This window comes from Pseudomonas sp. GW821-FHT07E12 (genome assembly GCF_058986605.1).
In genome coordinates this window covers 64490-119900 of record NZ_JBYSVX010000011.1, presented here as the reverse complement: position 1 = coordinate 119900, position 55411 = coordinate 64490, and the positions used below count along the sequence as shown (strand labels likewise).

Genomic DNA, 55411 nt, shown 5'->3' with positions numbered 1-55411 from the left:
CGGGCTGACGCTGGCGATGCTGGTCGGCAATCCGCTGGCGACCTGGCTGGGGCAGTTGCTGAGCTGGCGCTACGCATTCGCCCTCGTCGCATTGCTGGCGGTGCTGACGGTGGTGCTGGTGGCGCGCTTCCTGCCGGATGACCCTTCCGAGATCCCGCAGCAGCCGTTGCGCGAGCTGAAAGCGTTCAACCGCAAGCCGGTGTGGCTGGCGATGTTGTTGGGATCGATTGGCTTTGCCGGCATGTTCTGCGTCTTCAGCTACCTCGCGCCGACGATGACACAGGTGACCGGGGTGTCCGCGCACTGGATCCCGGTGGGGATGGCGGCGTTCGGCCTGGGCGGGGTGATCGGCGGGCAGATCGGCGGCTGGTTGTTCGACCGGTTCCAGTTCCGCGCGATCGCGCTGATCCTGATCTGGTCGGTGCTGGTGCTGCTGCTGTTCCCGGTAATGGCGCTTTCGCTGTGGACGGTGTTGATCGGTGCCGTGCTGGTGGGCTCGATGGTGGCGGTGGGGCCGGCGCTGCAGATCCATCTGATGGATGTGGCGGGAGAAGCGCAGACGCTGGCGGCGGCCTCCAACCATTCGGCCTTCAACATCGCCAATGCGCTCGGCCCGTGGCTGGGCGGCATGGCCGTGGCGGCCGGCCTGGGCTGGACCTCGACCGGGTACGTGGGCGCGGCCACCGCGCTGGCCGGGCTGGTGGTGTGGTGGATCGCCGCGCGCCAGGACGCGGACGTGCCGGACTGCGAGGCCGCGCGCGACTGCGCCTGAGCGGCCCACCGTCCGATCGCCGCTGCGCAACAAGGCAGCGGCCCGCATGAACAGGTATCTTGTGGCGTTTCCGCCCGGTCCCTGTCCACGATGCCGAATCCTCCCGCCACCGATGCTTTCTCCCCGGCGACGCTGGGCCATGCGCTCAAACCACGCCAGCTGATCATGATGGGACTGGGCAGCGCGATCGGCGCTGGTCTGTTCCTGGGCTCCGGTGTCGGCGTGCACGCGGCCGGGCCGGCGGTGCTGATTTCGTACCTCGTCGCCGGCGCGCTGGTGATCATCGTGATGAACGCGCTTGGCGAGATGGCCGCTGCCAATCCGACCAGCGGTGCGTTCTCGGTCTACGCCGCCGATGCGCTGGGCGCGACCGCCGGCGCGACCGTGGGGTGGCTTTGGTGGTTGCAACTGGTGGTGGTGATCGCGGCCGAAGCGGTAGGCGCGGCCAGCTTGTTGGCGACGGTCTGGCCGGGGCTGCCGGTGTCGGCCGCGGCCGTGACCTTCATGGCGGTGTTCACCGCGATCAACCTGCTGGGCGTGCGCAACTTCGGCGAGTTCGAGTTCTGGTTCGCGATCCTCAAGGTCGCGGCGATCCTCGGTTTCATCCTGATCGGCATCGCGCTGCTGGCCGGCTGGCTGCCGAACGTGCCGTCGCCCGGCTTCTCGCATTTCACCGCTGCCGGCGGGTTCGCGCCGAATGGACTGGCCGGGATCGGCGCGGCGCTGCTGGTGGTGGTGTTCGCCTTCGGCGGCACCGAGATCGTGGCGGTGGCCGCGGCCGAGACCGACGATCCCTCGCGCAGCCTGGCGCGTGCGATCCGCACCGTGGCCTGGCGCATCCTGGTGTTCTACATCGGCTCGCTGAGCGTGATCATCGCGGTGGTGCCGTGGAACAGCCCGGCGCTGTCCTCGCCGTTCGCGGCGGTGTTGCAGGTCGCCAACATTCCTGGCGCGGCCACGGCGATCACGTTGATCGCGGTGATCGCGCTGCTCTCGGCGCTCAACGCCAATCTCTATGGCGCCTCGCGGATGATCTTCTCGCTGGGGCAGCGGCGCGAGGCACCGGGTGTGCTCGGTCATGCCAATCATCGTGGCGTGCCGGTGCCGGCGGTGCTGGCCAGCGTGCTGTTCGGTTTCATCGCCGCGGTACTGGAGCTGGTGTACCCGAACAAGGTGCTCAACGTGCTGCTCAACATCGTCGGTGCCACCTGTTTGCTGGTGTGGACGATCTCGCTGCTGTCGCAACTGGTGCTGCGTGCACGTGCCGACCGTGCCGGGACGCCGCTGCCGTTCCGGATGCGTGGCTACCCGGCGCTGACGTTGATCGGGCTGGCGGTGCTGGCGCTGGTGTTCGTGCTGCTGGTGGTGACCCCGGATACGCGCACGCAGTTCGTCTCGATGGCGATGCTGACCGCGGCAATCGCGGTGGTCAGCGAAATCGCACGACGCATCCGACACGTCACGTAGAGCGAAGCTCGCTCCGCTGAGGCGTCACCGATAAAGCTCAGTCCGTAGAGCAGAGCCTGCTCCGCCCAGGCTCCAACCACTCACAAGCCGAACGGAGTCTCAGTGAGGTCCAGGCACAGGCATGGGCCTGCTCAGCGCAATTGCTGGCCGAACATCCACGTCCACACCGCCGGGTTGGCGTAGGTGACGTCCCAGACGTTGTGATTGCCGCGGGGGTATTCGGTGTAACGGATGCGCGCGCCGATCTTGCGCGCGGCCAGGTAGATCTGGCGGTCGTCCTGCGGCTTCACCACGTCGTCCTGCGCGCCATGGAACACCCAGGTCGGCACATGCCGCAGACGCTTGGCGAGCGCACTGTAGGGATCGGCCTCCTCGGTGACGCCGCTGACGAAGATCGGTTCGTCATCATCGTCCGGCGAGGTCAGTGCACCGGAGACCGGCACCAGCGCGGCGAAGCGCTGCGGATGCTGCAGGGCGATTTCCCAGGTGCCGTAGCCGCCCATCGATATGCCGGTGAGGTAGGTGCGCTTGGGATCGGCACCGAACTCCTGGCTGGCGGCATCCAGCGTCGCCAGCGCCATGCGCGCATTGCGATGGCTCCAGGCCTCGTCGTCAGGTACCTGCGGGAACACCACCAGGGCGGGGAAGCTGTCTGCATGCCGGCGCAGGTAGGGGCCGAGGCCGGCGGTGGTCTGATCGTGGCCATCGTCGCCACGTTCGCCCGAGCCGTGCAGGAACAACACGATCGGCGCGGGTTGCGCTGCCGAGGCGGCCGGCACGAACACTTCGTAGCGGTAGTCGCGGCCTTCGAACTGCATTTCCCGGCGGACGAAGTGGCCGTGCGCAGGATCGGTGCTGTCGGGCATGGAGATGCATCCGCCCAGCGAAAGCGTGGCAGCGAGAAGCAGGCCAAGGCGATGGATCATGCGGCATACCGTGGGGCGGGATTGGCCGAGTATGGAGGGCCATCGTGCCGACGGGTACACGCATGGGCGAAGGCGTTCAGCCTCACGCAATCTGTGTCAGTCGAGCCATGAGTTTTGCCTTTTCGACACACGCTCTCAATGGAGGAGGATCAACGTGGCCAGGCCGAGGAAACTCAGGAAGCCCATCACATCGGTCAGCGTGGTCAGGATCACGCCGCCGGCCAGGGCCGGATCGAAGCCCAGCCGCTTGAGCGTGATCGGCACCAGCACGCCACCGAACGCGGCGGTACACAGGTTGATCGTCAGCGCCGAGCCGATCACCAGCGACAGCATCGGCTGCTTGAACCAGGCCAGCACGATCAGCCCGAGGCCGACACCCAGGACCACGCCGTTGATCAGCGCGACGGTCATCTCCTTCTTCAGCAGCGGCATCACGTTGGAGGCGCCGATCTGCCCCAGCGCCAGGCCGCGCACCATCAGCGCCAGCACCTGGGTGCCGGCGTTGCCGCCCATGCCGGCGACGATCGGCATCAGCGCCGCCAGCGCCACCAACTGAGCGATGGTGGCCTCGAATTCACTGACCACGCTGGAGGCGATGAACGCCGTGCCCAGGTTGACCGACAGCCACAGCAGGCGACGCCGGAACGCGCGCCGGGCCGGGCTGAACATGTCCTCGTCCTCGTCCAGGCCGGCCGCGCTCATCGCCTGGTGCTCGGCCTGCTCGCGGATGATGTCGACCACGTCATCGATGGTGATGCGGCCGAGCAGGATGTTGTTGTCGTCTACCACCGGCGCGGAGATCCAGTCGTGGTCGGAGAACTGGCGGGCGACTTCCTGCGCCCCCTCGCCGACATCGATGGCCGGCTGCTCGTCGTCGACCAGACGGTTGATCGGCGTATTGCTCTCGTGCGTGACCAGCGCGGCCAGCGAGACCCGGCCCAGGTACTGGTGACGACGGCTGACCACGTACAGGTGATCGGTGTGGTCGGGCAGCTCGCCGCGCAGGCGCAGGTAGCGCAGCACCACGTCGACGTTGACGTCGGCGCGCACGGTGACCACGTCCGGGTTCATCAAGCGGCCGGCGCTGTCCTCCGGGTAGGACAGGACCTGTTCGAGGCGCTCGCGGTTCTCGCGGTCCATCGACTTGAGGACTTCGTCGATGACGGTGTCCGGCAGGTCCTCGACCAGATTGGCGAGGTCGTCGATGTCCAGGTCTTCGACCGCCGCGACGATTTCGTCGGGGTCCATGTCGGCGATCAGGCTCTCGCGCACCTCCTCGCCGACGTGCAGCAGCACCTCGCCGTCGTCTTCGGCATCGACCAGGCCCCACACCACCTCGCGCTTGCCCGGCGGCAGCGATTCGAGCAGGTTGCCGATCTCGGCCGGCGAGAGCGTGTTGACCAGGCGCCGGACCGGGCCCAGGCGGCCGCTGTCGAGTGCGTCCGACAGCAGTCGCAGTTGCCGCGCGGTCTTGTCGTGACGGACGGCCTCGGCCATGCGCAGCTCCTCGGGTGGTGACACTGCTCCGGGAAGATGCGGCAGTGCAGGTGGTCAGCGGGGCATTATCGCTTGCGGGCGTGGGTGGCGCACAGGGTGCGGTGGGTGGAAAGTCGATATTTCTATGGGGTTTACGTCATTGTGCGGTCATGTTGATGCGGTGATGGGAGGGGGTTGCTGATGGTGGTCACGATGATCATGCGTTCCTTTTTCACGCGGTCTCTCTACCGTGGTCTCCGCGCAAGCTGGGACTCAGCGACTTCCGCCATTTCTCCGGCACCCGGTATCTATCTACCGTCATCCCTGCGTACGCGGGGATCCATGGACGTTCGTGCAGACGTCAGCGACTCGTAGAGTGGAGCTTGCTCCGCAGCTCTTGTGTTTGATTTGCTGTTGAAGGCAACAGCAACAGCAACAGCAACAGCCAAGGCTTTCGCTCCTTCGGAGCGAGTCACCTTTCTTTGCTCGTGCAAAGAAACGTAACCCAAAGAAAGCACGCCCCAGTCCTCGCGCCCTCCGCTGCGCTACGGGTCCACTGCGCCAGCGGGATTTTCTGACGCGGCATCCATGCCGCGGCAGAAAACGACGTGCATCCATGCACGTCGCCCTTCGGGTTATTCCCGCTGGCTCCGTCGCTGCGGATGGGGGCCCGGGAAGGTCAAAGTCCAAGGCAACTGCAAAGGCAAAATCACGAGCAACGGCAACGGCAACGGCAACCGGCTGGCTGTGAATGTCCGCCTGAGTCTCGATTGACCCTAGGCCGGGTCGCCCACCGCCACCTTCTCCAGCCACTTCTCGATGTCCTTGCGGTCGCGTGCGCGCAGCAGCTTCGGGGCAAGTGCGTGCAGCTTGCCCAGGTGGCGATCGCGGATCGCGCGGCGGACTTCCAGTAGCGTGGCCGGGTGCAGGCTGAATTCGCGCAGGCCCAGTGCGAGCAGCATCGGGACCAGGCGCGGGTCGCCGGCGATTTCGCCGCATACGGCTACGGGGGTGTCGTGGGCCTGCGCGGTGGCGATCACCTGCGCCAGCACGCGCAGCAGCGCCGGGTGCAGGGGCGAGTACAGGTCGCCAAGGCCCTCGTGGTTGCGATCCACTGCCATCAGGTACTGCACCAGATCGTTGGTGCCGATCGACAGGAAGTCGACCTTGTCGATGAAGGTCTCCAGCGCCAATGCAGCGGCCGGCACTTCGATCATCGCGCCGAGCGGTACGTGCTCGGCGATCTCGTGACCTTCCTCGCGCAACTGCGTGGTCAGGCGTTTGATCTGGCGGCGTAGCTGCACGATCTCCTCGCGCACGCTGACCATCGGGATCAGGATCCGTACCGGGCCATAGCCGGAGGCGCGCAGGATCGCCCGCAGCTGGGCTTTGGCCACCGCCGGCCGCGCCAGCATCAGGCGTACGCCGCGTAGGCCGAGCGCCGGGTTTTCTTCGTCGCCGAGTACCAGCCCGGTGCGGTCAGCCTTGTCGGCGCCCAGGTCGAGGGTGCGGATCGTGACCGGGCGGCCGCTCATACCGAGCACGGCGTCGCGGTAGCACTCGAACTGTTCCTCCTCGTCCGGCAACTCGTTGCGTTGCAGGAACAGGAACTCGGTGCGATACAGGCCCAGTCCGCTGGCACCTAGCGCATGTGCGCGCGCGACGTCCTCGGCGGATTCGGCGTTGGCCAGCAGGGTGATGTCGACTTCGTCGCGGGTGCGGGTCGGCTTGGAGCGCAGCCGGCCGAGTTCGCGCTGCTCCTTGGCCAGATCACGCAGGCGCTCGCGGTAGTCGCGCAGGTCGGCCGGGGTCGGATCGACGATCACCTGGCCGCTGCCGGCGTCGACGATCAGCACGTCGCCATCGTTGATCTTCTGCAGCGCGTCGGCAGCACTGACCACCAGCGGCAGGTGCAGGCTGCGTGCCAGGATCGCGCTGTGCGAGAGTGCGCTGCCGGCGCTGGTGACGATGCCGACCACGCCTTGCGACTGCAGTTGCGCCAGTTCGGACGGGGCGACGTTGTCGCTGACCAGGATCTCGCCGGCCACGCCCTTCACGCCGGGCTGGCGCTTCTGCAGGAAGGCGTGGATGCGGCCGATGACGTGGTCGAGGTCGTCCATCCGGCTCTTGAGGTAGGCGTCCTCCATGCCGTCGAATACCGCCGCGAGCCGGTCGCGTTGCAGGCGCAGCGCGTAGTCGGCGCTGTAACGGCCGGTGCGGATCAGCTCGTCCAGACCGAACAGCAGTTCCGGATCGTCGAGCAGCAGTGCGTGCAGATCGAGGAACTCGCCGACCTCGCGCGCCAGTGCGCCGTGCAGGCGCTCGCGCAGCTGGTGCATCTCGTCGCGTGCCAGTTCGACCGCGCGATGCAGCCGTTCCAGTTCACTTTCGACGCGACTGGCGGGAATGCGTTGTTCGTTGACTTCCAGCGCATGCGGCAGGCGTACGCGGGCGCGTCCGAGCGCGCTGCCGCGTGAGGCGCCGTGGCCGCGCAGGCGCAGGCTCATGCCCGACCTTCGCAGGCGGGCAATTGGCAGGCATCGGCCGGGACGGGACCGCTGCCGGCCATGCTCAGCTGTCCTCGTCGAAGCGGCGTTCGAACAGGGCGACCAGAGCGTCCAGCGCCTGCACCTCGTCCACGCCGTCCACACGCACCGTCACCGGCGTGCCCTGGCCGGCGGCCAGCAGCATCACCCCCATGATGCTCTTGGCATTCACCTCGCGCCCCTTGGCCGCGAGCGTGGCGCTGCAGCGGAACGAGGACAGGGTCTGCACCAGTTTGGCGGTGGCCCTGGCGTGCAGTCCGAGGCGGTTGGATACGGTGAGTTCGCGTTCAAGCATCGTCGATGATCGCTCCGTTGCGGGTGCCCGCCGCCGCAGTGGCGGGCAGGTCTTGCAGTCCTTGTTCCGGGTAGTTCATCACCCGCAGCAGCATCGGCAGGCTCAGCGCGGAGACGCGCCGGACCGGCGTGCCCAACTGCGCAACGCGCCGGGCGAGGTTGCTGGGGCTGGCGCCGTACAGGTCGGTGATGACCAGTACACCGTCGCCCGCGTCGACCCGTCGCAGTGCAGCCGATGCCTGCGGAAGCAGGTCATCGAGGTCGGCATCGAACGGAACTTCGAAGGCTTCGGTCTTCAGCGGCAGTTGCCGCAGCAACCCGGTCGCAACGCTCAACAGCGTGCTACCGATACCAGGGTGAGTGATGAGGAGAATGCCACAGGCCATGGTGAAACGTTAACAGGTCCGCGTGACGGGACGATAGCGTTTGCAGGCGTTTTGACGCGGGATTCACCGGCCCGCGTGGACCACTCTTGAGATCGACTGCGTCGCCCCGATGAGAAGGCGACGGCCTTCACATCAGTCGAGTTCGCGGTGGAAGGTGGCCACTTCCGGCCAGCCCTGCTCGCGGGTGTGCCGGGCCAGGCGCTCGGCGAGATAGACCGAGCGGTGCTTGCCGCCGGTGCAGCCGAAGGCAATGGTCACGTAGCTGCGGGTGTCGTTGCGCAGCCGCGGTAGCCAGGTGTCGAGCAGGTCGGTGATCTGCTCGACGTAGCGCACGACCTCCGGTTGCTGCTCCAGGTAGTCGCGCACGCCGGCATCACGGCCGGTGAGGGGGCGCAGCTCTGGCTCCCAGTGCGGATTCGGCAGCACCCGCGCGTCGAACACGAAGTCGGCTTCGGCCGGCACGCCGCGCTTGTAGGCGAACGATTCGAACAGCAGCGACAGCTTGCCGTCGTCCTGGCTGAGCGCGAACTCGGTGATCACGCGCCGGCGCAACTGGTGCACGTTGAGCGTGGAGGTATCGATCACTGCATCGGCCTGCTCGCGCAGCGGCGCGGTCAGCACGCGCTCGCGCGCGATCGCCTCCGGCAGCGACAGCCCGAGGTGGCTGAGCGGATGGCGACGGCGGGTATCGGCATAACGCTTGAGCAGGGCCTCGTCGGTGGCGTCGAAGAACAGCAGGCGCGCTTCGATGCCGTACTGCTGGGCGCGCTCGCGCCACTGCGTCAGCTGCGACAGGTCGCTGCGGCTGCGCACGTCGATGCCGACCGCCAGGCGCTGGTCGCCGAGGGTGTCGCCGGCCAGACGGCTGCGCACGAAATCCGGCAGCAGTTCGACCGGCAGGTTGTCCGAGCAGTAGTAATCCAGATCCTCGAAGGTCTTCAGCGCCACCGACTTGCCCGAGCCGGACAGGCCGCTGACGATCACCAGGGTGGAGCCGTTCGGCGTCATGGGTGGCGCCGCTCCAGCAGGTTGCTGTGGCGGGCGATGAACATCGCAGCCGGGTCGATGCCCTTGGTGCGCAGGATGTGCAGGCGGGTGGCGGCCTCGGTCAGCACCGCCAGGTTGCGGCCGGGCATCACCGGCAAGGTGATCAGCGGTACGTCCAGGTCCAGCACGTGGCGGGTGCCGGAGTCGCCGGTCAGGCGCTCGTAGCCATGTGGGGTGGGTTCGGTCATCGGCTTGGTCAGGTGCACGATCAGGCGCAGGTACTTGTTCTTCTTGACGGCGGTGTCGCCGAACATGTCGCGCACGTTCAGCACACCCAGGCCGCGCACTTCCAGCAGGTCCTGCAGCAGCTCGGGGCAGGTGCCATCGAGCACGTCCGGGGCGATCTGGGTGAATTCTGGCGCGTCGTCGGCGACAAGCCGATGACCGCGGCTGAGCAGTTCCAGTGCCAGCTCGCTCTTGCCCGAACCCGCTTCGCCGGTGATCAGCACGCCGATCGAGTAGATCTCCATGAACACGCCGTGCAGCGTGACCCGTGGCGCCAGCGTGCGCGCCAGGTGGTAGGACAGGTGGTTGAGCAGTTCATGGCCGCGCTTGGGTGAGACCCACAGCGGGATGTTGGCCTCGTCGGCGGCCGCGCGCAGGTCTTCCGGGCAGGCCTGGTTCTTGCTGATCACCAGCGCCAATGGGTGGTACTGGACGATCTTCTCGATCGTCTCCCAGCGCTGGCGCGAGTCGAGCGAATCCAGCCAGGTCAGCTCCTCGGTGCCGAGGATCTGCACCTTGTTCGGATAGATCGCGTTGAGGTAGCCGGCCAGCGATGGTCGGCGCGCGTTGGTGCCGCCGGCCTCCAGCTCGCGGCTCTCGCCCTTCTGGCCGGCGAGCCAGCGCAGGCTCAGCTTCTCGCGCTGCTGGTCGAACAGTTCGCGGGCGGTGATGCTGGTATTCATGCGGCGCTGGCCTGGGGCGGAGTGTGGGTGGAAAGCAGTTTCAGCAGCGCGGCCTCGTCGGGCGCCTGGCGCAGCCCGTCGCGGAAGGCCGGATCGGAGAAATGCTCGGCCAGCTCCGATAGCAGCACCAGGTGCTCGTGGGTGTAGTGGCCGGGGACGGCCATCGCAAACAGCAGGTCGACCGGTTCGGCGCCGCCGAAGTCGATCGGCTGTTGCAGCCGGATCAATGCGCCGCGTGGTTCGCTCAGGCAGGGGCAGCGCCCGTGCGGGATGGCGATCCCATGGCCGATCGCGGTGCTGCAGAGCGCTTCGCGCTCGCGCAGGCTGGAAAGCAGTTCTTCGCTGCCCGCCTGGCGGCAGGCCAACAGGTCGGCCGCCAGATTCAATACGCTTTCGCGGTCGGCGGCCGGCGACACCACGGTGCGCACGGCCGCCATCAGCTGAGTCAGGAGCATGCTGGGATCAGGCAGGACGGATCAGGCCTGATTGTCGCGCACCTCGCGGGCGTGGTGGTCCTGTTTCTTTTCCTTGTGCTTGAGTACCAGGCGGTCGAGCTTGTCGGCGAGCAGGTCGATGGCGGCGTACATGGTCGGCGCACTGGCGTCGGCATGCAGCGTTCGTCCGGGAAGATTGACGGTGGCGACGACGTGGTGGTCGGGTTTCTTCAGCGCCAGCTGGGTGCGGACTTCGCAGTGCTGGTCAAAATGCCGCTGCAGGCGTTGCAGCTTGGTCTCCACGTATTCGCGCAGGGCGGGGGTGACTTCAACTTGCTGGCCATACGTCTCGATACGCATCGGATACCTCCATTGGTTCGGTGGGCCAATGAACTTCCCGTCGCCGACGGAGGGTGTCAGGCGATCCGTACTCTCTCGTGGGAGGCGGAAATGTTCATGGCCTCACGATACTTCGCCACGGTGCGGCGCGCTACTGGCACGCCGGAGGTTTTCAGCAGATCAGCCAGCTTGGCGTCAGATAACGGCTTGCGCGGGTTTTCGGCCTCGATCAGGCGCCGGATCATTGCCTGAATGGCCGTGCTGGAGGCTTCGCCGCCGCTGTCGGTATCGATGCCGGAGGCGAAGAAGGCACGCAGCGGGATGGTTCCACGCGGGGTGCGCACGTACTTGCGGGCGATCGCCCGGGAAATGGTCGATTCGTGCAGCCCCAGTTCGCCGGCGATCTCGCGCAGGGTCAGCGGCCGCAGTGCCTGCTCGCCGAACTCCAGGAACCCGGCCTGCTCCTTGAGCAGGCAGCGCACTACCCGCAGCAAGGTCTCGCCGCGTGCCTCCAGGCCTTTCAGCAGCCAGCGCGCTTCCTGCAGGTGGCTGCGCAGGTAGCCGGCATCGGCTTCGCCGCAGCGGCGGATCATCTGCTCATAGCCGCGGTGGATGGTGATCTTCGGTTGCGAACGGCCAGCGAGGGCCGCCCGCCAGACGCCGCGCTGGCGCCAGATCACGCAATCGGGCGTCACATAGGTGTCGGCGGCCAGTTCGCCGATCTGCTTGCCGGGGCGCGGATCGAGCGAGCGCACCAGCTGTACGGCCTGTTCGACCTCGTCGAGTGGGCGCTTCAGCTCCTGGGCCAGGCCGGGAATGCCGACGCGTGGCAGCCGGTCGAGCGGGCCGGCGACGATCTGCCGCGCCAACTCGCGCCCGGGCGTGTCGGCGGGGAGTACGTCCAACTGCAGTGTCAGGCATTCGCCGAGTGTGCGTGCGGCCACGCCGACCGGGTCGAAGCGCTGGATCTGGTGCAGTACCGCGAGGATTTCGTCCTCGTCGGCGCGGAACTCGGCGGCGAGTGTCTCGGTGATCGTTGCGATCGGTTCGCGCAGGTAACCGTCGTCTTCGAGCGCGTCGATCAGCGCTGCACCGATGCGGCGGTCGCGCGCGGACAGGTGGCTGAGATGCAACTGCCAGAGCAGATGGTCGGGCAGTGTTTCCGGTTCGACCACGCGCTCGGCCGCGCTGCCCTGATCGTCATCGTCATGGCCGCCAGACGTGGCGGTCCAGGCGGTTTCGTCGGGCAGCCACTCTTCGTCGCGGCTCTCCTCCTGCTGGGAGGCGGTCTCGGCATCGCGACCGGGCTCGGAGGTGTCGCGATCCAGTGAGGGCGCGGCGTCCTCGATCCACTCCAGCAGCGGGTTGGTCTCCACCGCTTCGGCGATTTCCAGCTCCAGCTCGGCGGCGGACATCTGCAGCAAGCGGATGGCCTGACGCAACTGCGGCGTCATGACCAACTGTTGCCCCATCGATGTCTGCAGCCGTGCCTTCATGTCGGACCCGTGTGGTGGAACGCCGGGCGACAGCCGCGGGGCTAGAGCCGGAAGGTCTCTCCCAGATAGACGCGGCGCACGTCCGGATTGGCGAGGATGTCGTCCGGCGACCCCTGCGCGAGGACAGCACCCTCGGCGAGGATATACGCGCGGTCACAGATTCCCAAGGTTTCACGCACGTTGTGGTCGGTGATGAGCACGCCGATGCCGCGTTCCTTGAGGTGGGTGACGATGCGCTGGATCTCGCCGACCGAGATCGGATCGACGCCGGCGAACGGTTCGTCCAGCAGCATCAGCCGCGGCCGTGCCGCCAGCGCGCGCGCGATCTCCACGCGTCGGCGCTCGCCGCCGGACAGGCTGGCGCCGAGCTGTTCGGCGACGTGGCCGATCTGCAGTTCGTCCAGCAGCGAGGACAGTTCCTTTTCGCGGGCGCTGTCGTTGAGATCGTCGCGCAGCTCCAGTACCAGGCGGATGTTGTCGGCCACGCTGAGCTTGCGGAACACCGACGGTTCCTGCGGCAGGTAGCCGACGCCGAGCTTGGCGCGCCGGTACATCGGCTCGCCGGTGATGTCGCGGCCGTCCAGCTCGATGCGGCCGGCATCGGCCTCGACCAGCCCGACGATCATGTAGAAGCAGGTGGTCTTGCCGGCGCCGTTGGGGCCGAGCAGGCCGACCACCTCGCCGGCTTCCAGCGACAGAGCGAACTCGCGCACCACTTCACGCTGCTTGTAGCGCTTGCGCAGGCCGGTGGCGACCAGCATCAGTTCTTCTCCTGCTTGGTGGCTGCCGGCGCGGCCGGTTTGGGCGTGGTCGCTGGCGTGGTCGTGGCCGGCTTGGTCTTGGGCTGGATCACGGTGCGCACGCGCGAGCCGTCGCCGCCGCTCTGCATGTCGCCGGTCTTGGTGTTGTAGACCATGCGCTGGCCGACGTTGGTGCCCTTGACCGATTCAACGTAGTAGTTGCCGGTCAGGATCACGGTGTCCTGGCTGACTTGGTACTCGATGTTGTCGGCGCGTCCGTGCATCCAGGTGTCGTCGTCGAGCTGCTGTTTCAGCGTCGCCTGCTTGCCGGTCAGGAAAATCCGGTCGGCCTGGCCGTCCTTCTGGAAGATGTCGGCGGTGTCGGCATGGATCTCCAGGGTGCCCTGGATGATCACCACGTCGCCGGTGTAACGCACTTTGCCGTTGTCGCCGAGCATGCTGCCGCTCTGGTTGGCGGCATCGATGGTCATCGGCAGGTCACGGTCGGTCGTCTTGGCGAAGGCGACCGTGGGCAGCGCCAACGCGAGCAGCGCAAGCAACGCGAGCCTAGCGGGCGACATTCTTGGCGGCATTCGGTTCATAACGGGTCTTGACCTGTGAAAGGAGCTGGTACTGCTGGGACTTGAGGTCGGCTTCGAAGCCGACACCGGTCTGCATGATACCGGGCCGGGTCATGGTCACCAGCGCGGCGGTCTTGGCCAGGTTCTGCTTCGGGAACACGTCCAGGCTCTCGGTACGGAACGTGGTCGGCGCAATACCACTGGTGGTAGGGCTGTCGCCCATCACGTTCTCGCGCATGCGCAGTTCCTCGCCCTTGGGACTGAGCCAGCCGGTCTTGGAGCGCAGCGTCCATTCCTGGTCGTTGTTGTCCGGGATCAGGAACAGCGGCGTGGTGATGTGCGAGATCAGGTCGACACGATCGCGATGCATCTCCGGGGCGCGCAAGGTCACCGATACCTTGCCGGTGTCCTTGTCGAGCGCGGCCATCTCGAAGTTGTACAGCACGTAGTCCACGCCGTTGTCTTCCACGGTGGCGTCGGGTGCACGCTCGTGCTGGCGCCATGCCGACCAGCCGGTCAGGATCGCGGCGGCCAGCAGTACCCAGCCGAGGACGCTGCGCCAGCTCATGCTCATGCGGAGAACCTCGCGATCACGGCATCGACCTTGTCCTGCGCGGCCAGCAGCACGTCGCAGACCTCGCGCGCGGCACCTTCGCCACCCCGGGCACGGGTATGCCATTGCACGCGCTCGGCGATCCAGGGATGTGCGTTGGCCGGGGCGACCGGCAGGCCCACCGCCAGCAGCGCCGGCAGATCGGGCAGGTCGTCGCCCATGAACAGTACGTCTTCGATGGCGATGCCGTGGTCACGGCACAGGGCTTCCACCGCCAGGCGCTTGTTCTTCACGCCGATCTGCACGTGCAGGCCCAGGTCCTGGCCACGCTTCTCGGCGGACAGGCTGGGGCGCGCGGTGATCAGGGCGACGTGGATGCCGGCGGTTTCCAGTTGCTTGAGTCCCTGGCCGTCGAGCACGCTGAAGGCCTTGCTCTCGTTGCCGGCATGGTCGTAGTACAGGCGGCCGTCGGTCAGCGTGCCGTCCACGTCGAAACACGCCAGGCGGATCCGTGCGGCGCGGGTGACGAGGTCGGGGGCTAGGTGTTGCAGTGGCGAGTAGGGCATCGGGCTATCCATGGCGGTCATGGGGTTAGACCACCTTGGCGCGCAATAGATCGTGAATGTTGAGCGCGCCGACCGCGCGCTGGCGCTCGTCGACCACGATCAGGCCGTTGATCTTGTAGGCCTCCATCAGCCGGGCTGCCTCGGCGGCCAGCTGATCGGCGCCGATGGTGCGCGGATTGCGCGTCATCACCTCGACGATGCGGGTGTTGCGTACGTCGATGTCGCTATCCAGGGCGCGGCGCAGGTCGCCGTCGGTGAACAGGCCGAGCAGGGTGCCGTCGGCATCGACGATCGTGGTCATGCCCAGACGCTTGCGGCTCATCTCGACCAGTGCCTCGCTGAGGCTGGCGTCCTCGCGCACGCTTGGCAGATCGTCGCCACCGTGCATCACATCGGTGATGTGCAGCAGCAGGCGGCGTCCGAGGCTGCCGGCCGGGTGCGAGCGGGCGAAGTCGTCGGCGGTGAAGCCGCGCGCGTCCAGCAGCGCCACCGCGAGTGCGTCGCCCATCGCCAGCGAGGCGGTGGTGCTGGAGGTCGGGGCCAGTTCCAGCGGGCAGGCTTCGACCGGAATGCTCACGTCCAAGTGCGCATCGGCGGCCTGGGCCAGTGTGGAGGTCGGACGCCCGGTCATCGCGATGATCGGGTTGCCCTGGCGCTTGAGCACCGGCAGCAGCGTGAGGATTTCGTCGGATTCGCCCGAGTAGGACAGCGCCAGCACCACGTCGGCCTCGGTGATCATGCCCAGGTCGCCATGGCCGGCCTCGCCGGGGTGGACGAAGAACGCCGGGGTGCCGGTCGAGGCCAGCGTGGCGGCGATCTTGCGGGCGATGTGGCCGGATTTGCCCATGCCGATCGCGACCACACGACCGCGGCAGCTCAGGATCAGGCGGCAGGCCGCTGCGAATTCTGCGCCGATGCGCTCGCCCACGGTGGCGAGCGCGCCCCGCTCGATCTCGACCACGCGGCGGCCGCTGGCGACCAGATCGGCGTCGTGGACGGTATCGAGGGACAGGGGCGACACGGCCATGCGGGACCCGGACGGAGAGTAGAATGGTCGCTCATTTTATTAGGAAAGCCCGTTGGACGCCGAAACCATCCGTAAACTCATCGAGACCGGCCTGCCGCAAGCCCGCGCCGAGGTGCAGGGCGAGGACGGGGTGCATTTCGAGGCGACCGTGGTCTGTGAAGCATTCCGCGGCCGGCTGCCGCTGGCCCGGCACCGGATGGTGTACGCCACGCTTGGCGAGCTGATGGGCGGGGCGATCCACGCGCTGCAGCTGAAGACCATCACGCCTGACGAGGCCCCCTGATTCCGCCCCCTTTCTGAATCCCTGTAGGAGCGGCTTCAGCCGCGATAGGGCTTTACCGGCATAGCCCCATCGCGGCTGAAGCCGCTCCTACGCAAAGCCACATTTCCGGATATCTCGCAAAGAACATGGCAAAGATCGTAGTGACCGGCGGCAAGCCGCTGCATGGTGAAGTCAACATTTCCGGCGCCAAGAACGCGGTGCTGCCCATCCTCTGCGCGACCTTGCTGGCCGATGCGCCGGTGGAGATCACCAACGTGCCGCACCTGCACGACGTGATCACCACGGTCAAGCTGCTGAGCGAGCTGGGCGCCGAGGTCAGCCTCGACGAAGGCACGCTCTCCAGGGGCAGCTCGATCACCGTCGATCCGCGCACCGTCAACCAGCATGTGGCGCCCTACGAGCTGGTCAAGACCATGCGCGCTTCGATCTTGGTGCTGGGGCCGTTGCTGGCCCGGCATGGCGCGGCTGAAGTCTCGCTGCCGGGTGGCTGCGCGATCGGTTCGCGCCCGGTCGACCAGCACATCAAGGGGCTGCAGGCGCTGGGCGCGGAGATCGTGGTCGAGAACGGCTACATCAAGGCTTCCAGCAACGGCCGCCTGAAGGGCGGGCGCTATGTGTTCGACATGGTCAGCGTCACCGGTACCGAGAACGTGCTGATGGCGGCGGTGCTGGCCGACGGCACCACGGTGCTGGAGAACGCGGCGATGGAGCCCGAGGTGGTGGATCTGGCCGAGTGCCTGGCCGCGCTCGGCGCGAAGATCCAGGGTGCGGGCACCTCGCGGATCGTGATCGAGGGCGTGGAGCGGTTGAGCGGCGGTCGCCACGCGGTGCTGCCGGATCGCATCGAGACCGGCACGTTCCTGGTCGCAGCGGCGATGACCGGCGGCAGCATCACCGTGCGGCGCGCGCGTCCGCAGACGCTCGATGCGGTGCTGGAAAAGCTCAAGGAGGCTGGCGCCGTGCTGACCTGCACCGATGATGTGATCACGCTCGACATGCAGGGCCGGCGCCCGCGTGCGGTCAACCTGACGACCGCACCGTACCCGGCGTTCCCGACCGACATGCAGGCGCAGTTCATGGCGCTCAACTGCGTGGCCGAAGGCGTGGGCGTGATCAACGAGACGATCTTCGAAAACCGCTTCATGCACGTCAACGAGCTGATGCGGCTGGGCGCGAACATCCAGGTCGAAGGCCACACCGCGATCGTGCAGGGTGTGGAGCGGCTGGGCGGCGCGCCGGTGATGGCCACCGATCTGCGCGCTTCCGCATCGCTGATCCTGGCTGGTCTGGTCGCCGACGGCGAGACCACGATCGACCGCATCTACCACCTGGACCGTGGTTACGAAAACATCGAGGAGAAGCTGGGGGCGCTGGGCGCGACCATCCGGCGCATCGCATGATCCTGCGCGGCCGCTTCACCGCACGCCGCAAGGCGCTGGCGGTCATCATGCTGGTGGTGCTGTCGTGGCTGGGCTACGCCTGGTACGCGGGCATGGCGATCACCCAGGGCGTCGAATTCCGCGACATGGACTGGAATGGCGACGGCGTGGCCAGTCGCAGCGAGATCGCGCAGTCGTTCTATGCGGTGGCGGTGAAGAAGACAGTCGAAGGCAATCGCCACTGCAACACCTTCTATTGGCGCAGCAGCGGCCAGCAGATCCGGGTCGACTGCCGCACCGTGTTCAAGCAGGAGCCGGCTGGCGAGGCCAAGCCCAAGTAACGCACGGCGCTCCATCGGCACAAACAAAAACCGCGGTGCAAGCCGCGGTTTTTGTTTGTCCGGAGATCGTTCGGGGTTCATGAGGCTGAAGCCGGGCTGTATGTGGGGGCGGGATCGAGGCTTTTTCGTGCCTGACCGTTCACGCGGCTGACACATGCATGGTGTGGCGAAAGCGGCGCCACCGTTGGTTTTCGTATTCGTGCTGGCAAGCCCACGTTGCATGCCGTTGTCGATGCATGGCGTCGGGATGTGATGGGGCGATTGCGTGTGTCGTGTGGACGAAACGGCTGAACGAATCGTTCGCTTAGATTCCGCTAAGCCTTGGTGCAAGTTTCGTTAATTCGGAATGCGCCGGGCAACGTCATCAGTGCATGCGCGCTGCCGTCCCATCAGCCAAGAAGCCAGCTTAATGATCCTTTCTTCCTACAAACACGCCACGGTGAAGCGCACCGCGCTGGCCGTGGTATTGGGCCTGTGCCTGTCGCAGATGACCGCGCTGGCCCAGAGTACCGCCGGCGACATCGTCGGCAGCGCCACCTATGCCGAAGGCGCGCAGATCCAGATCAAGAACACCGATTCAGGTATCGCGCGCAGCATCGCGCTCGGCAGCGACGGCAAGTTCCGTATTCCGGCATTGCCGACCGGCAACTATGAAGTGAGTCTGGTGGAGGGCGGCAGTGTCGTCGCCACGCGCCAGGTGCAGGTGCTGGCAGGGCAGACAGTGCAGGCCAACCTGGATGCGCAAGCCATGGACACGGTGGTCGTCAAGGCGCCGATGGTGGCGAGCGGCATCGACGTGAGCAGCGTCGAGTCCCGCACCACGTTCAGCGCCAAGCAGCTCGACGAATTGCCCGTGCCGCGCGACGTGAGCAGCGTTGCCCGACTGACTCCGGGCACCACGCAGGGCAGTGGCTACTTCGGCAACCTGAACTCGTTCGGTGGTGCGTCGGTGGCGGAGAACAGCTACTACGTCAACGGCATGAACGTCACCAACTCGTACGACTATCTGTCGTTCAGCGAGGTGCCGTGGCAGGCGATCGACCAGCTCGATGTGCAGACCGGCGGCTACGGCGCCGAGTACGGCTTCTCCACCGGTGGCGTCACCAGCGTCAACATCAAGCGCGGTACCAACGAGTGGCATGGTGGCGTCAGCATCGATTCCAGTCCGGACGCCCTGCGTGCTCATCTGGACGACGAGTACTTCCGCAACGGCAACCTGTTCCGCGCGCTGAGCAAGAACAAGACCAACCAGAACGTCTATACGATCTGGGAAGGTGGCCCGCTGATCCAGGACAAGCTCTTCATCTTCGTGCTGGGATCGCTGGACAGGAAGACGGGCTCCAGCTGGGGAGGGCGCTCGTCCTCCAGCAGTACCTCGTCGACGATGTATGACTACGACACCACCAAGCCATACAAGCTGGTCAAGCTGGACTGGTATCCCAACGATACCAATCACCTTGAATTCACTGGCTTCGACAACAGCAGTCGTACCACTTACGACTATTACAACGTCGGTTACGACGGCAATAGCGCATACAAGAGCAAGTACAACGGGCAGCTGGTCTCCAAGAGCGGCGGCCCGACGACGATTTTCAAGTGGACCAGCAACCTGACCGACGACCTGACCATGTCGACGCAGTACGGTCGCATGAAGAGCAAGAGCGAGCAGTACACGATCAGTCCGGATGGCACGACCACCAGCTATGACGGCAACGTCAATTCGGCCAGTTCCGGTTGTCCGGTCGTCTACTATGCTTCCAGTTACACCGGCTCGGAGAACAGCTGCTACATCTCCAGCACGCTGGGTGTGTCCAATGGCTACAGCAAGCGCGACGACTATCGCCTGGACTTCGACTGGACGCTGGGCGACCACGAGCTGAAGTTCGGTTACGACTACAACGACGTCAACGTCAAGGAGGGCGAGTCCTATTCGGGCGGTCATTACTACTATTACGTCAACGACACTTACGTCTATGACTATGTTTACAAGACCGGCGGCAAGGTCGAGGTAAAGCAGAATTCCTGGTACGTCCAGGATCATTGGCACATCACCGACAATTTCCTGCTGTCGATCGGTGTGCGCAACGACTCGTTCAAGAACTACAACACCTCGGGCGAGGTGTTCGTGCAGCAGGACAACATCTGGCAACCACGCCTGGGCTTTTCCTGGGACATGAACGGCGACGGTCGCTCGCGCCTGTACGGCAACCTGGGGCGCTACGCGCTTCCAATCGCCGCAAACGTCGCGCTGCGCGCAGCCAGTGCCTCGTACTACACCTACACGGTTTATACCTACACCGGGGTGTCGTCCAATGGAACGCCTACCGGCACTACAGCAGTTGATAGTGGAGTGGTGAACGGAGAAGACGGATCCGTGCCGAACGCTAAGTCGGTCACAAGCAAGAATCTGAAGCCATACACGCAGGATGAGGCGATCCTGGGTTATCAGTACACCTTGAACAGCGGCAACGACTTCCTCGATGGCTGGGTGCTGGGCGTCAAGGCGACCTATCGCAAGATCCACAACGCGATCGACGACACCTGCTCGGCCTCGGCGCTGTACAACGCGGCTTCGGCGGCCGGCTACGACGTGTCCAGTTGGGAAGACCAGTGGACCACGCCGAGCGGTATCGCCGGTTGCTGGCTGTACAACCCGGGCAGCAGCTCGACCATCACCACCGACGTCAACGGTGATGGCACGGCAGAGACCATCACGATGTCGGCCAGCTCGCTGGGTCCGAAGGCCCGCCGCACCTACAAGGCGGTGACGCTGAGTGGCGAGAAGGGCACCGACAAGTGGTACGGCAACTTCTCGTACACCTGGTCCAAGAGCCAGGGCAACTACGAGGGCCTGGTGAAGTCGAACAACGGCCAGTCCGACACCGGCACGACCTCCGACTTCGACTTCGCCGAGATCATGAAGGGCTCGTATGGCTACTTGGCCAACGATCGTCGTCATCAGATCAAGCTGTACGGCGGCTACAAGTTCACCCCGGAATGGCAGGTGGGTTTGAACGTGGCGATCCAGTCAGGCGCGCCGATCAGCTGCTACGGCGGTGGTTATGGTACGGCGGACACGGAGTACGGCTACACCAGTGCCTGGCATTACTGCAACGGCGAGGTCAGCCAGCAGGGCACCTCGGGCCGGACGCCTTGGACCTTCACGTTCAGTCCGAACCTGGTCTACAAGCCGCAAGCGATCAAGGGTCTGACTGCGCAGCTGACGGTACTGAACCTGTTCAACAACATCAAACCGTTGCAGGTCTATCAGACATACGAGAAGGTCAATTCGACCGGTACAACGACGTACTACGAGACCTACAAGCTGGGTCAGTACTACACCGATCCGCTGACCGCAAGTGTGCAAGTGATGTACGAGTGGTAAGAAGTCCACGCTAGCGTTTGTTGTCGAAAGCGGTCCTTCGGGGCCGCTTTCTTTTTATGTGATGCGAACTGGCAAGGGGAATGCAAAAAGACTGCATAGCATCGGGTGTGCCTCATTCGGAGGCGCATAGGGGATTTAATATGGCTACCGTTGCCCGAATGTCCTTGTTCGCTTGTTTGACCGTGATGGCTGTGCCGGTGTTGGCTGCGAGCAATACGCCAATGTGCGATGGCTGCGACAAGGCAGTTGTAGCCTGCTACGCAGCATATGGAACAAGTAGTACGTACTGTCAGGGGCTTGATGAGTCTTGTCAGGTTATATGCGCCGAAGAAGGAGCCTCAGCTGCTATTCGCTACAGATCACCTGAGGATCGGCCCGATTACAAGTATTCACCCGCTGCTAATCAGCAAGTCCAGGTTACGTTGGCAATGAAGTAAATAAAAAAAGGAGAGGGCCGTTTTACGGTCCTCTCCTATTCGGAATGCGGTGGAACAAAGTCCGCTTAGCGGTTCCACCCTTCAAGCATCATGGTTTTGAGGTGGCTCGATTCTGCTGATTCGGCGCGCGCCTCAGCGCAGCGACTGGATAGTCAGATCCAGCGAGTCCTGGCCCTTGTCCCGCTGCAGCAGTCGTGCCGGCACCGGCAGGTCGGGCACGATCCAGGCAATCAGTTCCTTGTCGCCGTCGGTGCGCGAAACCTTGGTCGCCTGCTGCGACTTGCCGTTGACGGTGATGTTCTCCTTGCCCACGACCTTGTAGTTCATCGGCTTGATGCGCCCTTCGTCGACCATGCGGTAGTTGAGCGGCTTGCCGGCGGCCAGGTCGCGCACGATCGCCAGGTTGATCAGCAGGGCATCCATGTCGCCGGCCTGCAGTGCGACCGGGCCACGCCGATCCGGCTTGATGTCGCCGGTCCAGGTGGCCTGGTGGCTGTTCCAGTCGTAGTTGGCCTGCACGTTGCGCTTCTTCACCAGCAGTGCGGATGTGTCGTTGCTGCTCAGCGGGCGCAACTGGCCGTTCTGCTCGTCGAATACCGTGTTCTGGCTGAGGTTGGCGAGCTGGTTCTGGATCGTCAGCGTATAGCGCCATTGGTTGTTGCCGGTGGCCGCCACGGTCATGGTGCCGTTGGCCTGCATGCCCATGTAGTTGGCCAGGTAGTTGGCCTGGAACGGCTGGATCGCCAGCGCGGGCAGGCTCGCCAGCGCCAGTCCGGCGGCGGCAATAAGGGTGAGGGGACGCTTGAGGCTGTTCATATCGGGTCAGACTCCTTGATATTCGATCAGGCGCAGGTCGATCTGGTCCTCGCCTTTGTCGCGTTGCAGGATGCGCACCGGGGTTGGCACGCCGTTGGCGATCCAGAGGATGGTTTCGTTGTCGCCGCTGTTGATGCGCTGGATGCGCAATGCGTCGTAGCTGAGATCGCCGACCTGTACGTTCTCGGTGGCATCGGCGGCCTTGTAGTCGTACTGCTTGACCCGGCCCAGGTCGACGTAGCGATAGCTCAACGTCTTGCCCGGCAGTGCGTCGCGCATCAGCGACAGGTTCAGCAGCAATGCGCTCTGGTCGCCGGGATTGAGCGTGATCGGCTGGCGACGTTCCTTCTTCAGGTCGCCGTCCCACTGCACGGTGCCGTTCTTCCAGTCGTAGACGCCGGTGACCTTCTTGCCGAAGAACAGCGCCTTCCTGACCGTGCTCTGGGTCAGCGGCACATAGACGTTGCCGGTGTTCTGGAACACCGTGCTCTGCTCGATGTTCAGGCCCAGCACGCTGGCAAAGCCCTTGCGCCCACGCAGGCTCATGTCCACGCGCCACTCGTCACCGCTGGTATGGGTGACCTGCATGGTCGCATCGCCGGCTTCCTTGCCCTTGTAGAAGGCCTGGTAGGTCGCGACGAAGGGCTCCAGCGCCGGCGGCGTCCATTCCGGTGCGGGCAGCTGGCCAGGCGCGGATGGGGCGGGCGGCGGCTCCTGCGCACTGCCGATTGCTATCGGCAACAGCAGGGAGACCAACAGCAGCGTCGAACGGAAGGAGGGCATGGCGACAGTGGTGACCGGTACGGAGGAGGCCAGACATCAGGATGCCTGAAGTCGGGTCACGAGGATGTGTCCGTATTCAGCGCGAAAGATGGCCTGCCGAATCTAGGCGCAGCGGCGTAAACAAGCCCTGACCGTCCAGGTGCAGGGTTCCCTCGCGTTCATTCAGGCGGCCTTCCGCCAGCAAGGCCAGGCTGGCGATCAGCAGCGGATGCTCGCGTTCCAGCACGCGCGCGGCGAGGGTGTCGGCGCTGTCGCCGGGCAGGATCGGCAGCACTGCCTGCGCGATCACCGGGCCGGCATCCAGTTCCGGGACCACGAAATGCACGCTGGCGCCATGTTCGGCATCGCCGGCTTCCAGCGCGCGCGCGTGGGTGTGCAGGCCGCGATGCTTGGGCAGCAGCGAGGGATGGATGTTGACCATGCGGCCGGCGAAACGGCGCACCAGCGCTTCGCCGAGGATGCGCATGTAGCCGGCGCAGACGATCCAGTCCGGCCGGCTGGCCGCGATCGCATCGCCGAGTGCGCTGTCGAAGGCCTCGCGGCTCGGGAAATCCTTGGGCGTGGCCGACCAGCGCAGCGGCTCGGCCACCTTGTCCAGTGCAAGCGCGCCGGGTCGATCGGAAAACACCCCGACCACCCGGGCTGCCAGCCGGCCATCGTCGATGGCATCGAGGATGGCCTGCAGATTGCTGCCACGGCCGGAGGCCAGTACTGCGATACGCGTGCTCATGCGGTCGGCGTTGTCCTGTCCCGGTGCCGTCACGGATCAGGACGCAGGCGTCATCGTGGTGAACAGGCCCTTCACCTGCGGGCGCAGCAGCACCACCAGCGTGAACACGCCGAGCACCGTGCCGAACGGCATGAGCGAGCAGGAGATACCGGCCACGATCAGGCACAGCAGGTGACGCCGACGCTGCGCAATGCAGCGTCCGGCATAGGCCATGAACACCGCCAGCGTCATGCCGGCGCAGATGAACAGGGCCGCGAAACCCACGAAGAACCAGCCGAGCCACTGTGGATCCAAGGACTGGGCTTGCGCGCCATGAGTCTCCATCGGCATGCGGCCCGTGACGATCGCCAGGCCCATGAACAGGTGGATCAGCGGGAACAGCGAGAACAGGGCGGTGACGCCGGCGATCACGTAATGGAACACCGAGAGCAGCTTGAGCTGCTGTATGTCCTCCGGCGTAGCCGGCAGTGGAGGGACTGGCATGGCGGTTTCCATAGGGGGCTCGCGGTTCAGCCGATGCGCACGCGTTCGCCGGCGTCGACCGTGACCACCTGGCCGATCTGCCAGTGCGCCAGACCCTGGCCATCCAGCGCCTGCTCCAGCGCCGCGACCTGGCTCGGGTCGGCCACCAGCACGAAGCCGATGCCGCAGTTGAAGGTGCGCCACATCTCCTCGTCGGCCACTGCGCCCTCGCGCTGCAGCCACTGGAACACCGGCGGCAACGGCCAGCGGCTGGCGTCGATGTCCAGGCCCAGGCCCTCGGGGATCACCCGGATGATGTTTTCGGTCAGGCCGCCACCGGTGACGTGGGCCATCGCGTGGATCGCCTCGCCGTGCGACTTCAGCAGCGCCAGCACCGGCTTGACGTACAGCGCGGTCGGCGCCATCAGCGCGTCGATCAGCTTGACGCCGCCGATGTCCAGGTCGGCCGGGGAGCCGGCACGCTCGTAGATCCGCCGCACCAGCGAATAGCCGTTGGAATGCGGGCCGGAGGAGGCGATACCGATCAACACGTCGCCGGCGCGGACCTTGGCGCCGTCCAGCAGTTCGGATTTCTCCACCGCCGCCACGCAGAAACCGGCCAGGTCGTACTCACCCGGCGGATACATGTCCGGCATTTCGGCGGTCTCGCCACCGATCAGGGCGCAGCCGCTCAGCTCGCAGCCGCGCGCGATGCCGCCGACCACCGCCGCGGCGGTGTCCACGTCGAGCTTGCCGGTGGCGAAGTAATCCAGGAAGAACAGCGGCTCGGCACCCTGCACCAGCACGTCGTTGACGCACATGGCGACCAGATCGATGCCGATCGTGTCGTGGCGGTTCAGCTGCTGGGCCAGCTTCAGCTTGGTACCGACGCCATCGGTGCCGGACACCAGCACCGGCTCGCGGTACTTGCCCGACAGGTCGAACAGCGCGCCGAATCCGCCCAGTCCGCCCATCACCTCCGGCCGGAAGCTGCGCTTGACCAGCGGCTTGATGCGCTCCACCAGGGCGTTGCCGGCATCGATGTCGACACCCGCTTCGCGGTAGGTCAGGGGCGTGGGAGCGGTGTGGGATGGGCTGGTCACGGGCGGCGGCTCGGCGGAAAGTGCGCGATTTTAGCAGCCACGTTGGCGCCCGGCCCGCATTCGGGCAACAATTCCCCCGGATACGTCGAGCCATGGAATTCTCAATGCGCCGTAGTTTGCTTGTTCTACTCGCCCTGGCGGCCGTGCTGCCGGTGGCGCCGGCCTTGGCCCAGACCGATCTGCGTACCGAAGGCGACGTGGCCAAGGCGCAGGGCGCCTACGAGGCGGAAGTCCCGGTCAACAGCCAGGCTGAGTCCGACCGGCCCGGTGGGCTGGCGCGTGCGCTGGGGGCGGTGCTGGGCAAGCTCTCCGGCGACCGCAACGTGATGGCCAGCCCCGGCGTGCCGCAGGCGCTGCGCGGCGCCAGTGGCTACGTCGAGAGTTACGACTACCGCCAGGACCAAGGCACCTCCGCGAGCGGGGCACCGACCTTCAAGACCACACTGGTGGCGCGTTTCCGTCAGGCCGATGTGGATGGTCTGATCGCCGCGCTCGGCCTGCCGGTGTGGCCGCAGCCGCGACCCAAGCCGGTGCTGTGGCTGGCGATCGACGACGGCAGTGGTCCGCGTCTGGTCGGCCTGCAGCAGGCCAATGCCGCGCGCAGCGTGCTGGATCGGGCGATCGAGCGCGGCTACCGGCTCGGTCTGCCGACCGGCGGTGCCGCCGAGCAGGCGCTGGTCGGGGCGATCTGGCGCCAGGACACCGCCGCGGTGGCGCGCGCCTCGGCCCGCTACAGCCCGCCGATGCAGCTGATCGGCAAGCTGTATCGCGCCGGCAGTGGCTGGACCGCGGACTGGGCGTTCGTCGATGACGGCAAGGTGCTCTCGACCTGGTCCACCAATGACGGTGACGCGCGCCGGGCGATGTCCGCTGGCGCCGACGGTGCCGCCGATGCGCTGGTCAAGCGCTACGCCAAGCGCGTGGAGACCGGCACGCCCGGCATCTACCGCGCCGTGTTCACCGGTATTCGCAGTGCCGACGACTACCTGCGCGTGTCCGCCGCGCTGCAGGGCGTGTCGGTGGTGCGCAGCATCCGTCCGGTCAAGGCTTCCGGCGACCGGCTCGAGGTCGATCTGGAACTGCTGACCGGCATCTCCGGCCTCAACCGCATGCTCGGCGACGATAGCCCGGTGGTGCCGGTGTCGGCACCGACCGACGGCCCGGTGATCCTCGACGGCGAGCGCGCCGAGTACCGCCTCAAATGAACCTGACCCCCGAGGCTGAAATCGCCCAGTTCCTGCGTACGTTGAAATGGGCCGCGCTGGGCGTGGGCGTGTTCTGGATCATCTGGCTGCTGGCGCCGGTGCTGACGCCGTTCGTGCTGGCGTTGCTGCTGGGCTGGCTGGGCGATCCGCTGGTCGACCGCGTCGAGCGCACCGGACGTTCGCGCAACACCGCAGTGGTGCTGGTGTTCGTGTTGATGCTGCTGCTGGTGGTGGTGGCGCTGATGATCCTGGTGCCGATGATCGAGCGGCAGATCGTCACCCTGATCAACGCCTTGCCGCAGATGCGCGACTGGGTGATCGGCACCGCGGTGCCGTGGATCGAGCAGAAGACCGGGCAGGAGCTGATGAGCTGGCTCGATCCGGAACGCCTGATCGAGTGGATCCGCGCGCACTGGCAGCAGGCCGGCGGGGTCGCCAAGACCTTCTTCGGCTACCTGTCGCGCTCGGGCTTCGCGATGGTCGCCTGGGTGCTCAACATCGCGCTGCTGCCGATCCTGACGTTCTACTTCCTGCGCGACTGGGACACGCTGGTCGAGCGTGTGGCGGCGGTCATCCCGCGCAAGTACATCGGCACGGTCAGCAGCCTGGCGCAGGAGTCCAACGAAGTGCTGGGCGCGTTCATCCGCGGCCAGTTCCTGGTGATGCTGGCGCTCGGCGTGATCTACGCCGGCGGGTTGTCGATCAGTGGCCTCAACCTGGGCCTGTTGATCGGCCTGGTGGCGGGTCTGATCAGTTTCATTCCGTACCTCGGCGCGACCACCGGCGTGGTGCTGGCAGTGCTGGCGGCGCTGGTGCAGGCGCAGGGCTTCGACCTGAAGCTGATGGTCGGGCTGGCGGTGACGTTCACGGTCGGCCAGCTGTTGGAGAGCTACGTGCTGACGCCGCGCATCGTCGGCGACAAGATCGGCCTGCATCCGGTGGCGGTGATCTTCGCGGTGATGGCAGGCGGCCAGTTGTTCGGCTTCCTTGGCATGCTGCTGGCGCTGCCGGTGGCGGCGGTGGCCAACGTGCTGCTGCGCTATGCGCATGACCGCTATCGCCACAGTGAGCTGTACGCGGGCGACCCGTCGACGATCCTGCTGGATACCCACGTCGACAAGCACGTGGTGATCGAGCTGCCGAAGGACGGCAATCCGACGTGAGCGTTCCGCAGTTGCCGCTGGCCCTGCGTTATCCGCCGGACCAGCGTTTCGAAAGCTATGTCGCCGCTCCGGAAGGGGTCATCGAACACCTGCAGGCGATGGCCGCCGGCACGGTGGGCGAGTGGCTGTATCTCGTCGGCCCGGCCGGCAGTGGCAAGACCCATCTGGCGTTGTCGTTGTGTGCCGCCGCCGAGCAGGCCGGTCGCTCCGCGGCCTACCTGCCGTTGCTGGCAGCGGCAGGCCGGTTGCGCGAGGCACTGGAGGCACTGGAAGGCCGCGACGTGATCGCGCTCGATGGTCTGGAGCGCATCGCCGGCAATCGCGACGACGAGGTGGCGCTGTTCGACTTCCACAACCGTGCGCGCGCGGCTGGCGTGACGCTGCTCTATACCGCGCAGTCCGCCCCCGATGCATTGGCGCTGGTGTTGCCGGATCTGCGTTCGCGGCTGTCGCAATGCACGCGGATCAACCTGTCGGCGCTGGACGATGCCGGCCGCGCCGCAGTGCTGCGCGATCGTGCGCAGCGACGCGGACTGGTGCTGGAGGATGCGGCGATCGACTGGCTGCTGGTCCACAGCGATCGCGAGCTGGCGACGCTGGTGACGCTGCTTGACCGGCTCGATCGCGAGTCACTCGCGGCCAAACGGCGTGTCACCGTGCCGTTCCTGCGCCGGGTGCTGGGCGAATCAAAAGTCCCGTAGGAGCGGCTTCAGCCGCGATGGGGCATTTCCGATTTTCTGTGGGAGGGGCTTTAGCCCCGACAGGGTTTCCAGGCAAAGCCCCATCGCGGCTGAAGCCGCTCCTACGAGGGCTGTGACTGCAGCCATGTGTCGAGCTGGTGCAGCCGCTCCGGCGTGCCCACGTCGGTCCAGCGCCCACGGTGATGTTCGCCGGTAACCTTTCCGGCCTGCATCGCGGCGCGCAGCAACGGTGCCAGCTTGAAGCGTGGTGGTGTTTCTTCGGCGCCCGTGGCCGAGCCGATCACTTCACGCCAGCCGGCCAGCAGCGCCGGTCGGTACACACCGATCCCGGCGAAGGTCAGCGCGGGTTGCCCGGTTTCGCGATCACGCAGCTGTCCGTCGTCCAGTAACTGGAAATCGCCTGCTGGATGGTGAGCCGGGTTGTCGACCAGCACCAGATGCGCCTCGCCCTGCAGTGACTGCGGTAGCCGCGCGAAGTCGAAATCGCTCCAGATATCGCCATTGATCGCGATGAACGGCGCATCGTCCAGCAGCGGTAGGGCGTGCAGCATGCCGCCGCCGGTTTCCAGCGGTACCGGTCCTTCGAACGAGTAATGCAACTGCACGCCAAAGCGGCTGCCGTCGCCAAGCGTCTGCGGAAACTGCTCGGCCAGCCACGAGGTATTGATCACGACATCGCGAACGCCGAGCGCGGCCAGCCGGCGCAGGTGCCAGACGATCAGTGGTTCGCCGCCGGCCACCAGCAGCGGCTTGGGCGTGTGGTCAGTGAGCGGTCGCATGCGCTCGCCCAGGCCTGCGGCGAAGATCAGCGCCTTCATGCGCCGGCCTGGGCTTCGCGCGCAGCCAGCGCCGGTCGAATGCGTGTATCGAGCAACTGCTGCAGCGGCTGCAGTTGCGGATGACGCGGCAGCACCTCATCGAGGTAGGTGATGAAGCGCGGTACGTTGCGCAGGTACCAGTCCTTGCCGTCGCGGTAGTTCAGGCGCGAGAAGATGCCCAGGTTCTTCAGATGACGCTGCACGCCCATCCAGTCCGCATCGCGCAGGAATTGTTCGCGGTCGGCGGGCACCGGGATGCCGGATTCGACGGCGCGGGCGTGGTAGCGCGCCAGCCAGCCATCGACCCGCGCCAGCGGCCAGCTCACCGAGGTGTCCTTGAACAGGCTGACCGGGTCATAGGCAACCGGTCCGAGCACGCAGTCCTGGAAATCCAGCACCGCCGGCCCATCCGCGACCGGCATCAGATTGCGCGGCATGAAGTCGCGATGCACCAGCACGCGTGGCTGCGCCAGCGCGTTGTCCATCAGCCGGCGCTGCACGAGTTGCAGTTGCTCGGCTTCGCCGCAGTCCAGCGTGATGCCCAGATGGCGGCCGAGGAACCATTCTTCGAACAATCCCGCGTCGCGTTGCAGCAGCGCCTCGCCGAACTGGCCGATATCGTCCGGCGGCGTGATCTTCTGCAATGCGAGCAATTGGCTGATCGCTGCGTCTAGCAGTGCATCGGCATTCGAATCGTCGAGTACCTGCGCCAGGGTGGGGCCGCCGAGGTCTTCCAGCAGCAGGAATCCGAGTTCGACATCCTGCGCCAATACCTGCGGCACGCGTACGCCGCCGTCTGCCAGCATCTGTCGCATACGCAGCCAGGGGCGCACGTCTTCAAGCCCGGGTGGGGAATCCATCACGATCCGCGACGGGCCGTGGCCCTCGCTGCGCCAGTAGCTGCGGAAGCCGGCGTCGACCGAGGCTCGGACCAGACGCGCTGCGGCATCGTCGAGGGCTTGCCGCGCCCAGCGCAGGCGCTGCGGTTCGCGGAGGGTATTGCTGTCAGTGGCTTGCGTCATCGCATACAGGAAAACGGGGCGGGCGCTACGGGCGTCCGCCCTCGAGGAAACGGGAAGGGGGGCGTGCTCAGGACTTGCGGGTGAACAATCGCAGCAGCACGAGGATCGCCACCGCACCGAGCAGCGCAGCGAGGAACCCGGCCGGCTCGCCGGCGACGTACCAGCCCATGTAGCGGCCGAACCACCCGGCCACCACCGCACCGCCGATACCGAGCACGATCGTCAGCAGGCAACCCATGCGGTTGTTGCCCGGCATGAAGAAACGCGCAAGCAGGCCGACCACGAAGCCGACCAGGATGATGTAGAGCCAGCTACCGCTTCCGAACAGTCCGCTCATAGGGGCACTCCGGTGGGAAACGCAGCGCAGACTAGCATCTGGGGATGCTCCGGGGCTCGGCTTGGGTTTTGAAGCAAGGATTCGAGATTGGCAAGAGCTTGCTTCGGGAAGCTTGCTGTTGTGGGAGGGACTTCAGTCCCGACAGCCTGTACCAGCCCACTGTCGGGGCTGAAGCCCCTCCCACAAAAAAACCTAAGCGAAAAGCTCCACAGCCGGTTACAGGGAATCGAGATCGAAAAGGCTTTCCCGATTCCCGATTCAGCAGCAGCCGTGGTCACCATGACGGCTGCCGCTGTCGGCAGCCACCGGCGAGCCGCTGGTCTCCCCGCGCAGGCTGGCCGCATGGTGCTCGGCGATCACCTTGGACACACAGGCAGTGACGCGCTTGCCCATCGGGATATGCAGGAACTCGTTCGGGCCATGCGCGTTCGAATGCGGGCCGAGCACGCCGGTGATCATGAACTGGGCGCCGGGGAATTTCTCGCCGAGCATGCCCATGAACGGGATCGAGCCGCCTTCACCCATGTACATCGCCGGCTTGCCGAAGAACGCCTGGCTGGCCGCATCGATCGCCTGCGCCAGCCAAGGTGCCATGGCCGGTGCGTTCCAGCCGGTCGAAGCCTTCTCCAGTTCCAGCGTGACCTGCGCGCCGTTGGGCGGGTCGCGCAGCAGCGCTTCCTTCAACAGTTCACCACTGCGCTTGCCATCGGCGGTCGGGGGCAGGCGCAGCGACAGCTTTACCGAGGTAAACGGACGCAGCACATTGCCGGCCGATTCCAGTGGCGGGATACCGCCAACACCGGTTACCGACAGCGCCGGGCGCCAGGTGCGGTTGAGCACCAGCTCGGTCAGGTCCTCGCTCATCGGCTTCAGGCCTTCCACCAGCGGGAACTTGTCGAAGATCGCGGTATCGACCACCTCGGCGGCGCGCCTGGCCTGTTCCAGCCGCTCGGCCGGCACTTCCACGTGCAGGTCGTCGAGCAGGATGCGGCCGGTCTTCTCGTCCTCGATCCGCGACAGCAGCTGGCGCAGCAGGCGGAAGCTCGACGGCACCACGCCGGAGGCATCGCCGGAATGCACGCCTTCCTCCAGCACCTTGACGGTCAGGTTGCCGCCGGTCAGGCCGCGCAGCGAGGTCGTGCACCACAGCTGGTCGTAGTTGGCGCAGCCCGAATCCAGGCACACCACCAGCGACGGCTTGCCGATCCGATCGGCCAGATGGTCGACGTAGGCGGGCAGGTCGTAGGAGCCGGATTCCTCGCAGGCCTCGATCAGGATCACGCAGCGCGCATGCGGCAGGCCCTGCTCCTGCAGCGCCATGATCGATGCCAGCGAGCCGAAGATCGCGTAGCCGTCGTCGGCACCGCCACGGCCATACAGCTTGTCGCCGCGCAGTACCGGCTTCCACGGGCCGAGGTCCTCGTCCCAGCCGGTCATCTCCGGCTGCTTGTCGAGGTGGCCGTAGAGCAGCACGGTGTCATCGCCGGTTTCCGGGCCGCTGGCCGGGATTTCCAGCAGGATCAACGGCGTACGGCCTTCCAGGCGGACTACTTCGACCTGCAGGCCGGCGATCTTCTGCGCCCGGGCCCAGTCCTCCATCAGCGTCACGGCTTGGTCCATGTAGCCATTGGCGACCCAATGGGTGTCGAACATCGGCGACTTGTTGGGGATACGGATGTAATCGACCAGCTGCGGGACGATGTCCTGGTCCCATTTGTCGCTGACGTACTGGTCGATCTTGCGGCTATCCATCGAAGACTCCGAATACATGACGAGGCCACCAATTCTACCCTTGCCGCCTTTGTAGGAATTTCCCTACAAGACCGCGCGCGGTTTACCGGCTGTGTGAACGGTGGGTCGACGATAGGCTTTGTCCCATGTGGCGCGGGACACTTTCTGGGCCGGCAGGAATGCCGGCAAGGACCCATCCCAAGCCACAAGGAGCGTTGCCATGAAGTCTTTTGCCGTAGTCCTGCAGTCTCTGTTTCTGGCGTTGCTGTTATCCGTCACGGCCCATGCGGCCGAGAAGGTCAACATCAACACGGCGAATGCCGCCGATCTGGACAGGGTGCTGGTGAACGTCGGGCCCGCCAAGGCGCAGGCCATCGTCGAGCATCGCCAGGCCAACGGTCCCTTCAAAAGCGTCGAGGAACTGGCGCTGGTCAAGGGAATCGGACTCAAGACGGTCGAACGGAATCGAGACCTGATCGAGGTGGGAGTCGGGACGGCTCCTGCAGCGAAGGCTGCCAAGGCGGCGGCTGTGAAGCCGGTGCAAAGACGTTGAGGGGAATGGACATCAGCAATACGGTTCGACGCAGGACGCGTGGCCGCAACCTATCTGGGCAGGAAGTCTAGGGGAAGGCTGGAAGCCGACAAGGACGTAGATATCGCCCGGTGTTGCACATTGACGTGCAGCCGGGCGATTTTTTTGGTCGGTCCTTGCAGGTACTGTCTCCCCACGTGGATACGAGGGCGATGCAGCCGCGCGGGGCTGTGCAACGGCCACCCGGATGTGGCCTGGGCTTCCAGATCGCGCTTCATGCGGGGGACGTGTGATGTCAGGTCAGCAGTCCGGTGGACGTAGTCCGGACTCGCAGCCGTCGAGCGGGGAAGGCACAATGACGCGATGTCTGTCCTGCATGACTTGAACGCCCCGTCCCGCGTGATTTCTGCTGTGGATTACCGACGGGAGCGCTGGCGCAATGGCCAGGGCTGGACGCGCGAGATCCTGCGCCTGCCAGACGGGGACGACTGGCTACTGCGGTTGTCGATCGCCGAGATCGAGTGCGATGCGGCGTTCTCCGCTTTTCCCGGTATCGATCGCGAGCTGGTGTTGTTGCAGGGCAATGGCCTGCGCCTGCGCTTTGACGATGGACGTGTCGATACGTTGTTGCCGCCCTACCAACGTGCCCGGTTCGCGGGCGAGGCGGGCGTGACCGGCGAACTGCTCGACGGCATTACCCACGACTTCAACGTGATGTGGCGACGCGGTGCGCTGCGCGTGGAACTGCTGCATCGTCCACTGGTCGGGCCGATGCTGTTTTTCACCGAGTCGGAGGTGGCCTGGGTCGTCCACCTGCTTGGCGGACATGCCGGTTTCGATGCAGAAAGTGGTCTGCCGGACATGGCCGCGGGCGATACGGCGTGGCTGGGAGCCGGCACGCGCCGGCGCCATGCGATCGACGGCGGCGGCGAGCTGTTGGCGATCCGGGTCTCGCCGGCCTGACGGTCTTTGCCACGCCTGACATGCGCTCGCATCCGGCTGGCAACTCCCCGATGGAGACTGCATGAGTCAAACCCGGTGTGCCTCGCATCGGGCAGGGGATCTCCGTTATGAGCAGTCTGAGCATCGGCGCCGGCTCTGCGTACACCGCGTACGCGATGATGAGTGCGCGCAGTGTTCAGCAGAGCGGGGCGTCGGAGCAGCCCAGTCCGATGGCGCAGATGCTCGGCGCGCTTGAGGGCGATGAGGACGAGGGCACCCCCGCGACGAGTGAGCATTCCAAGGCGATACCGGCCAGCGCCGAGGAACCGTCCGCGGACATCGATGTGGAAGGCCTGCTCGAGATGATGGGCCAGAGTGATGACGACAGTTCCGGCGACGGCGAGTTCGGTCATGGGTTGCAGTCACCGCAGGACGATGAGCAGAGCGTGACGTCGTTGCTGGATGGCGATGGGAATGGCGCAATCGACGGCGATGCCTCGAACGTGCGGTTCTTCAACTATGGCGGCCAGCTGTCGGCGTTGATGTCGCAGAGTGATACTGACCGCTTCGGGACGTTCGGCATGCAGTCGCTGCAGGATGCCCAGTCAGTGCCATCCGATGATGCGCTGTCGAATGGGCAGCGGGCAGAGCCGTTCGTGCAGTTCGCGCTGGGGCAGTACCAGAGCATTGCCAGTCTCAACATCACTACGACCGCGTTGTTCGATTTCGCGGCCTGACGGCGGTCGCTCAGTAGACATCGCGCCGGTAACGGCCCTGCAGCGACAGTTGTTCGCGGGTGGGCGCGCCGAGGATGTCATCCAGCGCCTGGTCCAGCTCCGGCGCCATGCCCCGCAGGCTGCCGCAGATGTAGATCGCGGCGCCATCGACGACCCATTCGCGCAACGTATCGGCGGCCTCGCGCAGCCGGTGCTGCACGTAACGCGCGGTGCCTGCGTCATCGCGCGAGAACACCGTGTCGAGGCGCTCCAGCCAGCCATCGTGCTGCCAGTCATGCAGGTCCTGGGCGAAGTGCAGGTCGAAGGCGGCATTGCGCTCGCCGAACAGCAGCCAGTTGCGTCGCGCGCCGGCGGCAACGCGTTCGCCCAGGTGCGCGCGCAAGCCGGCGATGCCGGTGCCGTTGCCGATCAGGATCATCGGCAGCGACGGCGCCGGGCCATGGAAATTCGGATTGCTGCGGATGCGCAGCGCGATGTCCTCGTTGGCTTGGGCATGACGGCACAGCCAGCCGCTGCCCAGTCCGGGATGGCCTTGCGCGTCGGTATGCAGGCGTAGCAAAAGTTCGAGTTGGCCTTCTGCCGGGATCGAGGCGATCGAGTACTCGCGGTGCGGGAGCGGTTGCAGGCTGCGCACCAGCGTCGTGGGATCGATATGACCGGCGGGCGTCGGCAGGCGCGAATCACGCAGCCACTCGCGCAGCGGTCGGTCGTCGATCACCTGTGTGCCGTCCAGCGCGTGCGTCTGCAACCAGGTCTCCACCTCGGCGACGGCATGGCGAGGGCCGATCTCGGCGATGTCGCCGGCTTTCCAGTCCGGCAGCGGTCCTTGCGCAGGCACCAGGGCGAGACGGTAGACCTCACCCCCGGCGCTGCCGGCGTTGAGCAAGTTCCGTTGCTGCAACCGCCACGGGCCATAGCGGGGCCTTTCCCAGTCCGGCAGCGTCGAAGGCTGGTTGCCGAGCTGGGCCAGCAGCGATTGCCATTGGCGCAAGGCCTCGGGGGCGGCGCTGTCCACGTCGATCCGGTCGAACAGCGCATGCGCACCGCGATGCTGCAGCCATTGTTCGAGCTGATGGCCGAACGCGCAGAAGTTGCCGTAGCTGCGATCGCCCAGCGCCAGCACTGCGTAGTGCAGTGACGACAGCGACGCGTCCAGCTTCATCACGTTGCGCAGGAACGGCAGCGCGTGGTCGGGCGGATCGCCCTCGCCGGTGGTGCTGACGATGAACAGGATGCGTTGGCCTGAGGCCAGGCGCGTGGCGTCGAGCTGGTCGAGCGGCAGTGCGATGGCCGGTTCGCCCACGTTGACCAGCGCTTCCACACTGTGTTCGGCCAGCTCGCGCGCGAAGCCGGTCTGGCTGGCCCAGATGACCAGAAAGCCTGCGCGGTCGTTGCTGTTGTTCTGAGGGCTGCGCGAGCGCCATCCGATCCAGCCGCATCCGGCGAGGTAAGCGAGCAGGGCCGCGCCTGCCAGCCACCAGCGCTCGGGCAGTGGTGGTGCGATCCACCAGTCGCCACCGTGCAGACGCAGCAGCGCGGTGGCGATCAACGCCAGCAGTGCGAATGCGGTGAGGTTGCCGGCGACGCTGCGCGAGGCGGTGTCGCTCATGCGCGTACTTCGAGATGGCGCACGAAGGCCTGGCTCATGTGCTCGGCCACGCCATCCGCCGTGCGGGCGAGGAAACGCACAGCGAGTCCCTGCGCGTCGGCCAGGGCAATGCCTTGATCGGGGCCGAGCACGGTGAAGGCGGTCGCCCAGGCATCGGCGTGGGTGGCGTCATCGGCGATCACGGTGACCGCCGCGGCAGCGCGTTCGACCGGCCGCCCCAGGCGTGGATCGAAGGTGTGCGAGTAGCGTTGCCCGTCATCGGCATCGAAGCGGTGCCAGCGATCGCCTGAGGTCGCTACCGCCAACCCGTCGAGTGCGAGCACGCGCGGCGGCAGGCCGGATGCGTCGTCTTCTTCGGGGGCCGATTCCACCAGCACGCGCCACGGTTGTCCGTCGGGTTTGTGTCCATAGCCGAACAACTCGCCGCCGACTTCCACCAGCGCGCTGGCGATGCCGCGTGCGCGCAGGTGACGTTGCACGACATCCACGCCGTAGCCCTTGGCGATTCCGGACAGGTCCAGTTCGAGGCTGCCGGGTTGCAGCAGTTCGCGGGTTTCGGCGCGCCATTGCAGGCGGGTCCAGCCGCTGCGGATGCGGGCGGTGTCGATGTCGAGCGGCGTCGGCACGCGCTGCGCGCCGGCGTGCGCGCCGAAACCCCACAGCGCGACCATCGGCCCGACGCTGGGATCGAACGCGCCGTCACTGGCCTGGGTGACATCGAGTGCGGCATGCATCACCTCGGCGAAGCCCTCGGGCAGGCGCTGCCAGCTGCCGGCCTCGGCGCGGTTGTAGCGGCTGATGTCGGAGTCCGGTTCCCAGGTGCTCATCTGCGCCACCACCATGTCCAACGCCTGCTGGATGCCGGCATGGATCGGGTGCAGGTCGTGGTGGCGCGGGACGACCAGCTTGACGCTCCAGGTCGTGCCCATGGTCTGGCCGCCGAGCGTGGCGATGTCGAGGGAGGCGTGGGGCATCGGAGGATGGGATGAGATGAGTCGTCGTCCCCGCGAAGGCGGGTACCTGGTGTCTTGGCTTCAACAGCGCCAGATCTGAACAAGTCCGTTTTTGTACGTGGGCCTTGAAATCGCCCGTCATTCCCGCGAAAGCGGGAATCCATGGACTTTGTTTCTCGACGGCTTAACGTCCATGGATTCCCGCTTTCGCGGGAATGACGGGATGCTAGCGGTTGGGTTACTGCCGGTTGGGTTACTGCGGCAACACTTCCAACGTAACCACGTAGCTCAGACGACGCTGCTTGGCCTGCGGCACCGTGGTCTTGGTGTCCTCGGTGCCGGTTTCCAGCCAGTACATGCCCGCTTCCGGCCAGGTCACCGAGAACGCGCCCTGCGCATCGGTCTTCACCTTGATCTCGTCCTGCGCGTTGCGATAGCGGGTGCCGCCACGGACGATCTCGATTTCCAGACCTGCGGCCGGCTTGCCATCGATCTGCAGCTTGAACTGCGCCGGCTCGCCAGCGAACAAGTCGTTGGGATGCGTCACCGGGATCAACTCGATGCCCTTGCCGGTCGGCTTGAGCGCGGTGTCGTTCGGCGCGCCGTTGGTCACGAAGGTCTCCACGCGGCCAAGCGACTGCGAGACCTGCAGATCCTGCGCGTTCTTCGGTACCTCGGTGGCGAAGCTCGCTTCATTGCCGCGCCAGCGCTTGGGCTTGCCGTCTTCCTTCCAGTTGGCGAACAGGCCGTTGTTGATGATCGCAAGACGGTAGGTGCCGGTCTGCTTGAGCTGCAGGTCGAACACGCTGCGATAGCGGCCGGTGGCGGGGTTTTCCGGCTGCTGCTGGCTGCCATCCGGTGCGGTGATCACCAGGTTTTCCAGGCGCAGCGGCACGTGGTTGAAATAGAACAGGTCGTTGGAGACCGCGCCGTCCACGGTGATCCACGGTTGCTCGCCGGCGATCACGGTCTGCGACGGCAGCAGCCACGCCTTGTGGGCGAGTGCGGAGAACGGCAGCGTGGCGAGCACGGCGACCAGTACGAGGGAACGCTTCATGGACACTCCTGTGAGGATGGATCGAGGGAAAGAACTCACGGCTTGGCGACCAACGTCACCGCGCCCAGCTCGCTGTTGCCCTGGGCGTTGCCGTTCTGCGTGGTCTTGGCAGGCCAGCTGAAGGGGATCTTCACCAGCTCGCGTCCACCGACCTCGCGTGCGGTCTCGACCACCAGCGTGTACTCGCCGGGCGCTAGGCTCTTCAGCTGCGGCTGCTGGTCGGTGAACGACAGCGCATGCTTGCCGGCCGGGCGAGTCGGGCCGGTCACGCCATCGACCGGTACCTGCAGCGTGCGGCCGCTCTTGCGCCACCACTGGCGCAGGTCGGGCAGCCACTTGGTGCCATGGCCTTCGGCGGTGTCCTTGGATTGGTACCAGACCGCCAGATTGGCGGCGACCTTCTGGTCGGCGCCTTCGATCCAGATCGCCACGTACGGGCGGTGGTATTCGGCGACGTTGAGCTTGGGAATCTCGACATTGACGTCGAGCGTGGTCGCATAAGCCGGCATGGTCAGCAGGCCGCTCAAGGCGATGGTGAGGGTAACGGTGGCGCGCATGGAATCTCTCCGGGCTTGGATTCAGTGGATCAGGAGCAGGGCGATCAGCAGCGGGACGAGCAGTCCCAGGCCGACCAAGGGCCAGGTCATGCGGCGCTGGCGGGCGTGCATCTGCAACAGGAACAGCCCGGTGATGCAGAACACCAGGCAGGCGACCGCGAACAGGTCGATGAACCAGCTCCACGCCGGCCCGGCATTGCGGCCCTTGTGCAGGTCGTTGAAGTAGGAGATCCAGCCGCGGTTGGTGGCTTCGTATTCGACCGCGCCGCTGCTGCGGTCGATGCTGAGCCACGCGTCTGCGCCCGGGCTTGGCATCGACAGGTAGATTTCATCGCTGGACCATTCCGCCGCCTGCCGGCCGAGCGAGAGCGAAAGTTCGCGATCCAGCCAGGCCGTGACGCTATCGGGCAGCCGTGCATTGCCGTCCTCGCGCTCGCCGAGTGCGTGCAGCAGCGGCGCGGGCAGGGTGGCGCTGCGGTTGGTCACGACCGGCTTGGCTTCGATGCGCGCAGCGTGGTTCAAGGTCAGCCCGGTCGCCGCGAATACCAGCATGCCGATCAGGCAGATCGCCGAGCTGATCCAATGCCATTGGTGCAGCGTCCGCAGCCAGAAGCCACGACGTTGGCGCGCCGTGGCGAGGTCGGTGGCGGGCGGAGTAGACAACGGTGGTGGTCGGTCGGCTGGAAAGGAGGTCATTCTACAGAAATGAGAATTGATCTCAATTAATGGGTTTCATGCACAACGCACCAGCGCGATGTTGGTTGACCGCGCACGATCAGGTCTCCGACCACTCCCTCAACAGGTTGTGATAGAGGTTGGTGAGCTTGAGCAGGGCATTACGATCCGCGCCGGAGGTGGTCAAGGTCTGGATCGCCGTATCGAGTTCGAGCAGTTGCTGTCGGCGCGTGCCGTCGCGCACCAGGCTCTGTACCCAGAAGAACGACGCGAGCCGGGCGCCACGCGTCACCGGTGTAACCCGATGCAGGCTGCTGGAGGGATACAGGATCAGGTCGCCGGCCGGCAGTTTGACCTCGTGCTCGCCGTAGGTGTCGCTGATGATCAACTCGCCGCCGTCGTAGTCCTCCGGCTCGCACAGGAACAAGGTGCAGGAAATGTCGGTACGTAGCGTCATCGCCTGCTGGGTCGCGCTGGCGGCGAGCGTCATGACCGCCCCGTCGACGTGGAAACCGTATTCGCCACCACCCTCGTAGCGGTTGAAACGCGGCGGAATCGTGCGCAACGGCAGTGCCGCGGCGAAATAGAGCGGACTGCGCGCGAGTGCTTTCAGCACTGCCTGACCGAGTTCCTGTTTGAGCGGCGAAGCATCGGGCAACTGCAGGTTGCGTTTGACCTGCGCGCCTTGCGCGCCGACGGTTTCGCGCCCATCGGTCCAGTCGGCACTGTCGAGTGCCTGGCGGAAATGGGCCACCTCGTCGGTGGTCAGGATTCCGGGGATGTGCAGCAGCATGGCGTGCTCCTGGAAAAGGTCTCCGTTCGTATCATGATGCGAGCGGCGCCGCATCTGTGTGGGAGGGACTTTAGTCCCGACGCTTAGCTGGTAGCCGTCGGGACTGATGGCCCTGGGCCACCCGGAGTCCCTCCCACAAGTGCTTTCTGCTTCAGGGGGCTGCGGAAAGCGCCCCGCAGCGGATCAGAACTTCAGGTTGGCCGTCAGCTGTGCCGAGCGCGGTGCGCCGGGCGAGTAGCGGAAGCCGCTCTTGTTGATGCCGGCCACGTAGTCCTTGTCGAACACGTTGTAGACGTTCAGACGCAGCTCGAAGTGGTCGTTGATCGGATAGGTCGCGACCGCGTCCCATACCGAGTACGACTTGACGAATGCCGGGGTGCCGATCGCACCGTCGGTGCCGCGCTTCATTTCGCCGGAGTAGCGCACGCCGCCGCCGACCGTCAGCTTGAACGGCAGGGTGTAGGTGGTCCAGGCGGTGAAGGCGCTGTCCGGCGTGTAGGCCAGGTCCGCGCTCTTGTCCTGCGAGACGTTAGGGCCTTGCTCCACCTTCGCATCCATCTTGGTGTAGCCGGTGGAGAGCGACCAGTTCTCGGAGAGCTTGCCCACCGCCGACAGTTCAACACCCTTCACTCGCTTCTCGGCGGTCTGGTAATACACCCCGTCGTTGCCTTGCTGGATATCGTTGGTGACGTCGGTCTGGAACAGCGCCAGCGTTACGAACAGGTTGTCATCCAGGAAGTTCCACTTGGTGCCGATTTCAGCAGTCTTAGCCTTCTGCGGATCGTATATCGGGTTGTTGGCGTTGTTGACCGCCGAACTCAGCTCCAGTGAACTGCCGCCCGGGGGCTGCTGGGAGATCGCGTAGTTGGCGTACAGGCTGGCGTTGTCTGCCACCTTGTAGACCGCGCCGAGCTTCCAGTTGAACAGTGTGTCGGAAACATCGGCGTCCGGGTTCACCACGATGGTGCAGGGCGCCGCCGTGGTGGTGGCAGTAGTGCAGGACAGACTCTTGAAGTCGGTCTTATAGTGGTCCAGACGCACGCCGCCGGTGACCAGGAAGCGGTCGCCGAACTTCAACGTATCGAAGGCGTAGACCGAGAACGTGGTGGTCGTGCCCTTGCTGTACGCGCCGTTGCGCGCGCTGACCAGCGGCGTGGTGTTCCAGTCGGGGTTGTACAGGTTGGCCGGGTTGGCGGCGATCCAGTTGGCTCGATCGACGATGTTGCGGCCCCAGCTCTGCAGTTCCTCGCGCGTGGCCTCGACGCCGGTGCTGAGGTTGTGCACGATCGCGCCGGTGGCGAAGTCCACACGCAGGTTCAGCTGGTCGGTGATGATCGTGTACTGCTGATCCTTGAAGGTCGGCTGGGTACGCGCCACCGTCCAGGTGGACGGGTCGTTGACGTTCGGCGTCTTCAGGTTGGCCAAGTTAGGCATGAAGGCGAACAGCAGGTAATCCTGATCGTTGCGGCCCCAGCGTGCGGTATTGGTCAGCTTGACCGACTCGGAGAAGTCATGCTCGAAGCGGAACGTGGCCATCTTCGCGGTGACGTCGTCGTGGTCATAGCGTGTCCCGTAGAAGTTCTGGGTATCCACACGGGCCGCATTGGTCAGCCACGCACGGCTGGAGTCCGGTGTGAGGTAGCCAGGCAGGCCGATGGTCGGCACGCCGCCGTCCGGCACGTTGTCCTGCTTCACGTACAGCAGGTCGAAGTAGTAGCGGGTATCGGTGTCCAGACCGAACGCCAGCGTCGGTGCGATGCCCCAGCGCTTGTTGTTGACGTGGTCGCGGCCGACCGCATCGCTGTCCTGGCCGACCACGTTCACGCGCAATGCGCTGGTCGCGCCGAGCGTCTGGTTCCAGTCGGCGGTGACGCGGCGCTGGTTGTCGGTGCCGCCGGTGATCGACGCGCTCAGCGCGTCGGTGGTGAACGGCTGCTTGGTGATCAGGTTGATCGCGCCGGTGGGTGCGCTGCGGCCGTTGTCGGTGCCGGCGGGACCCTTCTCGACTTCGATCTGCTCGATATTGAAGACGTCGCGCGAGATCGAACCGAGATCGCGGATGCCATCGACGAAGATGCTGCTCGAGGTGTCGAAGCCGCGCATGTAGATCGCATCGCCGGTGGTGGTGTTGCCGTTCTCGCCGACGTAGAACGTGCCCACGCCCGGGCTGTTGCGCAGCGCCTCGGTGAGGGTGGTGGCGCCCTGCTCATTGAACAGGTCCTTGCTGATCACGTTGATGGTCTGCGGGGTGTCGATCAGCGCCTGGGTGAACTTCGGCGAGGACGGGGTCTCGACCAGGTAGCGCTTGGTGCGATCAGCCTGGACGCTGACCTTGTCCAGCGTGGTCGGCTGGTCGACAGGCGTTTCGGCCGCGAATGCGGGGGAGGCCAGGCCCAGGCTGCCGAGCAATGCGGCGGCGGTGAGCGTCTGGGCAGAGGCCTGGGAGAGCGGGTGCTTACGGCTTTTGATCGTGGGGGTCATCGTGACGTACGGATTCAAGGAGGGCTTCCGGTTGCGGCCAGCCGGCCCGGTCCTGGGGATCGGGAGGCTGTGTGGAGAAACCGGGAGCGTTAGGCCAGACAGGCTGGCTGCCTCTGGCCGCTTTCATGCGGTCATCCGACATATTTCCTCGCAAATGCGAATTATTTGCAATACATTTCGTTACATTGCGTGACATTGCCCTGCAGGCGGACAGCCGAAGGCGATCCCCTTGCGCGATGCGCGGGCGATGGGATTTCTTGGAATTTCTTTTAATTCAGCAGGTTATGCTGGATTTTCTGGTCTCAGCGATCGTCGCGGGTCCAGACGCCGCCGTGTTCCAGCTTGACCGGGAACTTGGCCACCGGCATGTAGGCGGGGGCGCACAACGGCCGCCCGTCGCGAATGTCGAAGCGCGCGCCATGCAGCAGGCACTCGATGGTGCCGGCCGCCGGGTCGTATTCACCGGGCGAGAGCTCGTAGTCCTCGTGGCTGCAGCGGTCCTCGAGCGCGTAGAAATCCCCGTCGCGGTTGAAGACCACGATCGGCGTGTCGGTGACCTCGTCCCAGATCGTCTTCAGCTCGCCCGGCAGCAACTCGCCGGTGGTGCATACGAAGGTCCAGTTCTCGGTGCCCGATTCGCTCACAACTGCGCCCCCAGCGGTTTTTCCAGCACCTCGAAGCGCAGGTCGTCGCGAAGCGGCACGCCGAAGCGCTCGTCGCCGTAGGGGAAGGGCTTGGTCACGCCGGTGCGGCGATAGCCACGGCGCTCGTAGAACGCGATCAGCTCGGCGCGGATGTCGATCACGGTCATGCGCATCAATGGCAGGTTCCATTGATGGGCGACGATGCGTTCGGCTTCTTCCATCAGCTGCTTGCCGATGCCGCCGCCCTGCAACCCCGGGTTGACCGAGAACATGCCGAAATAGCCGGCGCCGTCTTCGTCGGCGATATGCGCGCAGGCCAGCAGCTGGCCGTCCCGTTCGACCAGCAGCACCAGGCTGCGGTCGCGCAGAATGTCGGTGCGCAGCACTTCCGGATCGATGCGCGCGCCATCCAGGAAGTCAGCTTCGGTGGTCCAGCCTGTGCGGCTGGTGTCGCCTCGATAGGCGGAGGTCACCAGGGCGACGATCGCGTCGATGTCGAGCACCGTGGCGGTGCGGAAGGTCAGGGTATGCATCCGCCTATTTTAGCGGCAGCACCCGCTGTTGTAGGAGCGGCTTCAGCCGCGATGGGGCTGTCATGCAGGTCCCTCTGCAAAAGCCCGCACATCCATGTGCTGGGATTTAAAGGGGGAAGGCCCATCGCGGCTGAAGCCGCTCCTACAGAAAGGCCAGGTTCACCCCAGCAGCTTGCGTACCTTCAGCAGCGCGGCGATGAAACGCTCGATTTCCTGGTGTGTGTTGTAGAACGCCAGCGAGGCCCGGCAGGTGGCGGCGACGCCGTAGAACTGCAGCAGCGGATGCGCGCAGTGCTGGCCGGAACGGATCGCGACGCCTTCCAGATCGAGCAGGGTGGCCAGATCGTGCGCATGTGCGCCTTCGATCAGGAACGAGACCACTGCCGCCTTGTCCGGCGTGGTGCCGAAGATGCGCAGGCCGTCGATCTTCTGCAGTTCCTCGGTGAAATGCGCCTGCAGTTCGGTCTCGCGCGCTTCGATGTGCTGCATGCCGACGCCGGTGAGGTAATCCACCGCCGCGCCCAGGCCGATGAAGCCGGCGATGTTGGGGGTACCGGCTTCGAACTTGTGCGGCGGATCGTTGAACACGGTGCCGTCGAAGCTCACTTCCTTGATCATCTCGCCACCGCCAATGAACGGCGGCATCGCCTGCAGGTGCTCGCGACGTGCCCACAGTGCGCCGGTGCCGGTCGGCCCGCACATCTTGTGGCCGGTGATCGCGTAGAAGTCACAGCCGATCGCGGCCACGTCGATCGGACGGTGTGGCGCGGCCTGCGAGCCGTCGACGACGGTGACGATGCCGCGCTTGCGTGCCTCGCGGCAGATCTCGCGCACCGGGTTGACGGTACCGAGCACGTTGGAGACGTGGGTGACCGCCAGCAGCTTGACCTCCGGCGTCATCGCCTTGCGCAGCGCGTCCAGGTCGAGGGCGCCATCCGGGGTGATTTCGGCGACGCGGATCGTCGCGCCGGTGCGCTGGGCGACCAACTGCCACGGCACGATGTTGGCGTGGTGCTCCATCCGCGAAACCAGGATCACATCGCCGGCTTTCAGTTGCGGCAGCGCCCACGCGTAGGCAACCAGATTGATCGCGAAGGTGGTGCCGCTGCACAGCACCAGTTCGTCGGCGCGCACATTGAGGAAGCGCGCGAGCTTGCCGCGGGCGCCTTCGTAGGCGTCGGTGGCCTCGGTGCCGAGCGCATGCACGGCGCGGCTGACATTGGCGTTCTGGCGGCGATAGAACTCGTCGGTGGCGGCGATCACCGCCAGCGGCTTCTGCCCGGTGTTGGCGTTGTCGAAATAGATCAGCGGCTTGCCGTGCACCTGCCGCATCAGCAGCGGGAAGTCGGAACGGACGCGTTCCCAGTCCGGCAGGTCACGCTTGCTGGTCATCGCCTGCGGTGCCGGGATGCTCACGCCACCCCCGCCGAGCTGAGCGCCTGATCCAGGCGTGCAGCCAGGATGTCGGCGAGCGGGCCCTTCAACGCCGCCAGCGGTTCATGGCAGAACGCCGCGCTCAGCAACTGCTGCGCACGCTGCTTCGGAATGCCGCGCGAGCGCAGGTAGAACAGCGCCTGCTGGTCGATCTGGCCGACCGTGGCGCCGTGCGCGGCCTGGACTTCGTCGGCGTCGATGACCAGCACCGGCTGGGTATCGATCTCGGCATTGGCCGACAGCAGCAGGTTCTTGTTCGACAGCCGCGCGTCGGTGCCGTCGGCGCCTTCGCGGATGTGGATGCCACCGTGGAACACCACGCGGCTGCGATCGGCGCCGACACCACGCCACAGCAGTTCGGCGCGGGTGTCGCGGGCGATGTGCTCGATGCCCAGGCGGGTATCGATGTGGCGCTTGCCATTGCCGAGCAGCACGCCGTTGGCGGTCAGACGGGCGTTGTCGCCTTCCAGCCGCACGTTCAATTCGTGGCGGGTGAGGCCGGCGCCCAGTTCAAGGTCGACGCGGCGATACTCGGCGTCGCGCGCCAGCACCGCGTCGGTACGCAGCAGCGAAGTGAGGCCGGTGGCATCGGACTGGATGCGCGCGTGGTCGAGCCGCGCGCCTTGCGCGAGGTGGACATGCGCGAGCGCGTTGCCCAGATGTGTGGCCTCGCCATCGTGCAGGTGGTGCTCGACCAGGGCCAGCGAGGCATCGCGGCGCAGTTCGATCAGGTGGCGCAGGTGCCAGGCATGGTCGGCACCGGTGCCTGTGCTGACGAACACAAGGTGCAGCGGAGCATCGACCGCGACGCCATCTTCCACGCGCAGCAGTACGCCTTCATCGGCCAATGCGGCGTTCAGACGTGCGAACACCTCCTCGCTGCGTTCGAAGCGACGGCCGAGGAAGCGCAATGCTTCGCCGCCGTCGGCGAGCGTGGTGGACAGCGGGCCCAGTTCGACGCCACTCGGCAGACCGGTGAGGTCTGAAAGTGCTGGCGCATGGCGGCCATTGATGAACACTAGGCGCGGTGTTGGGATGCCATCGAGCAGTGCGGGATTGATCGCCGCAACTTCGATCGGTGCCGGTGTGAAGCTGCGCCGTTCCAGGGCCCGCAACGAGGTGTACTTCCAGGCCTCGCTACGCGGGCCGGGCAGACCGTCGCGCAGCGCCGCATCGAGCAGTTCGCGGCGTGCGCCGTCGCCGTGGAAGGCGCTGGCCAGCGATTGCAGGAGGGTGCTCATCAGGCTGCAGCCTCCGGCACCACGCGGTCCTTCAGCCAGGCGTAGCCGTGCTTCTCCAGCTCCAGCGCCAGCTCCGGGCCACCGGTCTGCACGATCTTGCCGTCGGCCAGCACGTGCACCACGTCCGGCTTGATGTAGTCGAGCAGGCGCTGGTAATGGGTGATGATCAGGAACGAACGGTCGGCGGCGCGCAACGCGTTGACGCCATCGGCGACGGTCTTGAGCGCGTCGATATCCAGGCCCGAGTCGGTCTCGTCGAGGATCGCCAGCTTCGGTTCGAGCACCGCCAGCTGGAAGATCTCGTTGCGCTTCTTCTCACCACCGGAGAAGCCTTCGTTGACACCGCGATGCAGCAGGTCGTCCTTCAGGTGCAGCACGGCCAGCTTCTGGCGCACCAGCTTGAGGAACTGCATCGAGTCCAGCTCTTCCTCGCCGCGCGCCTTGCGCTGCGCGTTGAGCGCGGCGCGCAGGAAGTAGGTGTTGTTCACGCCGGGGATTTCGACCGGGTACTGGAAGGCCAGGAACAGGCCGGCAGCGGCGCGTTCTTCCGGCTCCAGCTCCAGCAGCACCTTGTCGTCGAACTCGACGCTGCCGTCGGTGACTTCATAGCCCTCGCGGCCAGCCAGTACGTTGCCGAGCGTGGATTTGCCGGCGCCGTTGGGCCCCATGATGGCGTGCACTTCACCGGGCTTCACTTCGAGCGAGAGGCCCTTGAGGATTTCCTTGCCGGCGACGCTGGCGTGGAGGTTGTTGATCTTGAGCATGGGATTAGTGATTCGTGATTAGTGATTTGTGATTCGCGAAAGGCGTGGCGACGAGGCGAGACTCGGATTGAAGGATGACCCGCTTGCGCGAATCACGAATCCCCAACCACGAATCACGGCTTCTCTAGCCGACGCTGCCTTCCAGCGACACTTCCAGCAGCTTCTTGGCCTCGACCGCGAACTCCATCGGCAGTTCGCGGAAGACCTGCTTGCAGAAGCCGTCGACGATCAACGACACGGCATCTTCCTGGCCGATGCCGCGCGAGCGACAGTAGAACAGCTGGTCGTCGCTGATCTTGGAGGTGGTGGCCTCGTGCTCGACGGTCGCGCCGGGATTCTTCACCTCGATGTAGGGGAAGGTGTGCGCACCGCACTTCTTGCCGATCAGCAGCGAGTCGCACTGGGTGTAGTTGCGCGCGCCCTCGGCGCTGCGCTCGACCTTGACCAGGCCGCGATAGGTGTTCTGGCCGCGGCCTGCACTGATGCCCTTGCTGACGATCTTGCTCTTGGTGCGCTTGCCGATGTGGATCATCTTGGTGCCGGTGTCGGCCTGCTGGCGATGATGGGTCAGCGCGACCGAGTGGAACTCACCGGAGGAATCGTCGCCGATCAGCACGCAGGACGGGTACTTCCAGGTGATCGCCGAACCGGTCTCGACCTGGGTCCAGGTGACCTTGCTGCGCGCGCCACGGCATTCGGCACGCTTGGTGACGAAGTTGTAGATGCCGCCGACGCCATTCTCGTCACCCGGATACCAGTTCTGCACGGTCGAATACTTGATTTCCGCGTCTTCCAGCGTCACCAGCTCGACCACCGCCGCGTGCAGCTGGTTTTCATCGCGCATCGGCGCGGTGCAGCCTTCCAAGTAGGAGACGTAGGCCTTGTCCTCGCAGATGATCAAGGTGCGCTCGAACTGGCCGGTGTGGCCGGCGTTGATGCGGAAGTAGGTGCTCAATTCCATCGGGCAGCGCACGCCGGCCGGGATGAACACGAAGCTGCCGTCGGAAAACACCGCCGAGTTCAGTGCGGCGAAATAGTTGTCGCCGACCGGTACCACGCTGCCCAGGTACTGCTTGACCAGCTCCGGATGTTCCTTGATCGCCTCGGACATCGAGCAGAAGATCACGCCCTTCTCGGCCAGTTCCTTGCGGAAGGTGGTGCCGACCGAGACCGAGTCGAACACCGCGTCCACCGCAACGCCGGCCAGCTTGGCGCGCTCGTGCAGCGGCACGCCGAGCTTGTCGTAGGTATCCAGAAGCTCCTTGGGCACCTCGTCCAGCGACTTGTACTTCGGGCCCTTCGGCGCGGAGTAGTAGCTCAGCGCCTGGAAATCGATCGGGGCGACATTGAGCTTGGCCCAATGCGGCATCGGCATCTTCAGCCAGTGGCGATAGGCTTCCAGGCGCCATTCGGTCATCCACTCCGGCTCGTCCTTCTTGGCGGACAGGGCGCGGATGATGTCTTCGTTCAAGCCGGCGGGGAGCGAGTCGGACTCGATGTCGGTGATGAAACCGGCGTCGTAGCGTCGGCCCAGCCGTTCGAGGATCTCGGCATTCTGGGGAGGTGCAACTTCGGTGGCCATGATGGGCTGCCTACGGGTCAGGTGGTCGCGACGGTGACGGCGATGCGCCGCCGGTCGTCGCCGGAAGTGGGGAGGGGATGCAGCATCTGCGCGAGGGTCACGCCGCGCAGGGCGTCGGCGACCACGTCGTTGATCAGCCGCCAGTTCGAGCGCACGCCGCATTGCTGGGCGATGCCGCACTGGCTGTGATCCTGGCTGCACTCGGTAATCGCCAGCGGGCCTTCCATCGCCTCGACGATCTCGATCAGGGTGATGTCGCCGGCTGCGCGTGCGAGCCGGTAGCCGCCATGCACGCCGCGCAGGCCTTCGACCAGGCCCGCCTGGGCCAGCGGCTTGAGCAGCTTGCTGACGGTCGGCGGCTCCAGGCCGGATTGCTCGGCCAGTTCGGTCGCACTGAGCACCTCGCCGGGGCGGCTGGCCAGGACGGTCAGCACCACGGTGGCGTAGTCGGTCAGTTTGGTGACGCGGAGCATGGTCGGAGGCAGTGGGGGTTCAATGCGGACCAAAATTGTACCCTTTTGCGCCGCGGACACCAATCCATGCCTTCGTTGCCATTCATGGGCGGCGCATATCGCCGCTGCGTGGTGATGGACAGGCGCGACAGGCTTGGGTCCGGAGGGCGTTCTGCGCCAGAATCCACGGTTTGCTCTCTCCGGATTCCTTCATGTCGCGCAAGATCGCCGCCCGCAAGTCCCGTATTCATGGAAACGGCGTATTCGCCGTCAAGTCGCTCGGCAAGGGCGAGCGCCTCATCGAATACAAGGGCCGTCGGCGCACCCACGAGGACGTCGACAACGACGACACCGGTGACGTCGAGAGCGGCCATACCTTCCTGTTTACGATCAGCGACGACTACGTGATCGATGCCAACTACGAGGGCAACGACGCGCGCTGGATGAACCACAGCTGCGATCCGAACTGCGAGGCGGTGATCGAAGAGGACGAGGACGACGCGCGCAACAGCCGGGTGTTCATCGAGGCGGTCCGCGATATCGCCCCGGGCGAGGAGCTGACCTACAACTACGGCATCGTGCTGGCCGAGCGCCACACGCCGCGTCTGAAGAAGATCTGGGCCTGCCGCTGCGGCGCCAGGAACTGCACCGGCACGATGCTGCAGCCCAAGCGCTGATCCTGCGCGCTCGCATCACCGGTAACGAGCGAAGGGCGGCCTGGGCCGCCCTTCGTATTTACGATCTTCCGTGCCGACGGGTGACGTGGCTCAACGCCCCTGCAGAAGCGCTGCCGGCACCAGTTGCGAGACGTCCTGGTTGAAATTGACCACCAGGTGGCCGTCCTGGACCGCGGCAGACTCGACCTGCAGCGCGCCCATCAGGCTGGCGATGGATGGATCGATCCGGTAGATCGGCTGCTTGCGCGCATAGTCCACCAGCCATGAGTTGAGCAGTTGGCGAGTGCTGGAATCGAGTCTGGCGCCGGCATGCACCGGCTCGAAGTTCTCGATGGAGGGTTGATCGAGGAAGAAGCCCTGGCGCTCATTGTCGTAGCGCAAGCCGCTGCTCAGCGAGACGTGTCCGATCGGCGAGGGCGTGCCACCGGCGGTGGCGACGGCAAGGTCGAACGCCAGATCGAGGCGATTGCCCGGCGGAAGCCTGAGCTGCGGATCGCTGACCGTCAGCGCCAGCAGGCCGCCGAGGGCATCGTGCGTCTGCGGGAAGTGGCCGGTCAGGTACTGCTGGACGTCACCCGCCTGCACGCTGACCTGGCGTCCCTGGATCTGCGGCGTGGCGAGCGCGCCGCCTGCACACAAGGCGAGGCTGCAGGCGACGCCGACGATCAGCTGACGAAATGTCATGGCATGCGATTTCCTGAAGATGAAGCGTCACGATAACCGGATGCGGTGAACCGGCGGTTAGCGGGCCGGCGCGCCTCATCGCCGGTACGCGTCGCCCGGTTTCAATGCCGACGAGGCTCGGTCTCGATGATGCGGTCGAGCAGGGCCTGCAATTCCGGCTGGATCCTGGCCAATGCGCCATGGCCGTCGGTGCGCGCTTGCGCCAGTTCCTTCAACAACTGGGTACCGACAGTGAGCGCGGCGCAATCGTCGCCACTGAACCGGCGTTGGCCTTGCAACGCCTCAAGTCGGCGCATCCAGTTCTCGTGCGAGCGCTGTTCGAACTCGATGGTGCAGCGGCCAGCGCAGGGGCGACCGTCGCTCTCGAGGGGCGTGATGGTGATGCGGTAGCGTTGCGTGGACATGGCGTTGGCAGCTCATGACAGGGCCGAGGTCCAAGATAGGCCCGTGCCATGGGCATCGCGAGGGCGGCGACCATGACGGAGTGTTCCAGCGTGCCGGGCGGTCCGGTGTGTTCCGTATGGCGCCTATCCCTATTGTGGGAAGAGGCTTGTGCTGTCAGGAAGGGGCTTTTGTGGGAGGGACTTCAGTCCCGACGCTTTGCCGGTACCGCCCGTCAGGACTGAAGTCCCTCCCACAAGATCACAGTGCAGGTGCGAACAGTGCCAATCGAGCCCCCGCACATGGACGCGAGGGCCCCCAAAAACAAACGGGACGGCAATGCCGTCCCGTTCGGTAACGCTCGGAAGCAGCCGTTATCAGGCGGCGGCGTCCTTGAGCTTCTTCAGCGGACGCACCTTCACCTTCACCGAAGCCGGCTTCGCAGCGAACCACTGCTCTTCCTTGGTGAACGGGTTGATGCCCTTGCGCTTCGGCTTGGCCGGCACGCTGACGGCCGTGATCTTCAGCAGACCCGGCAGGGTGAACGCACCGATGCCCTTCTTGCTGACCGACGCGTGCACAGCGCCTTCCAGCGAGGCCAGCACGGCACGTACGTCCTTGGCAGCGACGGAGGTGGCTTCGGCGATGTGGGCGACCAGACCCGACTTGCTCAGGGCTTCCTTGATCGGCTTGGCGGCAGCCGGCTTGGCGGCGGCCTTGGTGGCTACTTTCTTTACTGCCTTCTTCGGGGCAGCCTTTTTAGCGGTCTTTGCCATGATTTCCTGTTCCGTGAACGGTTGGTTGTTGGGTCGCGCCGACCCCGTCGGCATGCGAAATGTAGGGCATGTGCAGCGACTCGCCAATAGGGGGCGGTGTAGAAAACCTCATGAAAAAGCTGCTCGCTCAACTTTCATCCAGGTCATGAGCAGCAAAAACGGCGTCTTCGGCGCCTTCAATCCTCCTCGTGGACGGGCTGGCGGCTGCTGACCAGGCGCTGCTGCACGGTCACCGGAACCGGCTCGTAATGGCTGAAATCCAGGGAAAAACGACCTTGTCCGGCGGTGAGCGACTTCAGCTCGGCGGCGTAGCCGTCCAGTTCGGACAGCGGAATTTGCGCATGCACGACGATTTCACCATGCCGGCTGTCGGTGCCCTGTATGCGCGCGCGCTTGGAGGCCAGACTGCCGGTGATATCGCCGGCCTGGGCCTCTGGTGCGCTGACTTCCATCTCCACGATCGGCTCCAGTACTTGCGGTGCAGCACGGGAAATCGCATCCAGGAAGGCCTTCTTGCCGGCCGCCACGAACGCGACCTCCTTGCTGTCGACCGGGTGATACTTGCCGTCGTGCACGGTCACGCGCAGGTCCTGCATCGGGAATCCTGCCAGCGCGCCGCCCGCGATCGCCTGGCGCACGCCTTTCTCGACCGCCGGCATGAACTGACCGGGAATCGTGCCGCCCTTGACCTCGTCGACGAACTCGAAGCCGCCGCCGCGCGGCAGCGGTGCAACCTTCAGGTAGACCTCGCCGAACTGGCCGGCGCCGCCGGTCTGCTTCTTGTGCCGGTGATGACCCTCGGCCGGGGCGGAGATCGTCTCGCGATAGGCAATGCGCGGGATGCGCGTGGTGACGTCTACACCGTAGCGGGAGGCCAGGCGCTCCAGCATGATGCGCAGGTGCAGGTCGGACAGGCCACGCACCAGCGTCTCGTGTGTCTCGGTCTGCTGCTCGACCACGAAGGCGGGGTCTTCCTGTGCCAGCCGTTCCAGCGCGAGCGCCAGTTTCTGTTCCTGGCCGCGGCTGGCCGGGGAAATGGCCAGCGAGAACATCGCCTGCGGGAAGCGGATCGGCGCCAGGTGCAGGTGGTCCTGCTCGTGGCGATCGTGCAGGACGGCATCGAAATGAAGTTCCTCGACCTTGGCCAGCGCGGCGATGTCGCCGGCCACGACCTTGTCCACCGGCAGGTGCTCCTTGCCCTGCAGCCGGAGCAGATGCACGGCGCGCACCGGTTTGCGCGCGTCGTCGAGCAGCAGCGGCATGTCGCGGACGAGCGTGCCCTGGTACAGCCGGAAGATGCCGATCTTGCCGACGAACGGGTCGTTGATGATGCGGAAGACGTCGGCGACCACGGGCGCATCGGGATCGGCGGCGACCGCGACCGGCGCACCGTCGGCGCTGAAGGCGGGCGGATTGCCCTCGTCCGGGCTGGGCAAGAGGTCACGGGCGATGCCGATCAGCTCGGCGATACCCACGCCGCTGCGCGCGGAAACGAAGCAGACCGGCACCAGATGGCCCTCGCGCAGGCATTGTTCGAAGGCTTCGTGCAGTTCTTCCGGTTGCAGCCCGGCCTCGCCGTCTTCGAGGTAGTGCTCCATCACGGTTTCGCGGATCTCCACCACCTGGTCGAGGATGCGCCGGTGCCAGTCGCCGGCTGCGCCCAGGTCGCTGTTGCCATCCGGATTGCGGAAACAATCCAGCACGCGCCGGCCGTGATCGACCGGCAGGTTGAGCGGCAGCACCTCGTTGCCGAATTCGCGCCGCAGCTCGTCCAGCAGCGCGGCGCAGTCGGCGCCTTCCTGGTCGATCTTGTTGACCACGATCATCCGGCACAGCTGCCGCTCGCGGGCGCGATCCATCAGCCGGCGCGTGCCGTGCTGGATGCCGCGCGCGGCGTCGACGACGATCAGCGCGGTCTCCACCACCGCCAGCGCGGGCAGGCTGGCGCCGCGGAAATCCGGGTAGCCGGGAGTGTCGATCAGGTTCAGGTGCAGCCCGTCGGCATCGAGGCTGGCGATCGCGCTGTCGATCGAATGGCCGCGTTGTTTCTCCAGGGGATCATGGTCGGAAACCGTGCTGCCACGTTCGATGCTGCCTGCCGTCTGGAGGGCGCCGCCGGCATGCAGCAGGGCTTCGAACAAGGTGGTTTTGCCGGCGCCGGGGTGGCCTGCGAGGGCCACGTTGCGGATGTCTCGGGTGACGTAGAACATGAGGCCTTTCCTCCAGCGAAGGAGCACGGCGTCATGGCGGTCCGGTACGAGCGACCCGGGGCGGGGCGGCTCGATGGGCGGTCATGGCGATCGCGGCCACTGTAGCGCTACGCGGGTGAAGCGGCGCGTTGCGGCGCACAAGGTTGTAACGATCGGCCGGCTATGGTGACGGCCCGTTCACAACAGGAGCACATGCCATGGGCATTTCACGTCACGCCACCGCGCACTGGGAAGGCGATCTGAAAAGCGGCAAGGGCCAGCTCAGCACGCCGCAGAGCGGACTGCTGGACCACACGCGCTACGGCTTCAACAGCCGCTTCGGCGACGAGAAGGGCACCAACCCGGAGGAACTGATCGCCGCCGCGCACGCGGGGTGCTTCACGATGGCGTTGTCGGCGCAGCTGAGCGAGGCCGGTTTTCCGCCGACGTCGCTGGATACCCGCGCCGAGGTGGACCTGTCGCTGGAAGGCGGGCCGCAACTCTCGCAGATCCGGCTCAAATTGAAGGCCGTGGTGCCGGGTATCGACCAGGTCAAGTTCGACGAGCTGGCCGACAAGGCGAAGAAGAACTGCCCGGTTTCGAAGGCGCTGAGTGCGGTGCCGATCAGCCTGGAGACGGCGTTTTCGAACTGATCCGAATGCCTGGCTGAACAGGAGGCGGCCCTGGCGTGTGGATTCAGGGCCGTTTCACCGGTCAACGCAGAGCATCACGCTCGTTCCCTCCACAATCCTCCTACGGACGAGCGCACATGAAGACCCTGCTGCTGGCTGTGTTGACGACAGGACTGCTGGTCGCCGGCAGTGCTTCGGCCCAGCGCTACGATGACCGCTATGGCGAAGATCGCGGTGCCTACGACTACGCACGGGTGGTGCGGGTCGACCCGATCATCGTCTCGGACTATGCCGAGCGCAGCGAGCCGCGCTGCTATCAGCGTCCGGCGGACGGTTACTCCGATCGCGGCGGTTACTACGGCGAGGGTGGCTATACGAGTACGGCCAATCCGGGGGGGCGCTCGCTGGCGACGGTCATCGGCGGTGTCGCCGGTGCGGTGCTGGGCAGCCGGGTCGGCGGTGGCAGTGGCCAGTTGGTCGGCACCGCCGTCGGCACGATGGTTGGTGGCGTGGCCGGGCGCTCGATCTATGACGCCAACCATCCCACCTATTCGCAGGGCAGCGTGCAGGTCTGCGATCCGGTCACCTACCGTGACGAGCGTGAGCGCGTGGACGGCTACGACGTGACCTATGAGTACGGTGGCCGCACCTACCACACCCGCAGCGACTACAACCCGGGCGATCGCATCCGGGTGCGGGTGGATGTTGTGCCGCAGTGAGGTTGTGCGGCGGTACGTGCTAATGGCTAGTTTCGGGCGGTGGTGATTTATGTAGGAGCGGCTTCAGCCGCGATGGGGCTTTTATCGGTAAAGCTCCATCGCGGCTGAAGCCG

General features: G+C 65.7%; 57 protein-coding genes (1 of these 57 only partly in view). 15 read left to right on the top strand and 42 right to left on the bottom strand.

Annotated elements, in window-relative coordinates; translation table 11 throughout:
• Together AC3WJE_RS08795 and AC3WJE_RS08790 are read left to right on the top strand one after the other, a co-directional pair.
• Positions 1-772, top strand: partial view of an MFS transporter gene (locus tag AC3WJE_RS08795; protein WP_493730404.1) — the 3' portion only. The gene continues 464 nt to the left of window position 1, outside the view; only the last 772 of its 1236 coding nucleotides appear in the window; its start codon lies off the left edge, out of view; it ends in the stop codon at positions 770-772.
• A 90-nt stretch (positions 773-862) separates the two neighbouring features.
• A complete protein-coding gene (locus AC3WJE_RS08790) occupies positions 863-2239 on the top strand; it encodes an amino acid permease (RefSeq protein WP_493730403.1) in 1377 nt (458 codons plus the stop codon).
• Between the two features lie 131 nt (positions 2240-2370).
• Here the strand turns inward: AC3WJE_RS08790 and AC3WJE_RS08785 are convergent, their stop codons facing one another.
• The 15 genes from AC3WJE_RS08785 to AC3WJE_RS08715 all read right to left on the bottom strand — a co-directional run bounded on the left by AC3WJE_RS08785 (position 2371) and on the right by AC3WJE_RS08715 (position 15558).
• Complete coding sequence (locus AC3WJE_RS08785; RefSeq protein ID WP_493730402.1) at positions 2371-3105, bottom strand: carboxylesterase family protein; 735 nt, start codon at positions 3103-3105, stop codon at positions 2371-2373.
• Between the two features lie 195 nt (positions 3106-3300).
• On the bottom strand, positions 3301-4662 hold the full coding sequence (gene mgtE / locus AC3WJE_RS08780) for a magnesium transporter (protein ID WP_493730401.1): 1362 nt from the start codon (positions 4660-4662) through the stop codon (positions 3301-3303).
• A 755-nt stretch (positions 4663-5417) separates the two neighbouring features.
• The gene (gene ptsP, locus AC3WJE_RS08775; RefSeq protein WP_493730400.1) at positions 5418-7148 is read right to left on the bottom strand and encodes a phosphoenolpyruvate--protein phosphotransferase; all 1731 of its coding nucleotides are present in this window, start codon (positions 7146-7148) and stop codon (positions 5418-5420) included.
• A gap of 64 nt (positions 7149-7212) precedes the next feature.
• Positions 7213-7482: an HPr family phosphocarrier protein gene (locus tag AC3WJE_RS08770; protein WP_493730399.1), complete on the bottom strand. Its 270-nt coding sequence runs from the start codon at positions 7480-7482 to the stop codon at positions 7213-7215.
• Complete coding sequence (locus AC3WJE_RS08765; RefSeq protein WP_493730398.1) at positions 7475-7867, bottom strand: PTS sugar transporter subunit IIA; 393 nt, start codon at positions 7865-7867, stop codon at positions 7475-7477. The genes AC3WJE_RS08770 and AC3WJE_RS08765 overlap by 8 nt, the downstream gene beginning before the upstream one ends.
• A gap of 132 nt (positions 7868-7999) precedes the next feature.
• Complete coding sequence (gene rapZ, locus AC3WJE_RS08760) at positions 8000-8875, bottom strand: RNase adapter RapZ (RefSeq protein ID WP_493730397.1); 876 nt, start codon at positions 8873-8875, stop codon at positions 8000-8002.
• Positions 8872-9822, bottom strand: coding sequence for an HPr(Ser) kinase/phosphatase (gene hprK / locus AC3WJE_RS08755; RefSeq protein WP_493730396.1), 951 nt, complete (start codon positions 9820-9822; stop codon positions 8872-8874). The genes rapZ and hprK overlap by 4 nt, the downstream gene beginning before the upstream one ends.
• A complete protein-coding gene (locus AC3WJE_RS08750) occupies positions 9819-10277 on the bottom strand; it encodes a PTS sugar transporter subunit IIA (protein ID WP_493730395.1) in 459 nt (152 codons plus the stop codon). Before AC3WJE_RS08750 ends, hprK begins: the two co-directional genes overlap by 4 nt.
• Positions 10278-10298: 21 nt before the next feature.
• Entirely contained in the window at positions 10299-10616 is a 318-nt protein-coding gene (gene hpf, locus AC3WJE_RS08745) for a ribosome hibernation-promoting factor, HPF/YfiA family (protein WP_493730394.1), read from the bottom strand.
• A gap of 56 nt (positions 10617-10672) precedes the next feature.
• On the bottom strand, positions 10673-12091 hold the full coding sequence (locus AC3WJE_RS08740) for an RNA polymerase factor sigma-54 (RefSeq protein WP_493730393.1): 1419 nt from the start codon (positions 12089-12091) through the stop codon (positions 10673-10675).
• Positions 12092-12132: 41 nt separating this feature from the next.
• The gene (gene lptB, locus AC3WJE_RS08735) at positions 12133-12852 is read right to left on the bottom strand and encodes an LPS export ABC transporter ATP-binding protein (RefSeq protein WP_493730392.1); all 720 of its coding nucleotides are present in this window, start codon (positions 12850-12852) and stop codon (positions 12133-12135) included.
• Positions 12852-13412: a lipopolysaccharide transport periplasmic protein LptA gene (lptA, locus tag AC3WJE_RS08730; protein WP_493730391.1), complete on the bottom strand. Its 561-nt coding sequence runs from the start codon at positions 13410-13412 to the stop codon at positions 12852-12854. Before lptA ends, lptB begins: the two co-directional genes overlap by 1 nt.
• Entirely contained in the window at positions 13399-13986 is a 588-nt protein-coding gene (gene lptC / locus AC3WJE_RS08725; protein WP_493730390.1) for an LPS export ABC transporter periplasmic protein LptC, read from the bottom strand. Before lptC ends, lptA begins: the two co-directional genes overlap by 14 nt.
• Positions 13983-14531, bottom strand: coding sequence for a KdsC family phosphatase (locus AC3WJE_RS08720; RefSeq protein ID WP_493730389.1), 549 nt, complete (start codon positions 14529-14531; stop codon positions 13983-13985). Before AC3WJE_RS08720 ends, lptC begins: the two co-directional genes overlap by 4 nt.
• A gap of 25 nt (positions 14532-14556) precedes the next feature.
• The gene (locus AC3WJE_RS08715; RefSeq protein ID WP_493730388.1) at positions 14557-15558 is read right to left on the bottom strand and encodes a KpsF/GutQ family sugar-phosphate isomerase; all 1002 of its coding nucleotides are present in this window, start codon (positions 15556-15558) and stop codon (positions 14557-14559) included.
• A 52-nt stretch (positions 15559-15610) separates the two neighbouring features.
• On the opposite strand from AC3WJE_RS08715, the gene AC3WJE_RS08710 reads away from it, so the two are divergent.
• The 4 genes from AC3WJE_RS08710 (at position 15611) to AC3WJE_RS08695 (ending at position 20946) form a co-directional block, all read left to right on the top strand.
• On the top strand, positions 15611-15841 hold the full coding sequence (locus AC3WJE_RS08710) for a BolA family protein (RefSeq protein ID WP_493730387.1): 231 nt from the start codon (positions 15611-15613) through the stop codon (positions 15839-15841).
• A gap of 125 nt (positions 15842-15966) precedes the next feature.
• Positions 15967-17241 carry a UDP-N-acetylglucosamine 1-carboxyvinyltransferase gene (gene murA / locus AC3WJE_RS08705; protein ID WP_493730386.1) on the top strand — a complete coding sequence of 425 codons (1275 nt, stop codon included), beginning with the start codon at positions 15967-15969 and terminating at the stop codon, positions 17239-17241.
• Positions 17238-17561, top strand: a complete 324-nt coding sequence (locus AC3WJE_RS08700; RefSeq protein WP_493730385.1) for a hypothetical protein — start codon at positions 17238-17240, stop codon at positions 17559-17561. The genes murA and AC3WJE_RS08700 overlap by 4 nt, the downstream gene beginning before the upstream one ends.
• A 409-nt stretch (positions 17562-17970) precedes the next feature.
• A complete protein-coding gene (locus AC3WJE_RS08695; protein ID WP_493730384.1) occupies positions 17971-20946 on the top strand; it encodes a TonB-dependent receptor in 2976 nt (991 codons plus the stop codon).
• Positions 20947-21515: 569 nt separating this feature from the next.
• Here AC3WJE_RS08695 and AC3WJE_RS08690 read toward each other — a convergent pair.
• From AC3WJE_RS08690 to purM, 5 genes are all read right to left on the bottom strand, one after another.
• The gene (locus tag AC3WJE_RS08690; RefSeq protein WP_493730383.1) at positions 21516-22199 is read right to left on the bottom strand and encodes a DUF3108 domain-containing protein; all 684 of its coding nucleotides are present in this window, start codon (positions 22197-22199) and stop codon (positions 21516-21518) included.
• Positions 22200-22205: 6 nt separating this feature from the next.
• Positions 22206-22982 carry a DUF3108 domain-containing protein gene (locus tag AC3WJE_RS08685; RefSeq protein WP_493730382.1) on the bottom strand — a complete coding sequence of 259 codons (777 nt, stop codon included), beginning with the start codon at positions 22980-22982 and terminating at the stop codon, positions 22206-22208.
• A 76-nt stretch (positions 22983-23058) separates the two neighbouring features.
• The gene (gene purN / locus AC3WJE_RS08680) at positions 23059-23712 is read right to left on the bottom strand and encodes a phosphoribosylglycinamide formyltransferase (protein WP_493730381.1); all 654 of its coding nucleotides are present in this window, start codon (positions 23710-23712) and stop codon (positions 23059-23061) included.
• A gap of 36 nt (positions 23713-23748) precedes the next feature.
• A complete protein-coding gene (locus AC3WJE_RS08675) occupies positions 23749-24195 on the bottom strand; it encodes a hypothetical protein (RefSeq protein ID WP_493730380.1) in 447 nt (148 codons plus the stop codon).
• 26 nt (positions 24196-24221) lie between these two features.
• Positions 24222-25244, bottom strand: coding sequence for a phosphoribosylformylglycinamidine cyclo-ligase (gene purM / locus AC3WJE_RS08670; protein WP_493730414.1), 1023 nt, complete (start codon positions 25242-25244; stop codon positions 24222-24224).
• A gap of 137 nt (positions 25245-25381) precedes the next feature.
• Between purM and AC3WJE_RS08665 the strand changes: the two genes are divergently transcribed.
• The 3 genes from AC3WJE_RS08665 to hda are packed head-to-tail and all read left to right on the top strand — an operon-like array spanning position 25382 to position 28346.
• Positions 25382-26482, top strand: a complete 1101-nt coding sequence (locus AC3WJE_RS08665; RefSeq protein ID WP_493730379.1) for a DUF2066 domain-containing protein — start codon at positions 25382-25384, stop codon at positions 26480-26482.
• Complete coding sequence (locus tag AC3WJE_RS08660; RefSeq protein ID WP_493730378.1) at positions 26479-27645, top strand: AI-2E family transporter; 1167 nt, start codon at positions 26479-26481, stop codon at positions 27643-27645. Before AC3WJE_RS08665 ends, AC3WJE_RS08660 begins: the two co-directional genes overlap by 4 nt.
• Positions 27642-28346: a DnaA regulatory inactivator Hda gene (hda, locus tag AC3WJE_RS08655; protein ID WP_493730377.1), complete on the top strand. Its 705-nt coding sequence runs from the start codon at positions 27642-27644 to the stop codon at positions 28344-28346. The genes AC3WJE_RS08660 and hda overlap by 4 nt, the downstream gene beginning before the upstream one ends.
• A 101-nt stretch (positions 28347-28447) precedes the next feature.
• Here hda and murU read toward each other — a convergent pair whose 3' ends face one another.
• From murU to AC3WJE_RS08635, 4 genes are all read right to left on the bottom strand, one after another.
• Positions 28448-29164, bottom strand: coding sequence for an N-acetylmuramate alpha-1-phosphate uridylyltransferase MurU (murU, locus tag AC3WJE_RS08650; RefSeq protein WP_493730376.1), 717 nt, complete (start codon positions 29162-29164; stop codon positions 28448-28450).
• Positions 29161-30186 (bottom strand): aminoglycoside phosphotransferase family protein, encoded by a 1026-nt coding sequence (locus AC3WJE_RS08645; RefSeq protein WP_493730375.1) that lies wholly within the window; start codon positions 30184-30186, stop codon positions 29161-29163. Before AC3WJE_RS08645 ends, murU begins: the two co-directional genes overlap by 4 nt.
• A 67-nt stretch (positions 30187-30253) precedes the next feature.
• On the bottom strand, positions 30254-30523 hold the full coding sequence (locus AC3WJE_RS08640) for a GlsB/YeaQ/YmgE family stress response membrane protein (RefSeq protein WP_493730374.1): 270 nt from the start codon (positions 30521-30523) through the stop codon (positions 30254-30256).
• 258 nt (positions 30524-30781) lie between these two features.
• A complete protein-coding gene (locus AC3WJE_RS08635; RefSeq protein WP_493730373.1) occupies positions 30782-32275 on the bottom strand; it encodes a M20 family metallopeptidase in 1494 nt (497 codons plus the stop codon).
• 199 nt (positions 32276-32474) lie between these two features.
• Between AC3WJE_RS08635 and AC3WJE_RS08630 the strand changes: the two genes are divergently transcribed.
• From AC3WJE_RS08630 to AC3WJE_RS08620, 3 genes are all read left to right on the top strand, one after another.
• Positions 32475-32807 (top strand): ComEA family DNA-binding protein, encoded by a 333-nt coding sequence (locus AC3WJE_RS08630; RefSeq protein WP_493730372.1) that lies wholly within the window; start codon positions 32475-32477, stop codon positions 32805-32807.
• Positions 32808-33149: 342 nt separating this feature from the next.
• Positions 33150-33749 carry a HutD/Ves family protein gene (locus AC3WJE_RS08625; RefSeq protein WP_493730371.1) on the top strand — a complete coding sequence of 200 codons (600 nt, stop codon included), beginning with the start codon at positions 33150-33152 and terminating at the stop codon, positions 33747-33749.
• A gap of 107 nt (positions 33750-33856) precedes the next feature.
• On the top strand, positions 33857-34465 hold the full coding sequence (locus AC3WJE_RS08620) for a hypothetical protein (RefSeq protein WP_493730370.1): 609 nt from the start codon (positions 33857-33859) through the stop codon (positions 34463-34465).
• Between the two features lie 10 nt (positions 34466-34475).
• Here the strand turns inward: AC3WJE_RS08620 and AC3WJE_RS08615 are convergent, their stop codons facing one another.
• From AC3WJE_RS08615 to AC3WJE_RS08550, 14 genes are all read right to left on the bottom strand, one after another.
• Positions 34476-36074, bottom strand: a complete 1599-nt coding sequence (locus tag AC3WJE_RS08615; RefSeq protein ID WP_493730369.1) for a sulfite reductase subunit alpha — start codon at positions 36072-36074, stop codon at positions 34476-34478.
• Positions 36071-37048: an FAD:protein FMN transferase gene (locus AC3WJE_RS08610; protein ID WP_493730368.1), complete on the bottom strand. Its 978-nt coding sequence runs from the start codon at positions 37046-37048 to the stop codon at positions 36071-36073. The genes AC3WJE_RS08615 and AC3WJE_RS08610 overlap by 4 nt, the downstream gene beginning before the upstream one ends.
• 232 nt (positions 37049-37280) lie before the next feature.
• Positions 37281-38084 carry a DUF4198 domain-containing protein gene (locus AC3WJE_RS08605; RefSeq protein WP_493730367.1) on the bottom strand — a complete coding sequence of 268 codons (804 nt, stop codon included), beginning with the start codon at positions 38082-38084 and terminating at the stop codon, positions 37281-37283.
• 35 nt (positions 38085-38119) lie between these two features.
• Positions 38120-38641, bottom strand: a complete 522-nt coding sequence (locus AC3WJE_RS08600; protein WP_493730366.1) for a DUF2271 domain-containing protein — start codon at positions 38639-38641, stop codon at positions 38120-38122.
• 21 nt (positions 38642-38662) lie between these two features.
• Entirely contained in the window at positions 38663-39304 is a 642-nt protein-coding gene (locus tag AC3WJE_RS08595) for a PepSY-associated TM helix domain-containing protein (protein WP_493730365.1), read from the bottom strand.
• Positions 39305-39416: 112 nt separating this feature from the next.
• A complete protein-coding gene (locus AC3WJE_RS08590; protein WP_493730364.1) occupies positions 39417-40109 on the bottom strand; it encodes a Fe2+-dependent dioxygenase in 693 nt (230 codons plus the stop codon).
• A gap of 183 nt (positions 40110-40292) precedes the next feature.
• Positions 40293-42608 carry a catecholate siderophore receptor Fiu gene (locus AC3WJE_RS08585; protein ID WP_493730363.1) on the bottom strand — a complete coding sequence of 772 codons (2316 nt, stop codon included), beginning with the start codon at positions 42606-42608 and terminating at the stop codon, positions 40293-40295.
• Between the two features lie 284 nt (positions 42609-42892).
• Entirely contained in the window at positions 42893-43234 is a 342-nt protein-coding gene (locus tag AC3WJE_RS08580; protein WP_493730362.1) for a non-heme iron oxygenase ferredoxin subunit, read from the bottom strand.
• On the bottom strand, positions 43231-43767 hold the full coding sequence (locus tag AC3WJE_RS08575) for a GNAT family N-acetyltransferase (protein WP_493730361.1): 537 nt from the start codon (positions 43765-43767) through the stop codon (positions 43231-43233). Before AC3WJE_RS08575 ends, AC3WJE_RS08580 begins: the two co-directional genes overlap by 4 nt.
• Positions 43768-43926: 159 nt before the next feature.
• A complete protein-coding gene (locus AC3WJE_RS08570) occupies positions 43927-45183 on the bottom strand; it encodes a cysteine desulfurase (protein ID WP_493730360.1) in 1257 nt (418 codons plus the stop codon).
• A complete protein-coding gene (sufD, locus tag AC3WJE_RS08565) occupies positions 45180-46442 on the bottom strand; it encodes a Fe-S cluster assembly protein SufD (RefSeq protein ID WP_493730359.1) in 1263 nt (420 codons plus the stop codon). Before sufD ends, AC3WJE_RS08570 begins: the two co-directional genes overlap by 4 nt.
• Positions 46442-47206: a Fe-S cluster assembly ATPase SufC gene (sufC, locus tag AC3WJE_RS08560; protein ID WP_493730358.1), complete on the bottom strand. Its 765-nt coding sequence runs from the start codon at positions 47204-47206 to the stop codon at positions 46442-46444. The genes sufD and sufC overlap by 1 nt, the downstream gene beginning before the upstream one ends.
• A 124-nt stretch (positions 47207-47330) precedes the next feature.
• On the bottom strand, positions 47331-48788 hold the full coding sequence (gene sufB, locus AC3WJE_RS08555; protein WP_493730357.1) for a Fe-S cluster assembly protein SufB: 1458 nt from the start codon (positions 48786-48788) through the stop codon (positions 47331-47333).
• A 17-nt stretch (positions 48789-48805) separates the two neighbouring features.
• Entirely contained in the window at positions 48806-49261 is a 456-nt protein-coding gene (locus tag AC3WJE_RS08550; protein WP_493730356.1) for an SUF system Fe-S cluster assembly regulator, read from the bottom strand.
• A gap of 191 nt (positions 49262-49452) precedes the next feature.
• Between AC3WJE_RS08550 and AC3WJE_RS08545 the strand changes: the two genes are divergently transcribed.
• Positions 49453-49917: an SET domain-containing protein gene (locus tag AC3WJE_RS08545; RefSeq protein WP_493730355.1), complete on the top strand. Its 465-nt coding sequence runs from the start codon at positions 49453-49455 to the stop codon at positions 49915-49917.
• A 90-nt stretch (positions 49918-50007) separates the two neighbouring features.
• Here the strand turns inward: AC3WJE_RS08545 and AC3WJE_RS08540 are convergent, their stop codons facing one another.
• The 4 genes from AC3WJE_RS08540 to fusA all read right to left on the bottom strand — a co-directional run bounded on the left by AC3WJE_RS08540 (position 50008) and on the right by fusA (position 53968).
• Complete coding sequence (locus AC3WJE_RS08540; RefSeq protein ID WP_493730354.1) at positions 50008-50601, bottom strand: DUF1439 domain-containing protein; 594 nt, start codon at positions 50599-50601, stop codon at positions 50008-50010.
• 101 nt (positions 50602-50702) lie between these two features.
• Positions 50703-51005 carry a DUF3861 family protein gene (locus AC3WJE_RS08535; protein WP_493730353.1) on the bottom strand — a complete coding sequence of 101 codons (303 nt, stop codon included), beginning with the start codon at positions 51003-51005 and terminating at the stop codon, positions 50703-50705.
• A 354-nt stretch (positions 51006-51359) separates the two neighbouring features.
• Positions 51360-51758 carry an HU family DNA-binding protein gene (locus tag AC3WJE_RS08530; RefSeq protein WP_493730352.1) on the bottom strand — a complete coding sequence of 133 codons (399 nt, stop codon included), beginning with the start codon at positions 51756-51758 and terminating at the stop codon, positions 51360-51362.
• A gap of 176 nt (positions 51759-51934) precedes the next feature.
• Positions 51935-53968: an elongation factor G gene (fusA, locus tag AC3WJE_RS08525; RefSeq protein WP_493730351.1), complete on the bottom strand. Its 2034-nt coding sequence runs from the start codon at positions 53966-53968 to the stop codon at positions 51935-51937.
• A gap of 197 nt (positions 53969-54165) precedes the next feature.
• Here fusA and AC3WJE_RS08520 point away from each other — a divergent pair, with 197 nt between their 5' ends.
• On the top strand, positions 54166-54600 hold the full coding sequence (locus AC3WJE_RS08520) for an OsmC family protein (RefSeq protein WP_493730350.1): 435 nt from the start codon (positions 54166-54168) through the stop codon (positions 54598-54600).
• A gap of 116 nt (positions 54601-54716) precedes the next feature.
• Positions 54717-55298: a glycine zipper 2TM domain-containing protein gene (locus tag AC3WJE_RS08515; protein WP_493730349.1), complete on the top strand. Its 582-nt coding sequence runs from the start codon at positions 54717-54719 to the stop codon at positions 55296-55298.
• Positions 55299-55411: the final 113 nt, after the last annotated feature.

Coding starts and splice junctions, on each gene's coding strand:
- hpf (WP_493730394.1), bottom strand. CDS start 10,616: ATGCGTATCGAGACGTATGGCCAGCAAGTTGAAGTCACCCCCGCCCTG.
- AC3WJE_RS08605 (WP_493730367.1), bottom strand. CDS start 38,084: ATGAAGCGTTCCCTCGTACTGGTCGCCGTGCTCGCCACGCTGCCGTTC.
- AC3WJE_RS08610 (WP_493730368.1), bottom strand. CDS start 37,048: ATGCCCCACGCCTCCCTCGACATCGCCACGCTCGGCGGCCAGACCATG.
- sufC (WP_493730358.1), bottom strand. CDS start 47,206: ATGCTCAAGATCAACAACCTCCACGCCAGCGTCGCCGGCAAGGAAATC.
- AC3WJE_RS08635 (WP_493730373.1), bottom strand. CDS start 32,275: ATGGATAGCCGCAAGATCGACCAGTACGTCAGCGACAAATGGGACCAG.
- lptA (WP_493730391.1), bottom strand. CDS start 13,412: ATGTCGCCCGCTAGGCTCGCGTTGCTTGCGCTGCTCGCGTTGGCGCTG.
- AC3WJE_RS08765 (WP_493730398.1), bottom strand. CDS start 7,867: ATGGCCTGTGGCATTCTCCTCATCACTCACCCTGGTATCGGTAGCACG.
- fusA (WP_493730351.1), bottom strand. CDS start 53,968: ATGTTCTACGTCACCCGAGACATCCGCAACGTGGCCCTCGCAGGCCAC.
- AC3WJE_RS08785 (WP_493730402.1), bottom strand. CDS start 3,105: ATGCCCGACAGCACCGATCCTGCGCACGGCCACTTCGTCCGCCGGGAA.
- AC3WJE_RS08790 (WP_493730403.1), top strand. CDS start 863: ATGCCGAATCCTCCCGCCACCGATGCTTTCTCCCCGGCGACGCTGGGC.
- murA (WP_493730386.1), top strand. CDS start 15,967: ATGGCAAAGATCGTAGTGACCGGCGGCAAGCCGCTGCATGGTGAAGTC.
- AC3WJE_RS08640 (WP_493730374.1), bottom strand. CDS start 30,523: ATGAGCGGACTGTTCGGAAGCGGTAGCTGGCTCTACATCATCCTGGTC.
- AC3WJE_RS08665 (WP_493730379.1), top strand. CDS start 25,382: ATGCGCCGTAGTTTGCTTGTTCTACTCGCCCTGGCGGCCGTGCTGCCG.
- AC3WJE_RS08660 (WP_493730378.1), top strand. CDS start 26,479: ATGAACCTGACCCCCGAGGCTGAAATCGCCCAGTTCCTGCGTACGTTG.
- AC3WJE_RS08530 (WP_493730352.1), bottom strand. CDS start 51,758: ATGGCAAAGACCGCTAAAAAGGCTGCCCCGAAGAAGGCAGTAAAGAAA.
- AC3WJE_RS08685 (WP_493730382.1), bottom strand. CDS start 22,982: ATGCCCTCCTTCCGTTCGACGCTGCTGTTGGTCTCCCTGCTGTTGCCG.
- AC3WJE_RS08575 (WP_493730361.1), bottom strand. CDS start 43,767: ATGCATACCCTGACCTTCCGCACCGCCACGGTGCTCGACATCGACGCG.
- sufD (WP_493730359.1), bottom strand. CDS start 46,442: ATGAGCACCCTCCTGCAATCGCTGGCCAGCGCCTTCCACGGCGACGGC.
- AC3WJE_RS08740 (WP_493730393.1), bottom strand. CDS start 12,091: ATGAAGGCACGGCTGCAGACATCGATGGGGCAACAGTTGGTCATGACG.
- AC3WJE_RS08630 (WP_493730372.1), top strand. CDS start 32,475: ATGAAGTCTTTTGCCGTAGTCCTGCAGTCTCTGTTTCTGGCGTTGCTG.
- hprK (WP_493730396.1), bottom strand. CDS start 9,822: ATGAATACCAGCATCACCGCCCGCGAACTGTTCGACCAGCAGCGCGAG.
- AC3WJE_RS08615 (WP_493730369.1), bottom strand. CDS start 36,074: ATGAGCGACACCGCCTCGCGCAGCGTCGCCGGCAACCTCACCGCATTC.
- AC3WJE_RS08590 (WP_493730364.1), bottom strand. CDS start 40,109: ATGCTGCTGCACATCCCCGGAATCCTGACCACCGACGAGGTGGCCCAT.
- AC3WJE_RS08750 (WP_493730395.1), bottom strand. CDS start 10,277: ATGCTCCTGACTCAGCTGATGGCGGCCGTGCGCACCGTGGTGTCGCCG.
- AC3WJE_RS08675 (WP_493730380.1), bottom strand. CDS start 24,195: ATGCCAGTCCCTCCACTGCCGGCTACGCCGGAGGACATACAGCAGCTC.
- mgtE (WP_493730401.1), bottom strand. CDS start 4,662: ATGGCCGAGGCCGTCCGTCACGACAAGACCGCGCGGCAACTGCGACTG.
- AC3WJE_RS08770 (WP_493730399.1), bottom strand. CDS start 7,482: ATGCTTGAACGCGAACTCACCGTATCCAACCGCCTCGGACTGCACGCC.
- AC3WJE_RS08520 (WP_493730350.1), top strand. CDS start 54,166: ATGGGCATTTCACGTCACGCCACCGCGCACTGGGAAGGCGATCTGAAA.
- AC3WJE_RS08540 (WP_493730354.1), bottom strand. CDS start 50,601: ATGACATTTCGTCAGCTGATCGTCGGCGTCGCCTGCAGCCTCGCCTTG.
- lptC (WP_493730390.1), bottom strand. CDS start 13,986: ATGAGCATGAGCTGGCGCAGCGTCCTCGGCTGGGTACTGCTGGCCGCC.
- AC3WJE_RS08620 (WP_493730370.1), top strand. CDS start 33,857: ATGAGCAGTCTGAGCATCGGCGCCGGCTCTGCGTACACCGCGTACGCG.
- AC3WJE_RS08625 (WP_493730371.1), top strand. CDS start 33,150: ATGTCTGTCCTGCATGACTTGAACGCCCCGTCCCGCGTGATTTCTGCT.
- AC3WJE_RS08715 (WP_493730388.1), bottom strand. CDS start 15,558: ATGGCCGTGTCGCCCCTGTCCCTCGATACCGTCCACGACGCCGATCTG.
- AC3WJE_RS08545 (WP_493730355.1), top strand. CDS start 49,453: ATGTCGCGCAAGATCGCCGCCCGCAAGTCCCGTATTCATGGAAACGGC.
- AC3WJE_RS08535 (WP_493730353.1), bottom strand. CDS start 51,005: ATGTCCACGCAACGCTACCGCATCACCATCACGCCCCTCGAGAGCGAC.
- purN (WP_493730381.1), bottom strand. CDS start 23,712: ATGAGCACGCGTATCGCAGTACTGGCCTCCGGCCGTGGCAGCAATCTG.
- ptsP (WP_493730400.1), bottom strand. CDS start 7,148: ATGAGCCTGCGCCTGCGCGGCCACGGCGCCTCACGCGGCAGCGCGCTC.
- AC3WJE_RS08550 (WP_493730356.1), bottom strand. CDS start 49,261: ATGCTCCGCGTCACCAAACTGACCGACTACGCCACCGTGGTGCTGACC.
- lptB (WP_493730392.1), bottom strand. CDS start 12,852: ATGCTGGTCGCCACCGGCCTGCGCAAGCGCTACAAGCAGCGTGAAGTG.
- AC3WJE_RS08700 (WP_493730385.1), top strand. CDS start 17,238: ATGATCCTGCGCGGCCGCTTCACCGCACGCCGCAAGGCGCTGGCGGTC.
- AC3WJE_RS08720 (WP_493730389.1), bottom strand. CDS start 14,531: ATGCCCTACTCGCCACTGCAACACCTAGCCCCCGACCTCGTCACCCGC.
- AC3WJE_RS08645 (WP_493730375.1), bottom strand. CDS start 30,186: ATGACGCAAGCCACTGACAGCAATACCCTCCGCGAACCGCAGCGCCTG.
- rapZ (WP_493730397.1), bottom strand. CDS start 8,875: ATGACGCCGAACGGCTCCACCCTGGTGATCGTCAGCGGCCTGTCCGGC.
- AC3WJE_RS08515 (WP_493730349.1), top strand. CDS start 54,717: ATGAAGACCCTGCTGCTGGCTGTGTTGACGACAGGACTGCTGGTCGCC.
- sufB (WP_493730357.1), bottom strand. CDS start 48,788: ATGGCCACCGAAGTTGCACCTCCCCAGAATGCCGAGATCCTCGAACGG.
- AC3WJE_RS08695 (WP_493730384.1), top strand. CDS start 17,971: ATGATCCTTTCTTCCTACAAACACGCCACGGTGAAGCGCACCGCGCTG.
- murU (WP_493730376.1), bottom strand. CDS start 29,164: ATGAAGGCGCTGATCTTCGCCGCAGGCCTGGGCGAGCGCATGCGACCG.
- AC3WJE_RS08690 (WP_493730383.1), bottom strand. CDS start 22,199: ATGAACAGCCTCAAGCGTCCCCTCACCCTTATTGCCGCCGCCGGACTG.
- AC3WJE_RS08600 (WP_493730366.1), bottom strand. CDS start 38,641: ATGCGCGCCACCGTTACCCTCACCATCGCCTTGAGCGGCCTGCTGACC.